52 protein-coding genes and 2 pseudogenes (1 of these 54 cut by a window edge) are annotated in these 56,821 nt (G+C 70.6%); 20 read left to right on the top strand and 34 right to left on the bottom strand.

The features are described from left to right. Nucleotides 1-157 precede the first annotated feature (157 nt). Nucleotides 158-403, top strand: a pseudogene (locus ACFQBR_RS22065) (transposase); the annotation flags it as partial. Between the two features lie 238 nt (nucleotides 404-641). Here the strand turns inward: ACFQBR_RS22065 and ACFQBR_RS22070 are convergent. Beyond that, entirely contained in the window at nucleotides 642-1,172 is a 531-nt protein-coding gene (locus ACFQBR_RS22070) for a hypothetical protein (protein WP_378554298.1), read from the bottom strand. A gap of 13 nt (nucleotides 1,173-1,185) precedes the next feature. Between ACFQBR_RS22070 and ACFQBR_RS22075 the strand changes: the two are divergent. Further along, a pseudogene (locus ACFQBR_RS22075) lies at nucleotides 1,186-2,200 on the top strand (IS3 family transposase); the annotation flags it as partial. 102 nt (nucleotides 2,201-2,302) lie between these two features. Continuing rightward, the gene (locus tag ACFQBR_RS33660) at nucleotides 2,303-2,689 is read left to right on the top strand and encodes a DDE-type integrase/transposase/recombinase (RefSeq protein ID WP_417629312.1); all 387 of its coding nucleotides are present in this window, start codon (nucleotides 2,303-2,305) and stop codon (nucleotides 2,687-2,689) included. A 951-nt stretch (nucleotides 2,690-3,640) separates the two neighbouring features. Here ACFQBR_RS33660 and ACFQBR_RS22085 read toward each other — a convergent pair. After that, the gene (locus tag ACFQBR_RS22085; RefSeq protein WP_344177468.1) at nucleotides 3,641-4,141 is read right to left on the bottom strand and encodes a hypothetical protein; all 501 of its coding nucleotides are present in this window, start codon (nucleotides 4,139-4,141) and stop codon (nucleotides 3,641-3,643) included. Between the two features lie 5 nt (nucleotides 4,142-4,146). Next, complete coding sequence (locus tag ACFQBR_RS22090; protein ID WP_344177470.1) at nucleotides 4,147-5,505, bottom strand: MFS transporter; 1,359 nt, start codon at nucleotides 5,503-5,505, stop codon at nucleotides 4,147-4,149. A gap of 70 nt (nucleotides 5,506-5,575) precedes the next feature. Between ACFQBR_RS22090 and ACFQBR_RS22095 the strand changes: the two genes are divergently transcribed. Together ACFQBR_RS22095 and ACFQBR_RS22100 are read left to right on the top strand one after the other, a co-directional pair. Next, a complete protein-coding gene (locus tag ACFQBR_RS22095) occupies nucleotides 5,576-6,574 on the top strand; it encodes a GlxA family transcriptional regulator (protein WP_344177472.1) in 999 nt (332 codons plus the stop codon). Nucleotides 6,575-8,104: 1,530 nt separating this feature from the next. Next, nucleotides 8,105-9,874, top strand: a complete 1,770-nt coding sequence (locus ACFQBR_RS22100) for a hypothetical protein (RefSeq protein WP_344177474.1) — start codon at nucleotides 8,105-8,107, stop codon at nucleotides 9,872-9,874. Between the two features lie 63 nt (nucleotides 9,875-9,937). Here the strand turns inward: ACFQBR_RS22100 and ACFQBR_RS22105 are convergent, their stop codons facing one another. From ACFQBR_RS22105 to ACFQBR_RS22175, 15 genes are all read right to left on the bottom strand, one after another. Next, nucleotides 9,938-10,603, bottom strand: a complete 666-nt coding sequence (locus ACFQBR_RS22105) for a hypothetical protein (RefSeq protein ID WP_344177476.1) — start codon at nucleotides 10,601-10,603, stop codon at nucleotides 9,938-9,940. 335 nt (nucleotides 10,604-10,938) lie between these two features. Further along, on the bottom strand, nucleotides 10,939-13,440 hold the full coding sequence (locus tag ACFQBR_RS22110) for an OmpA family protein (protein ID WP_344177478.1): 2,502 nt from the start codon (nucleotides 13,438-13,440) through the stop codon (nucleotides 10,939-10,941). A gap of 13 nt (nucleotides 13,441-13,453) precedes the next feature. Then, nucleotides 13,454-13,831 carry a hypothetical protein gene (locus ACFQBR_RS22115; protein ID WP_344177480.1) on the bottom strand — a complete coding sequence of 126 codons (378 nt, stop codon included), beginning with the start codon at nucleotides 13,829-13,831 and terminating at the stop codon, nucleotides 13,454-13,456. Then, on the bottom strand, nucleotides 13,831-14,253 hold the full coding sequence (locus tag ACFQBR_RS22120) for a TadE/TadG family type IV pilus assembly protein (protein WP_378554303.1): 423 nt from the start codon (nucleotides 14,251-14,253) through the stop codon (nucleotides 13,831-13,833). Before ACFQBR_RS22120 ends, ACFQBR_RS22115 begins: the two co-directional genes overlap by 1 nt. Then, nucleotides 14,250-14,636, bottom strand: coding sequence for a TadE family protein (locus ACFQBR_RS22125; protein WP_344177484.1), 387 nt, complete (start codon nucleotides 14,634-14,636; stop codon nucleotides 14,250-14,252). The genes ACFQBR_RS22120 and ACFQBR_RS22125 overlap by 4 nt, the downstream gene beginning before the upstream one ends. After that, nucleotides 14,633-14,836, bottom strand: coding sequence for a hypothetical protein (locus tag ACFQBR_RS22130; RefSeq protein WP_267945003.1), 204 nt, complete (start codon nucleotides 14,834-14,836; stop codon nucleotides 14,633-14,635). Before ACFQBR_RS22130 ends, ACFQBR_RS22125 begins: the two co-directional genes overlap by 4 nt. A gap of 20 nt (nucleotides 14,837-14,856) precedes the next feature. After that, nucleotides 14,857-15,735, bottom strand: coding sequence for a type II secretion system F family protein (locus tag ACFQBR_RS22135; RefSeq protein WP_344177486.1), 879 nt, complete (start codon nucleotides 15,733-15,735; stop codon nucleotides 14,857-14,859). Next, nucleotides 15,732-16,577 (bottom strand): type II secretion system F family protein, encoded by an 846-nt coding sequence (locus ACFQBR_RS22140; protein ID WP_344177488.1) that lies wholly within the window; start codon nucleotides 16,575-16,577, stop codon nucleotides 15,732-15,734. Before ACFQBR_RS22140 ends, ACFQBR_RS22135 begins: the two co-directional genes overlap by 4 nt. Next, the gene (locus ACFQBR_RS22145; protein WP_344177490.1) at nucleotides 16,574-17,896 is read right to left on the bottom strand and encodes a CpaF family protein; all 1,323 of its coding nucleotides are present in this window, start codon (nucleotides 17,894-17,896) and stop codon (nucleotides 16,574-16,576) included. The genes ACFQBR_RS22140 and ACFQBR_RS22145 overlap by 4 nt, the downstream gene beginning before the upstream one ends. Further along, nucleotides 17,893-18,723, bottom strand: coding sequence for a hypothetical protein (locus tag ACFQBR_RS22150; protein ID WP_344177492.1), 831 nt, complete (start codon nucleotides 18,721-18,723; stop codon nucleotides 17,893-17,895). Before ACFQBR_RS22150 ends, ACFQBR_RS22145 begins: the two co-directional genes overlap by 4 nt. Before the next feature lie 31 nt (nucleotides 18,724-18,754). Further along, nucleotides 18,755-19,375, bottom strand: coding sequence for an SAF domain-containing protein (locus ACFQBR_RS22155; protein WP_344177494.1), 621 nt, complete (start codon nucleotides 19,373-19,375; stop codon nucleotides 18,755-18,757). 21 nt (nucleotides 19,376-19,396) lie between these two features. Continuing rightward, complete coding sequence (locus tag ACFQBR_RS22160; RefSeq protein ID WP_344177496.1) at nucleotides 19,397-19,807, bottom strand: hypothetical protein; 411 nt, start codon at nucleotides 19,805-19,807, stop codon at nucleotides 19,397-19,399. Nucleotides 19,808-20,196: 389 nt separating this feature from the next. Continuing rightward, a complete protein-coding gene (locus ACFQBR_RS22165; RefSeq protein ID WP_344177498.1) occupies nucleotides 20,197-20,568 on the bottom strand; it encodes a hypothetical protein in 372 nt (123 codons plus the stop codon). A 405-nt stretch (nucleotides 20,569-20,973) separates the two neighbouring features. Continuing rightward, the gene (locus ACFQBR_RS22170) at nucleotides 20,974-21,498 is read right to left on the bottom strand and encodes an ATP-binding protein (protein WP_344177500.1); all 525 of its coding nucleotides are present in this window, start codon (nucleotides 21,496-21,498) and stop codon (nucleotides 20,974-20,976) included. Then, a complete protein-coding gene (locus ACFQBR_RS22175; RefSeq protein ID WP_344177502.1) occupies nucleotides 21,498-22,043 on the bottom strand; it encodes a hypothetical protein in 546 nt (181 codons plus the stop codon). The genes ACFQBR_RS22170 and ACFQBR_RS22175 overlap by 1 nt, the downstream gene beginning before the upstream one ends. A gap of 432 nt (nucleotides 22,044-22,475) precedes the next feature. On the opposite strand from ACFQBR_RS22175, the gene ACFQBR_RS22180 reads away from it, so the two are divergent. From ACFQBR_RS22180 to ACFQBR_RS22190, 3 genes are all read left to right on the top strand, one after another. Continuing rightward, nucleotides 22,476-23,315, top strand: a complete 840-nt coding sequence (locus ACFQBR_RS22180; RefSeq protein WP_344177504.1) for a helix-turn-helix domain-containing protein — start codon at nucleotides 22,476-22,478, stop codon at nucleotides 23,313-23,315. 28 nt (nucleotides 23,316-23,343) lie between these two features. Beyond that, nucleotides 23,344-23,529 carry a DUF397 domain-containing protein gene (locus tag ACFQBR_RS22185; protein WP_344177506.1) on the top strand — a complete coding sequence of 62 codons (186 nt, stop codon included), beginning with the start codon at nucleotides 23,344-23,346 and terminating at the stop codon, nucleotides 23,527-23,529. A 172-nt stretch (nucleotides 23,530-23,701) separates the two neighbouring features. Continuing rightward, the gene (locus tag ACFQBR_RS22190) at nucleotides 23,702-24,316 is read left to right on the top strand and encodes a hypothetical protein (RefSeq protein WP_344177508.1); all 615 of its coding nucleotides are present in this window, start codon (nucleotides 23,702-23,704) and stop codon (nucleotides 24,314-24,316) included. Between the two features lie 111 nt (nucleotides 24,317-24,427). On the opposite strand, the gene ACFQBR_RS22195 is transcribed toward ACFQBR_RS22190, so the two are convergent. The 4 genes from ACFQBR_RS22195 to ACFQBR_RS22210 form a co-directional block, all read right to left on the bottom strand. Then, nucleotides 24,428-25,192 carry an SDR family NAD(P)-dependent oxidoreductase gene (locus ACFQBR_RS22195; RefSeq protein ID WP_344177510.1) on the bottom strand — a complete coding sequence of 255 codons (765 nt, stop codon included), beginning with the start codon at nucleotides 25,190-25,192 and terminating at the stop codon, nucleotides 24,428-24,430. Between the two features lie 91 nt (nucleotides 25,193-25,283). Beyond that, the gene (locus ACFQBR_RS22200) at nucleotides 25,284-26,219 is read right to left on the bottom strand and encodes an AraC family transcriptional regulator (protein WP_344177512.1); all 936 of its coding nucleotides are present in this window, start codon (nucleotides 26,217-26,219) and stop codon (nucleotides 25,284-25,286) included. Between the two features lie 408 nt (nucleotides 26,220-26,627). Next, nucleotides 26,628-27,677, bottom strand: a complete 1,050-nt coding sequence (locus tag ACFQBR_RS22205) for an STM4015 family protein (RefSeq protein WP_344177514.1) — start codon at nucleotides 27,675-27,677, stop codon at nucleotides 26,628-26,630. Nucleotides 27,678-28,078: 401 nt separating this feature from the next. Beyond that, the gene (locus ACFQBR_RS22210) at nucleotides 28,079-30,169 is read right to left on the bottom strand and encodes a HelD family protein (protein WP_344177516.1); all 2,091 of its coding nucleotides are present in this window, start codon (nucleotides 30,167-30,169) and stop codon (nucleotides 28,079-28,081) included. Between the two features lie 1,229 nt (nucleotides 30,170-31,398). Between ACFQBR_RS22210 and ACFQBR_RS22215 the strand changes: the two genes are divergently transcribed. The 5 genes from ACFQBR_RS22215 to ACFQBR_RS22235 all read left to right on the top strand — a co-directional run bounded on the left by ACFQBR_RS22215 (nucleotide 31,399) and on the right by ACFQBR_RS22235 (nucleotide 36,240). Next, the gene (locus ACFQBR_RS22215) at nucleotides 31,399-32,142 is read left to right on the top strand and encodes a hypothetical protein (protein ID WP_344177518.1); all 744 of its coding nucleotides are present in this window, start codon (nucleotides 31,399-31,401) and stop codon (nucleotides 32,140-32,142) included. A gap of 261 nt (nucleotides 32,143-32,403) precedes the next feature. After that, a complete protein-coding gene (locus tag ACFQBR_RS22220) occupies nucleotides 32,404-33,144 on the top strand; it encodes an IclR family transcriptional regulator (protein WP_344177520.1) in 741 nt (246 codons plus the stop codon). Between the two features lie 5 nt (nucleotides 33,145-33,149). Further along, on the top strand, nucleotides 33,150-34,088 hold the full coding sequence (gene hutG, locus ACFQBR_RS22225) for a formimidoylglutamase (protein WP_267950418.1): 939 nt from the start codon (nucleotides 33,150-33,152) through the stop codon (nucleotides 34,086-34,088). Further along, nucleotides 34,085-35,284: a sodium/glutamate symporter gene (gene gltS / locus ACFQBR_RS22230; protein WP_344177525.1), complete on the top strand. Its 1,200-nt coding sequence runs from the start codon at nucleotides 34,085-34,087 to the stop codon at nucleotides 35,282-35,284. Before hutG ends, gltS begins: the two co-directional genes overlap by 4 nt. Before the next feature lie 287 nt (nucleotides 35,285-35,571). After that, nucleotides 35,572-36,240 (top strand): hypothetical protein, encoded by a 669-nt coding sequence (locus ACFQBR_RS22235; RefSeq protein WP_344177527.1) that lies wholly within the window; start codon nucleotides 35,572-35,574, stop codon nucleotides 36,238-36,240. 322 nt (nucleotides 36,241-36,562) lie between these two features. Here ACFQBR_RS22235 and ACFQBR_RS22240 read toward each other — a convergent pair whose 3' ends face one another. Further along, nucleotides 36,563-37,576, bottom strand: a complete 1,014-nt coding sequence (locus ACFQBR_RS22240) for a protein kinase (protein ID WP_344177530.1) — start codon at nucleotides 37,574-37,576, stop codon at nucleotides 36,563-36,565. 1,103 nt (nucleotides 37,577-38,679) lie between these two features. On the opposite strand from ACFQBR_RS22240, the gene ACFQBR_RS22245 reads away from it, so the two are divergent. Both ACFQBR_RS22245 and ACFQBR_RS22250 read left to right on the top strand, forming a co-directional pair. Further along, the gene (locus ACFQBR_RS22245) at nucleotides 38,680-40,809 is read left to right on the top strand and encodes an insecticidal delta-endotoxin Cry8Ea1 family protein (protein WP_344177532.1); all 2,130 of its coding nucleotides are present in this window, start codon (nucleotides 38,680-38,682) and stop codon (nucleotides 40,807-40,809) included. Between the two features lie 322 nt (nucleotides 40,810-41,131). Continuing rightward, complete coding sequence (locus ACFQBR_RS22250; protein ID WP_344177534.1) at nucleotides 41,132-41,362, top strand: hypothetical protein; 231 nt, start codon at nucleotides 41,132-41,134, stop codon at nucleotides 41,360-41,362. A 17-nt stretch (nucleotides 41,363-41,379) separates the two neighbouring features. Here ACFQBR_RS22250 and ACFQBR_RS22255 read toward each other — a convergent pair whose 3' ends face one another. Continuing rightward, complete coding sequence (locus tag ACFQBR_RS22255; protein ID WP_344177536.1) at nucleotides 41,380-41,973, bottom strand: TetR/AcrR family transcriptional regulator; 594 nt, start codon at nucleotides 41,971-41,973, stop codon at nucleotides 41,380-41,382. Nucleotides 41,974-42,022: 49 nt separating this feature from the next. Here ACFQBR_RS22255 and ACFQBR_RS22260 point away from each other — a divergent pair, with 49 nt between their 5' ends. Continuing rightward, entirely contained in the window at nucleotides 42,023-42,550 is a 528-nt protein-coding gene (locus ACFQBR_RS22260; protein WP_344177538.1) for a nuclear transport factor 2 family protein, read from the top strand. A gap of 178 nt (nucleotides 42,551-42,728) precedes the next feature. Here ACFQBR_RS22260 and ACFQBR_RS22265 read toward each other — a convergent pair whose 3' ends face one another. The 5 genes from ACFQBR_RS22265 to ACFQBR_RS22285 form a co-directional block, all read right to left on the bottom strand. Next, nucleotides 42,729-43,400 carry a histidine phosphatase family protein gene (locus ACFQBR_RS22265; protein WP_344177541.1) on the bottom strand — a complete coding sequence of 224 codons (672 nt, stop codon included), beginning with the start codon at nucleotides 43,398-43,400 and terminating at the stop codon, nucleotides 42,729-42,731. Nucleotides 43,401-43,602: 202 nt separating this feature from the next. Beyond that, nucleotides 43,603-44,274, bottom strand: a complete 672-nt coding sequence (locus ACFQBR_RS22270; protein ID WP_344177543.1) for an enoyl-CoA hydratase-related protein — start codon at nucleotides 44,272-44,274, stop codon at nucleotides 43,603-43,605. Between the two features lie 503 nt (nucleotides 44,275-44,777). Next, nucleotides 44,778-45,587 (bottom strand): putative protein N(5)-glutamine methyltransferase, encoded by an 810-nt coding sequence (locus tag ACFQBR_RS22275; protein WP_378554315.1) that lies wholly within the window; start codon nucleotides 45,585-45,587, stop codon nucleotides 44,778-44,780. Between the two features lie 518 nt (nucleotides 45,588-46,105). Then, nucleotides 46,106-47,149, bottom strand: a complete 1,044-nt coding sequence (locus ACFQBR_RS22280) for a zinc-binding dehydrogenase (RefSeq protein WP_344177547.1) — start codon at nucleotides 47,147-47,149, stop codon at nucleotides 46,106-46,108. A gap of 64 nt (nucleotides 47,150-47,213) precedes the next feature. Then, nucleotides 47,214-48,446 (bottom strand): MFS transporter, encoded by a 1,233-nt coding sequence (locus ACFQBR_RS22285; protein ID WP_344177549.1) that lies wholly within the window; start codon nucleotides 48,444-48,446, stop codon nucleotides 47,214-47,216. Nucleotides 48,447-48,583: 137 nt separating this feature from the next. Between ACFQBR_RS22285 and ACFQBR_RS22290 the strand changes: the two genes are divergently transcribed. Together ACFQBR_RS22290 and ACFQBR_RS22295 are read left to right on the top strand one after the other, a co-directional pair. Then, the gene (locus ACFQBR_RS22290) at nucleotides 48,584-49,507 is read left to right on the top strand and encodes a helix-turn-helix transcriptional regulator (RefSeq protein WP_344177551.1); all 924 of its coding nucleotides are present in this window, start codon (nucleotides 48,584-48,586) and stop codon (nucleotides 49,505-49,507) included. Between the two features lie 282 nt (nucleotides 49,508-49,789). Next, the gene (locus tag ACFQBR_RS22295; protein ID WP_344177553.1) at nucleotides 49,790-50,599 is read left to right on the top strand and encodes an alpha/beta fold hydrolase; all 810 of its coding nucleotides are present in this window, start codon (nucleotides 49,790-49,792) and stop codon (nucleotides 50,597-50,599) included. Between the two features lie 329 nt (nucleotides 50,600-50,928). On the opposite strand, the gene ACFQBR_RS22300 is transcribed toward ACFQBR_RS22295, so the two are convergent. The 5 genes from ACFQBR_RS22300 to ACFQBR_RS22320 all read right to left on the bottom strand — a co-directional run bounded on the left by ACFQBR_RS22300 (nucleotide 50,929) and on the right by ACFQBR_RS22320 (nucleotide 55,639). Beyond that, nucleotides 50,929-51,780 (bottom strand): SAM-dependent methyltransferase, encoded by an 852-nt coding sequence (locus tag ACFQBR_RS22300; RefSeq protein WP_344177555.1) that lies wholly within the window; start codon nucleotides 51,778-51,780, stop codon nucleotides 50,929-50,931. A 211-nt stretch (nucleotides 51,781-51,991) separates the two neighbouring features. After that, on the bottom strand, nucleotides 51,992-52,675 hold the full coding sequence (locus ACFQBR_RS22305) for an FG-GAP repeat domain-containing protein (protein ID WP_344177557.1): 684 nt from the start codon (nucleotides 52,673-52,675) through the stop codon (nucleotides 51,992-51,994). Nucleotides 52,676-52,852: 177 nt separating this feature from the next. Next, nucleotides 52,853-53,386, bottom strand: a complete 534-nt coding sequence (locus ACFQBR_RS22310) for a hypothetical protein (protein ID WP_344177559.1) — start codon at nucleotides 53,384-53,386, stop codon at nucleotides 52,853-52,855. Nucleotides 53,387-53,730: 344 nt separating this feature from the next. Next, nucleotides 53,731-54,963 (bottom strand): DUF418 domain-containing protein, encoded by a 1,233-nt coding sequence (locus ACFQBR_RS22315; RefSeq protein ID WP_344177561.1) that lies wholly within the window; start codon nucleotides 54,961-54,963, stop codon nucleotides 53,731-53,733. Nucleotides 54,964-54,985: 22 nt separating this feature from the next. Further along, a complete protein-coding gene (locus ACFQBR_RS22320; RefSeq protein ID WP_344177563.1) occupies nucleotides 54,986-55,639 on the bottom strand; it encodes a hypothetical protein in 654 nt (217 codons plus the stop codon). A 121-nt stretch (nucleotides 55,640-55,760) separates the two neighbouring features. On the opposite strand from ACFQBR_RS22320, the gene ACFQBR_RS22325 reads away from it, so the two are divergent. After that, nucleotides 55,761-56,360: a TetR/AcrR family transcriptional regulator gene (locus ACFQBR_RS22325; RefSeq protein ID WP_344177565.1), complete on the top strand. Its 600-nt coding sequence runs from the start codon at nucleotides 55,761-55,763 to the stop codon at nucleotides 56,358-56,360. 161 nt (nucleotides 56,361-56,521) lie between these two features. Beyond that, on the top strand, nucleotides 56,522-56,821 hold the beginning of the coding sequence (locus ACFQBR_RS22330; protein ID WP_344177567.1) for a hypothetical protein. 402 nt of this gene lie beyond the right edge of the window; the window shows 300 of its 702 coding nt (coding positions 1-300); its start codon is at nucleotides 56,522-56,524; its stop codon lies beyond the right edge, outside the window.

A 56,821-nucleotide genomic window follows, 5' to 3' on the forward strand; every position in this document is an offset into this window, starting at 1 on the left:
GCCGATACGGGCGATCGCCCCTGGACGCGTGGCCGGGTTCCGGCGGGCCTCCACGACCATGCGGGTGGCGCGTTCGCGCAGCTCATCGGGGTATTTCCTCGGTGCTGGCATGTCCCTCATCCTTCCCAGGTTTGAGAGCCTCCATCACACCCGGCACGAAACACCGACCGATTACTGGTTGTCCAGCCTGCCCGCGGAGACCGCGCTGCGGCGCCTGGTGCGGTTGGCCAAGATCCGGTGGCGGATCGAGCACGACTACCGCGAGCTCAAGCACGGGTTGGGGTTGGACCACTACGAGGGGCGCACCTGGCGGGGCTGGCACCACCACGTCACGCTGGTCAGCGCGGCCCAGGCGTTCCTGACCCTGCGGAGGTTGGACCCAAAAAGGTCGACGTCGGTCTGAGTCTGTACCAGGTGTTGGAGGAGCTCCAACGGGTGCTGCTGTGCTGGACCGGCGTGTGTCACACCTGCCGTAGGCCCCTTGCGCAGCAGCACCCACCCGACACGAGTTAACGAAGTACTACTAGTGCGGTGACCGGAAAGGTTCACAGACCCCGTGCTACCTGCCGTGATCTTGTACTTATAGCGAGTCTCGCCGTCCAACCTCGCTATAAGTACAAGATCATCGAGGTCTGGACCCCTCATGTCACACCAGCAACGTTTTCGGCCAGTCCACTAGTTGGCAGGGAACAGTCAGGGGGCCCCAGGTCGCTGGTGGTGCGCACCCCGTGCTTCCGCAGAGCTGCCAGGGACACATACCGCTGGCCCATCGTCCACGCCCACGGGCGACCGGAGGAGGCCACCGTGTCGTTGACCGCCGGAGCCTCCAGCACCACGGTCTCGCGATCCTCCGGCTCCGAGAGGAGGAACACCATGTACTCCTGCCCCTCCTCACGGACCTCGCTCTCCAGCGAAGCCCGGATCAGGCCTCCGATACGGGTGTCCCTGCCGCCGTTGTCCTCCCGTCGCCGCGCTTCCTCGTAGGTGAAGGGCACGTGGTCCTCACGGGTGAGGATGCGGGCCAGGTGCGGTTGGATGGCCTGCTGGGCGTAGAAGCCACCACACATCTTCACAGTCAGCCCTTCCCGGAAGGCCCGGCCGGGCTGGCAGATATAGGCCGAGGATTCCAGGTACTCGGGGTAGGCCTGCACCCCGCAAGCCACCACACCCACCACAGGCGCACCGCCCAAGGGCGAGAGCACTGCCGCCAGGATCGCCCGTCTGGAGGCCGCCCTGACCGCCGAACAGGCCGAACGCCAAAAGCTCGAGACCGAACGCGACATCCTGCGCCAGGCGGCCAAGTATTTCGCCGGGGAGACGAACTGGTGAACCGCTTCCAGTTCGTCGCCGACCACCGACACACCTTCGAGGTGAAGCGGTTGTGCGAGGTCATCGGACTGGCCCGATCCTCCTTCTACGCCTGGCTCAAAGCCGCCCCCGCCCGGGCGGCCCGCCAGGTGGCCGACCTGGCCCTGGCCGAGCGTATCCGCTCCCTACAAGACCCGGCCCAGGGCGGCGATGCCGCCTACGGGACGCCCAGGATGAGCGCATCAACCACAAGAAGGTCGCCCGCGTGATGCGCGAACACGACCTGGCCGGGATCCGGCTCCGCCGACGGGTGCGCACCACCGACGCCGACCAGAGCGCCCGCAAGCACCCCGACCTGCTGGGACGGGACTTCACCGCCCAGAACGTGGGCACCAAGTACGTGGGCGACATCACCTACCTGCCGCTGGCGGAGGGGCGCAACCTCTACCTGGCCACGGTCATCGATCTGTGCTCGCGCAAGCTGGTCGGGTGGGCGCTGGCCGACCATATGCGCACCGGCCTGGTGGCCGACGCTCTCAGAGCGGCCGCCCGCGAGAGGGGGAGCCTGGCCGGGGCCCTGTTCCACTCCGACCACGGGTCGGTCTACACCTCCAGGGCCTACGGGGACCTGTGTGCTGAGCTCGGCATCGTGCAGTCGATGGGGGCGATCGGGTCGAGCACGGACAACGCCGCCGCGGAGAGCTTCAACGCCACACTCAAACGCGAGACCCTCGCCGGGGAGGCCGTGTACGCGAACGAGGCGGTGTTGCGGCGCACGGTGTTCCGGTGGGCTCACCGCTACAACACCCGTCGTCGTCACTCATACTGCGGGAACGTGTCTCCGAACGACTTCGAGGCCTCCAGAGCGTCTACGATGGCGATCGCGGCGTAATCAACCACCCCCGTGTCCAACATCCGGGGTTAAGGCCCAAGGGGAGTCGCAGGCCGTACCAAGTGGCGGCGGGCGCGGCCGGATTTGGTCTCGGCCGACCTGGTGGACCGCCAGTTCGCCCGCCAGGGCCTGGACCTGCTCTGGGGCACCGATATCACCGAGCGCCCCACCCGGGAAGGCAAGGTCTACTGCGCGGTGGTGCTGGACGTGTGCTCCCGGCGTGTGGCCGGGTGGGCGATCGATTCCTCGGCCAGGTCGGTCCTGATCCTCTCGCATAACACCACGGCGATAACCGCGGCCTACAGAACTCACCACTGTCATCAGCGGCTGCCCCAATCGAGGGCGCGAGCGATCATGGGGGCTCGGAAGCATACACACAGTTCTCGCGAGAACCTCGCGAGGTGCCATCGGACGCCGCCAGGGGCCGGTGTGTGCTCCGTTTATGCTCCGCAGTTCCGTACTGGCACGGCACCAGGTGGAACCCCTTGACACGAATCGACAGCGGTGTTCGGATAGATAGGGACGAAACGTCACTCTGCGGCACTTAGAGACACGAAGTCACCGGACTTCTAATCCGATGGTCTGTGACCGAGTCGCTGCCGACCTCCGCCGGAGCACCGACCAGGAGCCAGGCTCCGTCACAGGAAGGGTACTGGACAAAGACGCAGAGGCCTTCAGCATGGGATACCGAGCCGGAGGCGTGCTGCCGAGCGGCCACTAGTTCCATAAACTGCATCTGCCCCGATCGCAGTTTCGGTCGGGGGCAGTAACGTGAGCACCAGCGAGGTCTTGCCCACCCCTCCCACCCCCGCAAGCGCCGAAGCCACCAGCACTCGCGACTCCGGTGTCGCCACAGGGTTGATCAGGTTAGTGACTTCGCTCAGGGCCTGGGGCTCGGCCGGCCCTTGGGAGTCCAGGTCGACCTGCATCAACCAGCGTCCTGGACTGAGGGCGACCTCGTCGAAGCGATCGGCGTCGCCGATCGAGAGCGTCCGGAACGAAGGACGATGACCGAAGCGTGGTCCGACGAGGGCAGGCAGCGGCGTGGACGTAGACGTTCAGCTCGACGTCGGCGTCCTCCTGTTCCACAAGGCGGCTGTTGACCACCTCGATGGTGATCTGATCCTCCACGGCGAAGAAGGGGCCGTCATCGGTGAGGTGCCCGTATTCTCCTTTGTGCTCCTTGGGGTCTTCGCAGTAGATGCAGCCCCAGTAGTAGTCGCGGACGGAGTGGAGCACGGGAGCGGTCGCCATGACCGCCGAGTGTGCGGCACCGCAGAGACACTTCGCAGCGCACAGCCGGAACCGGACCCGGCGCTCGGAGCCCCCGGGAACGAGACCGTGCTCTGCACGGCCTCGCGAACGGGCATCCGCCGAGGCCCCCGTGAGGTGCTGTCGGGCGTCCTTCGCATCCGATGGCAGCGGTCATGCCCCCTGGCTCTACCGCCCCGCCCTCGTGAGCACGCGCACATGGCGGACCCACGTCACCGTCAGACCTCCGACGGCCGCCGCAGACCCCGCGAGGAGAACCGAGGACAGAATCCACTCGCGCGATCCGTCCGGTCCGTAGACCCGGTTCGCGGCGCCCACGTCGGCCGCCGGGATCTCTTCGCCCTCCCGGCAGGTGTCGCGTCCGGCGGCGTGCAGGTAGACGCCGCGCGTCTCTCCGCCGGAGTCCGGTGTGTAGCGGCCGTGGCAGGTGCACGACTCGTGCCCGGGGTGTTGGACGCAGCTGAGAGCGGACACGGTGAACACACCCGGGGCCCCTTCGCCCCGCGCCGCTCTCAGGCTCTGGTCGAGTCCGGCAGAGCCCACGTAGGCCACGGCGGCGACCAGGAGCAGCAGGACGAGGGAGAACGCCGGCGAGGGTCGGTGCCGGGCATCGGCCTTCCCGGGGAATGCGGCGGCGTCCGCAGCGTGTCCGGCACCGTTCTCTTCCATGGTGCTCACTTCCCAGCCTGTCCGTCGTCGTTGCTTGGGTCCACGGTCCGCATCCCGCCGGGTGCGGGATCGTTCCCACCGCTGCGAGTGATCTGGAAGGCGAGTACCGCCGCGACGGCGCACAGTGCGGCTGCCATGAACCACACCGGGCCGTAGCTCCCGGTCACGTCACGGGTGAAGCCGCCGAAGACCGCCATGGCGCCGGCGCCGACCTGGTGGACGGCGTTCACCCACCCGAAGACGATCGCGCCGTCCGCACCGAACACCCGGCGGCAGAGCAGGATGGTCGGGGGCACGGTCGCCACGTCCAGCAGACCGAAGACCACGACGAAGGCGATGAGCGCGGCACCGGCATCGGGGCCGAACAGCGCGGGGAGCGCGGCCAGGAGCACGGCCCGGCCGAGGTAGTAGGCGACCAGCAGTCCACGCGGATCGAAGCGGTCGGTGAGCCAGCCGGACACGATGGTGCCGACCAGGGAGAACACGCCGATGGCCGAGACCAGCGCCGCCGCGACGGTCACGGCCATCCCGTGGTCCTGGGCGGCGGGCACGAAGTGCGTCCACATGATCCCGTTGGTGGTGGCGCCGCACACCGCGAACGTCCCGGCGAGCAGCCAGAACTGCCGACTGCGCACGGCGTCGCGCAGGACCCGGACGGTTCGGCGGGCCGCACCCTGCTCCGTCCTCGGCCTGCTGACGAAGGAGTCGGCTCCGTAGGGGCGCTGTCCCACGTCGGCGGGGTGGTCGCGCAGGACCAGGGCGACGAGGAGCACCATCACGAACGATGTCAGGGCCAGCGTCACGATGGCCGGACGCCACCCCTGGTGGTCGATGATCCATGCGAGCGCGGGCAAAAAGACCAGCTGGCCGAACGCGCTGGCGCCGGTCAGCGCGCCGATGACCAGGCCCCGGCGCTTGACGAACCAGTTGTCGGCGATAGTGGCGGCGAAGGTCATCGCCAGTGATCCGGTGCCCGCACCGACGAGGAGGCCCCAGTAGAGGGTCAGCTGCCAGGGAGCCGTCATCACCGTGGTCAGTCCGGCCCCGGCGATGACGGTCGCCAGGGCGGCCAGGGCAATGCGGCGGATGCCGAACCGGTCCATCAGCGCCGCAGCGAAGGGGGCGATGAGGCCGTACACGACCATGTTGACCGAAGCGGCGGCACCGATCGAGCCGCGCGACCACTCGTACTCGGTGTGCAGGGGGTCCACGAGGAGCCCTGGCATCGCAGCGAAGGCCGCCGCGGCGACGATGGTCGCGCCCGCGACGAGTGCGATCAGCCAGGCCCGGTGGACCCGTGCGGGTGCCCGCCCGGCCCTGGAGGCTGTCTTCCGGGTGCTCCTTGAGGGGCTCGTCGAAGTCATGTGTCCAGACTCCGACGCGGGGCCCCACGCCGACAGTGGCCCGAAAGCCAACATGTGAAAGAATCCGGCCATGACCGCTTTCGTCCACCCGGACCGCCACCGCGTGGCCGTGCTCGCCCGCCACGGCCTGCTGCCCATCGAGACGGGGATCGTCCACCGGCTCTTCGGGCGGGCCGTCGGAACCGACGGCCAACCCCTCTACGAGGTCGTGACCTGTGCCGTGGAACCGGGCGTGATCACCACTGACACCGACTTCACCCTGAACGTCCGCCACGGACCCGAGGCCGTCGACGAGGCGGACACGGTAATCCTGCCCGCGGCGCAGGAGGACTACGTGGAACGCCCGCACGACCCGATCTCCCCGGCGCTGGCGGCGGTCGTCAACCGCATCCCCGCGCACGCACGGATAGCCTCCATCTGCACGGGCGCGTTCGTGCTCGCCGCCCTCGGACTCCTGGAGGGCTGCCGGGTCACCACGCACTGGCAGTCCGCCGGGTTCTTCCGCGCGATGTACCCGCACATCGACCTGGACCCCGACGTGCTGTACACCGACAACGGCCGCGTGCTGACCGCCGCCGGGGTCGCCTCCGGGATCGATCTCAGCCTGCACATGATCCGCGCCGACCACGGCGCCTCCGTCGCCAACGAGGTCGCCCGGCACACGGTGGTGCCGCCGCACCGCGACGGTGGGCAGGCCCAGTACATCCGCCACCCCGTGCCCGACCCCGAGCGGTCCTCGACCTCCCGGGCGCGGGCCTGGGCCCTGGACCACCTGCACCTCCAGCCGAGTCTGGGCGGCATGGCCGACCAGGAGGCGATGAGCGTGCGCACGTTCACGCGCCGCTTCCGTGACGAGGTGGGCCAATCACCGGGCCAGTGGCTCGCCCAGCAGCGGCTCGACCGGGCCAGGCAGCTCCTGGAGGAGTCGGACCTGTCGGTGGACCGGATCGCTCACGCAGCCGGTTTCGGCACCTCGGCGTCGCTGCGCCAGCACATGCACGCCGGGCTCGGGGTGTCCCCCAGCGCCTACCGCCGCACCTTCCAGGGGGTCGCGGACGAGGTGCCCTGATCCCCCGGACCGACGGCGGTGGCGGCGGGCGAGGGGTTCCAGGGCGCGCGGGTCCGGCAGGTCACGCGCGGGATGCCGATCCGGGCGCGGAAAACCGGCAAGCGGCTCCGATCTCCCGAGCGTGGCGGAGGCGATCCCGGCACCTGGCCCGAAGTGCAACACACAGTGCTGCTCGTCTCGACGCACCAACCTTCTCGGGCGGGCTCCGCCGCCCCGGGCTACGCTTCGGCCCGTGCGAGCAACGGTCTGGAACGGTGTCCGTGAACGGGTCGAAGCCCTGGCCCGACAGGACCGGGCGAGCGACGTCTTCGGCGCCCGGGACGGGCATGGCGTGACAGGAGACCGTTTCCGGCTCGCCGCCCCGCTGACGGAGCGGGAGGTCTCCTCCGCGGAAACCCTGTGGGGTGTCTCGTTGCCGGCGGACTACCGCAGCTTCCTGATCAAGGTGGGTGCCGGTGGCGCCGGGCCGGGGTACGGACTCGGCGCCCTGCACCGGACGGATACCGGCTGGGAGTGGGCCGACCCGAGCGGCGATATGCGGCACGCTTCCCTGGGGTCGGTCTTTCCGACGGCGGAAGAACGATCGCGGCTCCTGGCCGAGCACGAGCACTGGTTCAACCATTGCCGTCTGCGCTGCGAAAACGACTTGAACCAGGTCCAACACCTTGCGGACGGAACTCGGCGGGGAAACCACGACGTCCCACGATGCCCTCTTCGAAGTCACGTAGTCCTGGATCTAGAAATCCGACTCCGGAAAACACAGGACACACCAAGAGCTCTAAAGAACCCGACACGAGGCAGGCCCCGCCCCAGCGCTGTGCACCGAATTGGGCACGAGAGGTGGGCAAGAACATCTCTGGGCCCCACGATGGGCCGCTGAGCTTGGCGAAGCTGACCCACCCGGAGACCCTTCACCACTGAGGCTGGGGCAGGCAGTGTTTTCGAAGGGACAGCTGCAAGGCCTCTCTTGAGACCCGGACTCCCCCAAACGAATTGTTGAAGATACGCTGACCTGGGAAGACGCCATTTGCATCCAATAATGCAATAGCCCCGAGCTGTCCAAGGTTAGACCAACTCAGTGTTGAGCCTACCCTGACGTCGATGCCAGATCCCATGACTTGTAGGGTTCCTAACTGTCGCCCAGGTCCAGCTTGGCGTCAAAGCCATGATTTTCCTGGAGACCGTTCGTTTGACCAGGCCAGGTTGCCTACTGTTGCGTACCATGCCGCGAAGACTGGCGTGCTTTCCCTCAGCTAATTAACCTGGCACAAGAGAAAAAGAGATATCTTGCCTGGTAGAACCAGACATAAGCGCGCTCTCGCGCACATAGGCGCTCTCTCTCTGGCAGTCCTGATGCTCGGGGCGGGGACAGCCACCGCAGCCGACTCCGACCCAGGGCAGCCCGACCTTGAGGCACCACCGTCGTCACAGCCCGCCGCTGGCCCCGAGGCTCTGTCAGCCAATGGTTCCCGTCCCGAGTCGGGTACCGACCTCGAAGCCGGCCCTCCCGGAAGGCAGGATCAATGGGGCGTGTGGAGTGTCAACACGCCGCAAGTCACGCTGAGCAACACCGTCACGGATGGCGACGACGACGAAGCCAACCTTACCTTCGAGGTATGGGAAGCGGATTCCAACGGCAACCCGGACACCAAGGTCAGCATCTCGGACAGTCAGTTCGGGGTGCTGGTGTCCGACTTTGTGGAATCCGGCTCTGTCGCCTCGGTCACGGTCGGGCCCGGCAAGCTCGAGGCCAACGTCGATTACCTGTTCCGCACATCGGCTTACGACGGCTCGTTGTATGAAACTGACTGGTCAGGGTGGGAGCCCTTCCGCGTAGAACTTCCCGTGGACCTGACTCTACCGAATCCAGTCTCCGAGAGCCCCGACCCCAGCTGGTTCGACGCCGCCCCAGTCGGAGAACACACCAAACCGCTGGGTGCCGACACGACCAGGTCGCTGGGCTCCACCGGCACGGAACAGTGCGGCCCGGTCAACGACAAGGGTCAGGTCTGTCTCGGTCCGATGCTGACGGAGCTGCCGGACACCGAGGCAGCAGAGTTGGCTGATCCCTTGAACTCGGAAGACCTGAGTGCGCAAGCCGAAGTGGATATCCCGGAAGCCGAGTGGTGCGACACACTCGACATGGGAATCCTCTCCGACCGGTTCACCCAATGCGACCGTCGAGTCCGCCAGGTCTTGTTGCACGACAGCTCCGGGGTCCCCGTGGCTGATACTTATTTTTCCTTCACTCGGCGCCTGGTCCTGGATGGCACGGACAGCTTCAGTGAGTACGTGACGGTGAAGCCGTATGAGCCTGTTTCTGATGATTTTGGTCAGATCGACATGGGTATTGTCGGGCATGAGTGCGGGGAAGGCTGCACTGTAAGCGAACCTGAGCGAAGCGACTGGGAAGGTGAGCCCAGTTGGAAGCCCGGCGAGACGCACCCTGCGTGGGTGAAAACTACTCACGGCTGGGACTCGAGTACGTCCAACGCGGAGTATCTGTTCGAGCCGGACGTCACGCTCGGGTTGAGTGTTCAGGACTCTGACGGTTCGTGGGTGCCGAGCCTCAACACATTCAAGTGGTCCGAGGAGGACTGGCACCAAGCCGAGGACCTGGATCAGATCCGCTGCGACACCAAGTTTGATGACGGTGGGTGTGTCTTCCTCAACGCGGCACCGACGTACCCCTTCAACGCCGCGAAGTACCCGCAGGCCGCCGCACACGCCTGGCTGATCCAGACCATGGCACCCAACCAGCCTGGTTCTCAGTCCGCTGACAAGCCCCTGTACTACATGGGTGACTCAGATCAGAACCGAAGGAACCGTGCGCGGATCTGCGGCGAGTCCGGATGGGCAACAAACAACGGCCATTCCAGCGCCCTGTCCGATGAATTCGACGATTTGAACTGTGACGAGTTCGCCTTCGCATCCACCTACAACAGCGGTGGCATGAGCGCGGACGAGGGCGGACTGAATGAAGCAGTCCCCTCCGACAGCACCACGGGTGTCCCCAATGGCAGGGCTTGTTTCCAGACCTTCGCCAAGGAGCACGAGGACCGGATCCACCTGTACAACATCGACGGCATGATCCCCGACTTCACTGAGGTCTGCGGGCGTTCTGCGATCTCCGGGTACCAGAATCAGGGGTCGATGAGTCCCTTCCCCACGTTCAGGACGGACATGCGGATCCTGGACGGGGATGCTTACTGGCTGGACCCGCGGATGAACGGCAACTGCACCTACACCAACGGCGGCACACCGGCCGACCCCGTCATCTGCACCATGACCACCACCTGACCGGCACGGAGTGAACAACCAGGAGGGGCTACCCGGTGCGTGGCCCCTCCTGGCGCACCAGGGTCAGGCCAACGGGAAGAGAACAGCCACGGGGAGGTCGCCGGCCTCGACAGCGGCCCGGTCGACGGACAGCCCGCAGTAGGCCTCCACCGCGGAGAACACCGCCGCCGGGAGCTCTTCGATATGTCGCTCCCAGTACAGTTCCACCTCGTCCTGCGGCAGGTCCCGCACGGACGGGAAGACCGCCCCGGCCCTTTGCAGTGCCTCATCCAGCGCTGATCCGCAGCCGGTGTCCTCACCGAACTCCGCGCCGACGATACGGCCTTCGGAAGTGGTGAGAGCAATGCGAGGAGGCGGGGCGTCACTGTTGTTGCTCAGGCAGACGGTTTCCACTTCGGCCAGTACGGGCGTCAGCGGGCCGCCGTAACGGTGCAGGTGCCAGGTCGCCATGCCCCAGTCCTCCAGCACGTACACCCAGTCCTTGCACGTGCCGTACATGGCGTATTTGACCCCCCTGGGGTTCACCCCGTCAGGAAGGGTCACTGATCTGCGGTCCTTGAACAGATGACCTGCGTCGAGCTGCAGGGGCTCCGCACCGAGCAAGGTGAGAAAGTCCTCTGCGTCGATGTCGCGGGCCGCGGTGAGGGATATACCGCCGAGCATCCCCGGGATGCGCGTGTCCGGGCTCTGGCCGCTGTGTTCGCCGATCCATCGGATTCCATCGCTCATACGGCCACGGTAGTCGGCAGTCCACGCAGCTCGCGGCTTGGTCACAACCTAGCTTCCCAGCCTCTGAGCGCACCACTTCCGCGCTCCGGTGAAGAATGAGCTCCACGACCCCCTACTCGCCAGATACACCCTGCAAGCGTCCAAAATCATCTTCGACGGCTGTCTGGTTCACCGGAGTGTCCGGAGGCGATCTCGACACACGCCACAGTCTCCATCAGATCCGGCACAAGACACTGAACCAGGCCTCGCCGTCGGCTGCGACAGGGTTCCCCAGCCAAGCTCTCCGGCCCGGACAGGCGTCCGGTGCCGACGCTTCCCAACGGTGGACCCACCCTTCACCGCCGACTCCTCGTGAGGTCCTCCAGGAGGTTCCTCGTGGCGGCGCTCGGTCGCGCCCGCATGGACTTCAGCTTGCCCGCGAGGTCCTGGTAGGTGCGCTCGGCGGCGTCGGGCCGGCCCAGTCCGGCCTGGGTCCGCATGAGTTCCTGGTAGATGCTCTCGTTGAGGTCGTCGGCCTCCCGAGCCCGTTCCAGCCAGGCCAGCGCCTGCCTGGGGTCGTCGGCCGCCTTGGCGAGGCCGACGAAGCAGTCGGCGGCGGCCCTGCGGTAGGCCTGGCGCTTCTCCTCGATCCAGGGCAGGTCGCTCTCGGTCAGGAGCATGTGGTCGTACTCGGCCGCGGCGGCGCGCAGGCAGGTGTGGGCGGTCCTGTCGTCCTCGGCCTTCTTGGCGGCTTGCAGTGCCCGGTCGAAGCGCCACACGTCCACGTCGACGGTGTCGTGGTGGATCTGGTAGCGGCCCGGGACGACGTCGATGATCTCCGCGTCCGGGTTCTCCAGCGCCTCGCGGACGGCTACCCGTGCGCTGGTGCAGGCGCTGCTGCGCAGTTGGCGGCTCTTCTTGCCGGGCTCGGTCGAGAAGAGGGCTTCCGTGAGGGCGTCGGTGCCCACCCCGTGGGGGTGGAGCGCGAGGTGGGCGAGCATGGCGCGTGAGGAGCTGCGCATCTTCACGCCGATGTCGACGCCGTCGACGGTGATGCCCGGCTGTGGCGCGAACAGGCGGATGTCGACCTTCGGAGGTCGTTCGGCGTCCGGTTCCGGGTCGGCCCCGACAGGCTCGGCCCCCGGCTCCGGGGCGGCCTCTTCCTTCTCCTCTTCCGGGGGCGCCGGCACCGTCTCCACTGCACGGTCGGGTTCTCCTGCGGCGGCGGTGGTGAAGCCCGCGGCGAAGGTGGCCTGGTCGATGTGGAGGAGCCGGAGTCCGTCGTAGGTGTCGGTGCTCCCGTCGGGGGCGGTGACGTCGACCGTGTCGAAGAAGTCGCAGCGCAGGACGGGCACGCCCCATTCCTCGCCGAGGACCACGACCGTGACCTCCCCTTCCTCCTCTCCGTCGCGGAGGGCCTGGAGCCGGTCCTGGGCGAGGGTGTGCTCGGAGGCCTTGACGACGAGCAGGGTGCGTGACGGGCCCCCTTCGTCGCGGGCGGCGGTGATGTAGGCGAGTTCGGCCTCGGTGACGGCCGAGGCGGTGTCCGCGCTGACGGTCATGCCCGGGGCCCGTACCCGGGGTGAGGCCCCGGCCTGGGCCACGAGTTCGCGGGTGGTGATGACGCGGATGCCCGGGTCGGTCAGGGCGCGGCCGATGAGGGAGGCGCACACGCCCAGGGCGTGGGTTCCGGTCACGGCGAGTCCGTCGTGTGCGCTGACGCTGAGGTTGTCGGCGACGCGGAGGTGGCCCTGGGGGCTGATCACCGCTCCGCCGGTGTCCCTGGTGACGGGGACGGGGGTGCCGAGGGGCTGTTCGGGGTCTGCGTCGGTGTCGTCGTCAGGGCCGGGTTCGTCGTGGGGTTCGGTGTCGTGCTCGTCCTCGCCGGCCTGGTGCTTGCCGCGGTGTCCCGGTGCCGTCAGCCGTCCGGCGACCGCGCCGAGGGCGCCTCCGACCCCGCCCCCTGCGAGGGCTCCGGCGAGCACCGCGCCGACGGGGAGGGCAGAGGTGTCCTGTGCCTCGGTGGCGGGCGCGGCCTGCTCGGCGCCGACGGCTGCCTCCTGCTGTTCGGTCTCGCTGTCGGCGGTGGTGTGGGGGCGGGTGGTGAGGGTGTAGGTGATCTCGGCGCGCCGGTCGGCGGAGGGGCCGAGTTCGGGGTGTTCGCGTGGGTGGTCGGAGCCGGCGCCTGCGGTGGTGACGGTCCATCCGTCGCCGAGCTGGTCGGTGAGGGCGGCGGCGACCGCTTCGGCCCGCCGCAAGGACAGGGCGCGGTTGTGCTCGTCGGGGCCGGAGGCGTCGGTGTGTCCGGTGACGGTGATCGCGGTGTCGGGGTCGCCGAAGAGCTGGAGGAGTTCGACGGTGGGTCCCAGTTCGTCCGCCATGGAGGGGGTGAGGTCGGCGGAGTCGAGGCCGAACCCGGTGAGCGTGCGGGTGCGCTCCAGCACGTGTGCGGGTTCTCCGGTGGGCGCGTTGTGGGCGTCGTGTGCGCCGTCGGTGGGCGCGGTGTCGGCGGGGGCCACGGCGGCGACAGCAGGGGCGGACACGGCCACCGAGCTTCCGGCGATGCCGGTCGCGGCCAGGCGCAGCAGTCCGATGCGGGGCACCTGTCCCCGCAGCAGGGCGACCGTGTCGGCTGCCACCAGCAGGGCGAAGGCGGCCCACAGCGCCCACAGCAGGGCGAGCACCAGCGTGTGCCCGAGGGGCGGGGGCAGTGTGCCGCTGAGCAGGGACAGGCGCAGGTGCTCCGCGCTCACGCCTGCGGTGTCGGGCCAGGGCTGTCGGCTCAGCAGGACGGGCGGTGCGATGAGCAGTGCCGGTGTGGTGGCGGCGGCCAGGGCCGTCCGGGTCGTCGTGTGCACGGGTCCCCTCGTCTCACGGTGTGTGGGCGGTGGCTGTGGCGCGGGAGGAGATGTGGACGTCGCCGAGCAGTGTGAGGAGCGCGGGGTGGTGGGTGCTCGTGACGGTGACCGTGACGGTGTCGGCGCCCACGGACACCTCGGCGTCGCCTCCGCCCGCCCGGGCGTGCGCCGTGGCGGCGGTGCGGGCGGCGGCCGGGTCGAGGGCGCGGGTGCCGGTGCGGAGCAGGAGGGGGTCCAGGTGCTGGGCGCCGGCCCGGGCGGACTCGTGGGCCAGGACGGTGGTGCGGGTCTTGGTGCGGAGCATCTGGGCGCCGTCGTGGACGAGTCCGAGGCAGGCGATGAGGGTCGCGGCGATGGCGACGACGAAGGCGCTGGGGCTGCTGCCGAACATCAGGGGGCCTGTTCGCGGTGCAGGTCGGTGACGGACACGGCCCGGGCGGTGACGGTGCGGGTGTCGCCGGCGCCGAGGTCGGGGAGGTCGTCGCGGTGGACGGTGCAGGCGACCTCGGCGCGCACGGCCGGCGCCCCCGCGACGGTGGCGGGGTGCAGGCGGACGGCGGGGTCCTGGCAGGCGCGGCCCCAGGTGCCCACGCTCGCGGCGACGGCCTGGGCCGCGGCCTGCTGTGCGGTGGCGGGGTCGGTGTGCAGGGACCCGGCGCGGGCGGCGGAGTGGGCGAGGGCGTCCGCGGCCAGGGCCGCGGTGTAGTCGCGGCCGGTGAGGGCGATCAGGGCCAGGAACGCGAGCAGGACGGGGACGAGCAGGGCCAGTTCGACCGCCGCGCTCCCCCGGTCCCGGCTGCCCGCGCCAGTCATGGCCCGGCCCCGGGAACGTGTTCGGTGGGGCCGCTCAAGGTGGTCTCCACGGGCGGGTACCAGCCGGGGACGAGGCTGACCGCGGTACCGGTGACGGTGGCGCGGGTGGTGCCGGCCCGGCGTTCGACCCGGACACGGACGTCCTGCAGGACGGCGCCGCCCAGGTCCTGGACCATGGCGTGGCCGCGTTCCCGCCCCTGCCGTGCGCTGCCGTCGAAGGCGCGCCCGGCCGCGAGGGCCTCGGTGGCGACGGCCTGGGCGCGGTGGTGGGCGTGGGTCCACATCCCGTACTGGAGGATGCCGAGCAGCATCGCGAACATCAGCGGGACGGCGAACAGGACGTCGGCGCTGCCCCGGTCCCCGCGTCCGGCGAGGCGTTTCACGGGTTGACGCCCAGGTCGATGGACTGGGCGCTCTCGGTGATCATCGGGGTGAGGATGGCGCCGACGGCGGTGGCGATGCCGATGGTGATGACCAGGACCAGCACGTACTCGGTGGTGCCGGATCCGCGGTCGCCGGTGCGGCGGCCGCCTCGTCTGCCGTGGACGAGTGCGGTGAGTGCTCGGCGCAGGGCCTGGTTCACGGGCGCGGGCCTTCCTGGGTTCAGAATCCGGTGGTGACGTGCACGATGGCGGGATAGCCCATGAGCAGGAGGAACCCGAGGACCAGGAGCATGACGGGCAGGGTCATGCGCTCGGTGGCCCGGTGGGCCTCCCCCTCGAGGGCGGCGAGCCGGTGGATGCGCAGGGAGGCGGCCTTGGCGCGGACCGAGGCACGCACACGGGCGCCGTCGGTCCCGGCCAGGCGGATGGAGGAGGCGAGTTCGTCCAGGTCGCGCACGCCGGTGCGTTCGGCGAGCTCGGCCAGGGCGTCCCAGGGCGGGCGGGTGCGCAGGTTGGCCTCGTGCAGGCACCGCCGGATGCGGGTGAACGCGGACCCGTGGCCCCGCCGGGTGGCGGCGGTGAGCGCTTCGGTGACACCCGCTCCCCCGGCGAGGGCGACGCCGACCAGGTCGGCGATGACCGAGGTGGCCGCGCACAGCTCTTCCCGGTGGCGGGCCGCCCTGCGGCGCAGGACCAGGGTCGGGGTCCACGTCCCCAGGGCCACCAGGCAGGCGGCCAGGCCCAGGGCGTAGTGGGCCGGCAGCGGGGACTGCGGCGGCGCCGCGGCGGCGAACGCGAGCACCCCCAGGGCCAGACCGGCGAGGGCGGCGACACAGGTGTCCATCCGGTGGACGTCGGCGTCGGTACCGCACGCGGCCAGGTCGCGCCCGGTGCGCTCCCCCGGCCACCCGGTGCGTGCGAGGGCCCCCGCGCCGGCGGCCGTCACCGCCCGCAGGGGGCTGACGGGCGCGGGCCGCGCCTGTTGCTCCTCCGGCGGCGGGAGGAGTTCGGCGAGGGTGGGACGGCGCAGGGTCCACACGGTCCAGTACAGGCCGGCGCCGGCCGTGGCGCCGCCGAGCCCGGCGATGAGGGTGTTCATGTCCTTGCCTCCTGCGGGTGGGCCGCGAGCACGCGTTGCGTGCGCGGCGGGTTCGACAGCCGCGTCAGCCACCCCAGCGCCGCGGCCCATACGGTGCCGATCAGTGCGAGGACGAGCTGGCCGGCGGTCGAGTCGAACGGGGCGAAGTAGGGGCCGTTGAGGACGGCCATGCCGACGACCATGGCGGCCGCGGTGGTGATGATGATGCGGACCGAGGTGCGGGTGCGCGCCCGGGTCGCAGAGGTGCGCACGAGCATGGCCGCGCGGTCGCGGGCCGCTTCGGCCAGGCTGGTGAGGAGCGGCCCCAGGTCGGCGGCATGGCGCTGGGAAGCCATGGACAGCGCGGTGGCGACCAGGTCCGCGGTCTCGTTGCCGACGCGGTGGGCGAAGGCGGTGAGCGCCCCCTCCTGGTCCGCCCCGGCGGCGAGGTCGCGGGACAGCGTTCGCACGTCGTCGCGGACGGCGGCGGGGGCGATGACCGCGGAGGCCCGGACCGCCTGCCGCAGCCCGGAGGAGGCGGTGATCAGGTCGCGGAGCTGCTCGGTCCAGCTGGCCACGGCCTCGATGCGCGCGACCTCGGCGGGTGTGGCCCGGTCCGGGCCCAGGACGGCGGGCAGCCACCACGCGGCCCCGGCGGCCAGGACCGCGGCGACCGGCCAGCCGGTGATGCCCCAGGTGAGCATCCCCGCCCCGGCCACCGCGGCGGCCTTCCACCACAGGTGGCGGCCCCGCTCCAGGCGCTCGCGCACCCCGGGCAGACCGGAGGTGAGCGCGGGCAGCAGGAGCACCACCCCCAGGCCGACCACCGCCCCGCCCAGACTCGCGATGAGGACCGCGCTCACGTCGCCTCCCCGAACAGGGCGGCCGGGTCCAGGCCGGCGCGCAGGAGCTTGCGGGCGTACTGCGGGCTCGGCGACGTGGTGAACCCGCCGTGCTCCACGGCGTACAGCTCATTGGTCACCACCTGGGGGCCGTCGACCCCCACGACCTCGCGGACACTGGACACGTGCCCGTTGCCGCGGTCGTCGGTGTCGATGTGCACGGCCAGGTGGACGGCCGAGGAGATCAGCACCGCGCACTCCTCCAGGGAGAGCCGCTCCCCGGCCTGGTTGGCGTACGTGGCGAGCTTGGTGAGGATCTGCGCGGAGGAGGAGGCGTGGACCGTGGCCATGGAACCGTCGGTGCCCATCGTCATGGCGTGCAGGAGCGCCACGGTCTCCTGGCCGCGGGTCTCACCGACGATCACCCGGTCCGGGGACATCCGCAGGGCGTGCCGGACCAGGTCGGCCAGGGTGATCTCCCCGGCCCCCTCGGTGTTGGGCGGCCGCCCCTGGAGGGCCAGGCAGTTGAGGTCGGCGTCGGAGTCCAAACCCAGCTCGAAGGCGTCCTCGATGGTGACGACCCGCTCGAAGGGCGGGATGTGCCGGGCCAGGGCGCGCAGCAGGGTGGTCTTGCCCGAACCGGTCGCCCCGCCGATCACCACGTTCAGGCGGGCGCGCACGGCCGCGGTGAGCAGGGAGCGCACCGGACGGGTGAGCATCCCCGACGCGGTCAGGTCGGTGAGGGTGAGTTCGCGCTCGGGGTGGCGGCGGATCGTGACCGCCGGACGCCGGGAGACCCCCATGACCGCGGACAGGCGGGCGCCGTCACCGAGCTCCATGCTGAGCAGCGGCGCCGAGGCGTCGAAACGGCGCTCCCCGCCCGGCGCCTGACCGGCCAGGCGCTGCACCAGGGCCACCAGCTCGGCGTCGGAGGAGGTGACCGGCGGGCGCTCCTCACGCCGACCGTCGCCGAGGTCGACCCACACGCGGGTGCCGTTGATGTGGATGTCGCGCACACCCGGCTCGCCCAGCAGCAGCTCCAGCGGGCCCAGCCCGCAGACCTGGGCCAGGGCACGGGCGTGGACCCACGCCTCGTCCTGCTCGGCCAGAGGGCGGGCGGCACCGGTCAGGGCGTGGCAGGCGTGCTCCTCCAACAGGGCGGAGAGCATCGCGTCGGCCCGTTCGCGCTGCGCCCCGCGGTCGTGCTCGGCGGCGGAGTCGGCGTCCTGGCGGACCAGGGCGTCGGTCACCCGCTCGGCCAGCCGACGGGCCAACCCCTCCAGGTACTCCGCCACCCCGTGCGGGGAGAGCGCCCGCGGGGCGTGGATCGTGGGATTCACGCCGCCACCTCCGCCCGGTGACCCAGGGGCACGGGAGCCGGCGGCAGGTCCTCGACATGGTTGGCCAGCCGCCGGGCACACGCCAACAGCGGCATCCAGTCCACCGCCTCCGGATCCTGGCGGGCGTGCGACCAGGCGGCGAAACGCTCCCGGAGCCCGCGGGGCCGGAAGGCCTCCCCCCGCAGGAAGGCCGCGCCGGCGGGATCGTGCGGCACCTCCGCCCACACCGGATAACCGGTCACCGCCGAGACCTCCGCCGCGGGGAACCGGGAGCCGCGCACCGCCACACCGACCGCCGTCCCGTTCTCGGCCAGCGCGTCCAGGACGTCCCGGCACCGGGAGAGCCGGTGGATCTGCGCGGCGTCCCCACCCGCCACCGTGAAGACCGCCACGTCCGCCAGGGACAGCAGGTGCGCACCGGCGGTCCCCGGCATCACCCGCCCCAGATCCACCACGCTCACACCGCTCCGCAGAACCTGGCTCCGGTGCGCCAGCGCCGCCACCACCGCCGAGGCCTCGTGCGCGGTCGTCGGCGCGGTCACCGCCCTCAGCCCGCCGGGAAGCTCGGTACCGTGCCGGAGCAGGACCCCGTGCGTCCCCGGCTCCTGCACCAGGGACAGGTCCGTGCCCGCCCGCACCGAGGCCGCCAGCGAGACCAGCCCCGGACGCCCGGCAAGCCGGTGCCAGGCCCCCAGGTCACCCCCGCTCGCGTCGGCCTCCACCAGCACCGGAACCGTGAGCGGACCCGTGGGCCACACCGCCGCCAAAGCCGTGGCCAACGTCGTGACCCCCGGCGCCCCCGACAGCGAACAGACCGCGATGATCATGCTTCTCCCCCTTGTTCTTGTGTCCGTCGCCCTACCGCGCGGACATGAGCGCCATCCGCACGCCCTCGTCCACTGCCCCGACCACCTCGGCCACCTCGTCCTCGGCGACCACGAGCTCCACCACACGGGAACCCGCCAGATCGCCCTCCTCCCCCAACGAGTGCAGCCGAACGCTGTGGGGCCCTCCCTCTTCGGAGCCCAGCACCAGCAGCAGAGCGCCCTCCCGCGCCGAAGCCGGAAGCATGCCCGGCTGGGTCTGCACCGCCACCACCGCCTGACCGGGACCCGGCCAGCCCGAGGTGTCCGCGAGCATCGCCCCGGTCAGCACCGTGCCCGCCGGAACCGGCATCGCCACGCGGCCCCCGAGGGCCTCGTCGACCGGCGCCAGATCCAGGTCCTCCACCCCCAGGGCCGGAACGATCCGCAGGTCCGCGATGGTCAGGGCCTCACCGGCGGCCACGTCCTCCGCGGTGACGACCATGGGGACGCGCTCCTCCTCGTGCCCCGCCGCCCACGCCGCGACCACCCCGCCGACGACCACCGCCGCGACCCCGGCGAAGGGCCGCTTCCAGCCCTTGCGGCGCGGCAGGGACAGCCGGGACCTCCCCGTCTTCCGTTCGGACACGTGGGGTCCGGACAACGTCGTCGTCACGCTCTCTCCGTCTCTGCGCACTCAGCCATCGGTGACCAGCGCGTGGACCTCGGCCACCCGCACCGCACGGGAAGCGCTCGTCGTCATCGGGGCGAGGGTTCCGCCACCGCCCGCGGTGCTCGACCACTCCACCGACCAGGTCACCGTCACGGTGACCGGGAACCGCCCCGCGGCCTGCCCCCGGGAGGCGCGGGCATAGGTGTGGCCGCAATCCGGCGACGGGGCGTCCGCCTTATGGCGGTCCGGAACGAACACGGTCCCCGGCCCCGGACAGTCGAGGGTCGTACCGTCGCCCATCGCCCAGCGGGCCCCGCCCGGGGTCGCCGTCACCGTCACCGAACCCGTGGAGACAGCCGCGGTCGCGCTGACCGGCTCCCAACCGGAGCGGTCCACCCACAGCCAGAGCGGGAAGCCCACGACCGTCTCGGCCACCGGAGAAGAACCCACCGTCAGGTCGGGCAGAACCATCGACGCCCGCGCGCGCTCCGCAGCGGTCCGGGGATCGACGACCGCGCCGCCACCGGCCGGTCCAGAGCGGGTGGAGGCGCCGCACGACCACCCGGGGTCCTCGCGGTCCCACTCGACGCAGGGCGACTCGGCGGAGAGGGAGACCGGGGCGCCGCTGGTGGGGCGTGGGTTGGTGGTTCCGCCGCCGGATGCAGCTCCGGGCTGAGCTGATTCTGCGGTTACGTCGCAACCAACTCCACCATGATGGCCACATGTCGCGGATGCCCGGAATCCCCCAGAGCTGTCCGCTGGCACAGCAAGAGCGAAGAGAGAAGCCAGCACAAGCCCTCCAGCGCTGAGCGTCGGGGACACGATCAGCATGTGTCTTCGCCCCAGATGCGCATTTCGACGACCCACCAGTCGAAGAGGTCTCGTTGGACAGTCGCGGTCACAAGGACGTCGTCTGATTCCAGCTCCCCTGAGCCCACGACCGCCCAGTCCCCGCTTCTCTGGCAATCTTCGATTTCTACCGTCTTCGGATCTCCACCGGGTTCAGCAGCAACCACCTCTGGAGCCAGGACTGGCTCGCCTTCCATGCCCTGACCCCCATCGACGACTCCTTGGACTCCGAGCTGAGCCAGCTCCAGAGCCTGTCCGACCGCGTGTTCCTCCAGAGCCGGGTGCTCCGGGTCCATCTCGGCCGAGGCCAGAACGATGGCGTCCCAGAAATCCAGGTAGACCGCCACGGCCTCTTCCTCGGGAGTGCCTTCCGGACCTTCCGATTCCGCAGGTGCCACGGACGACCGGACGACCGGTTCGGGGCTTTCGTCTACTCCGACGGAGCATCCCGTGACCAGCACCAACCCCAAGGCGGGCAGGGAGAAGCGACGCACCACAAAAGACTCCTTGGAGTGTCATGATGATCACTCTTAGTGATCAAGGAGAACGTAGTCCCTCGGTTACCCTCCGCACAAGTCGTTCTCGTTGGATGGCAGCGCCGAAAACTGTCGGCAAGCTCACCGACCCCCGATGTCCAAGACGGCTACCTGCGAAAACACTGCCCCAACAGGTGGAACGCCGTCGGAACGACGCCTGCGCACGACGGTGGGCGGCGTCCGGATCGGACGCCGCCCACCGTGGTCACCACCCGGTCAATCCTCGAGGCGGAACCTCGGCAGCCCGAGTGGGACCTGTTCGGATGCCACCGAGAAGGAGGCCCAGACACCCAGGCCCATGCTCTGCCGTCCCGGACCCACCCGGTAATGGCCCCAACGCTCCGCGAGGGCGTCCACGAGCATCAGGCCACGCTGACCTTCTGCCCAGTCCCACTCCACAGCGCTGCGCCCGCTCGGGATGCGGGGAACGCTCGTTCCGCCGCCTCCGTCGACGATCGCCAGCCACAGGGTGCACTCGTTCACGAGTGCCAGGGCTCGGAGAACGCTGTCGCCGCCGGGTGCGTACTTGACCGCATTGGCGACCAACTCGGCCGCGCACAGGACGACACTGTCGACCAGGTCGCGTGCGAAGCCCTGCAGATCGGTCCGCAGGTGCGCACGGACCTCGCCGGCGGAGGCGAGTTCCGAAGGGTAGGAGCGGTGCTCCCACCAGGTGGACGCCGTCTTGGGCGGAGACAGTTCCGGAGCCGTGGTCGAGCAGGACAAGGGAAGAGGGTTCATCATGACGCTCCCCCGACCTTGTCGAGGTAGACCCGGACCACTGCCGCGAGCTCGCTGAGGCCCTCCGGATCGTCCGCCCCTCCCCTGTCACCGGGCTCGGCAAGAGGATCGCCTACAGGGCCTCGCGGCCGGGGAATCCTCGGCACGCTCTGCTCCGCGACCGACGCCAGGTAAGGGCGTACGAGGGTGTCCGCGATCTCGTCCGGATCCGGCCAGAGGCAGTCGCCATAGGGCAGGCTTCCGGGGCGTTCCTGGTGGTAGCCGCTCCCCCAACGCTGGGAGTTCAGCACGACTGAGCTCATCTGCGTCCGCTTCCCGGGGAGTCCCGGCAGTTCCGGTGCGCCCTCCCGCAGTACGCGTCGAGGCAGCCCCGCCGACAGCGCAGGGCGGTGTGGTGCCTGGGCGATCGCGGCCCGTGCCTTCAGCGCCTTGCGGGGGACAAGGACGTAGGTCAACGCCATGGCGATCAGCGCGGCGGCGATGACCCACATCCGACCGGCCGCGCTGTGGCGGGGCCTGCGGTGTCGTCCATTAGGGTGTTCCACGGTCTCCTCCTGCGTTCTCAGGTGGTGATCACGCCCCGCTCAAGTGGTCCTAAGCACTTGAGCGGGGCATCTTCTTTTCTGTCGCCTTCAACTGGACTGAGTTCCTCGAAAGGCCACTTTCCGCATCACGAGCACATTTTGCGAAAGAGATGTCAATATTCCAGCTTTGGTTGATATGTCGGATTTCAGAGCACCCCTCGCATACATGCACCAGAACACCCCGAAGTCCCATCCCCACCGGCACCCACCCCCGGGAGACAAGGGTCAACCACGGAACCCCTTCCGACCTCGGGGATCCTGATGCTCTGAAAATAAATGAGGCGGCCTCATTTCTCAAGAGCCTCATATAATATAAGCATCAAAGTCACATTTGTTCGTTTTGGACCTGGAAGACTGTGACCCGCTGGCAGTGGTCACAACAGAGGGGGCTTCATGGCAACCGGCTTGCCCGTCCGACGGCGATACCTGGCCATCCAGCTCAGGAGGCTGCGCACCGCCGCCGAGCTGACACAGGACGAGGTCTGGAGGGCCTTGGGTTGGAGCAGGGCCAAGATCCAGCGACTCGAAGCTGGCAACTTCCAGCGTGTGAAGGCCGGCGACATCATGGCCCTGTGCCAGCTCTACAGCGCACCCGTCGACGTAGCCCAGGAGCTCATCCAGATCGCCCGGGACTCGCGTACCCAGAAACCGTGGTGGCTCCAATACGAGGACGTTCTCCCCGGAGCCTTCGTCGGTCTGGAGGCCGAGGCCACGGTGATCCAGGAGTTCAACATCGGCCTGATTCCGGGGTTGCTGCAGACCCCGGCCTACATCTCCGCACTGCTGGAGGCCGCCGTTGGGAGCACGAGCAACCAAGCCGAGCAGAGGCTACAGAGCAGGCTCGAACGGCAGCGCACCCTCCTCGAACGCGAAAAGCCTCCACTGCTCACCGTCGTGATGGACGAGGCCGCCGTCCGACGCCAGATCGGAGGAGGAACGGTGATGAGCGAGCAGATCCGCCACCTACTGGACATCGGCCAACGCCCGAACGTCGAGATCCAGGTGCTCCCGTTCTCCTCCGGAGCACACGCAGCAGCAGGGCTACCGTTCACCATTCTGAGCTTCAGCGACGACAACAGCGCTGACAGCGTGGTTTTTCTCGAGTCGCGCGGGGACGGCTTCTACCTGGAGTCAGAGGCCGAGATCGCCCGCCATAGTCTGGTATTCAGCCGCACCCGGGAAAGCGCACTGTCTGTGCAGGACACAACCACTTTCCTGGAAGGCCTGATCTGATGACGAGCGACCCGAAATCGAGGATCACGTGAACGACAGCGCGGCGGAATGGCGCAAGTCCAGCTACAGCAACCCCGATGGTCCCCAGTGCGTCGAAGTGGCAGCTCTGCTCGGCAAGACGGCAGTGCGCGACACCCAGAACCGCAGACTCGGGCACATCGAGTTCGACGCCCCGTCATGGGCGGCCTTCCTGGGCACGATCCCGAGGAATTAACCGCAGCCGGCAAGGGCCCCGCCGACCCGAACGGGGCCTCCCCCAGACACCTCCGCATGTACGGTCATCGTCGGCCGTTGGCACCGCGTACCGATACATTGCGGGCATGACCCCCCAGGGAGACCCTCGCCCCCAGGCCCCTCGCCCCCAGCGCTTCCTCTGGGGAGCCCGAATGCAGATCTACCGCGACAACCACCCCCGCGCGTACACCCTCCGCTTCTCGGGCCTCCTGTTCCTCCTCATGGGTGCAAGCGGGATCATCGCGTTCGTGACCGCCGGCCGCCCGTGGCAGCTGAGCGTCGTCATCGCCGTGATCCTGCTGGCGGTGTCCACGATCCCCATGGCACTGATCATCGTGTTCTCGTCGCCCGCCAAAGTGAACGAGCGCGCCCGTCACGATCCCGGGTTCGCTCGCTTCCCCGCGGACACCGACCCCGCCAAGCTCGCGGAGGCCTGGCGGCTCGTACGGCGGGGCAGGCTCGGCGCGGACCCGGAGGCCAACCGGCTGGGACGGATCGTCGTCGAGAAGGAACTGAGCAGCACGTCGACGACCCCTTCCTTCATCCTGATAGGGATGGTGGCCTTTTTCAACGCCTTCCTGGGCATCAGCCGCCTCCTGGCGGAGGGAGTCTCGCCCTTTGTCGTCGTCCTCCTGGGACTGGCCATCCTCCTGAGCGGACTCTCCGTCTCGGTCCTCTTCCTGGTGCCACGACAGCGCCGCCGTTCGAAGGCGTTCCGCGACGCCTACGACGACGCCGCCGGGGAGGCACCCGGCAACGCGGCGTAGACACACGGAGCGCTCCCGGCCCACGACCGGAGCCGTGTCCGCTCCGGAACACCCGCTGCGGGCTGCCGGTGCTCGAGAACGTCCCCGGAGGCGAAAGCGTCCGGGCACGAACTACCAGCCGAGAGGGTGGAAATCGCGGAAGAACCCGCCGCGCGGGCCGTCGTCGGGCAGGGTCGCGGCCCATACGACACCGGGAGCGCTGGCCTCGACCGGGCGTGCGCCCAGGTGCTCAGCACCGGGTGCGGTCGCGGTGACACCGGGGCAGACCACGTTGACGATGACCGGGGTGTCGGCCAGTTCGGCGGCCAGCACCGCTGTGAAGGCGTTCAGTGCTGCCTTGCTGACGGCGTGGGTCGCCGCCGATCCGCCCATCAGGGAAAGACCGAACCGCTCATCGGCATGGGACCCGGCGCCGGAGCCCACGTTGACGATGCGCGGGTGGTCCGAGGCGCGCAGCAGCGGGAGGAGGGCCTGGGTCATGCGCCATGCGCCGAACAGGTTCACTTGTAGGACATCGGCGGCGGCCCCCAGGTCAGCCCCGGTGGCGGTGTCGGTCCGGTCGGGGGAAGCTGCGGCGTTGTTGATCAGAATGTCGAGTCGCCCGGCGCGTGCGATGAGCGCTTCCACCGCGGCTTCGACCGCCGCGGGGTCGGTGACGTCGAGATCGACCGGGAGTGGTTCGACCCCCTCGATGGGGCTCGCCGCCTCGGCCGCCTGGCGGGAGTCCCGTGCGGTGATCAGCACACGAACCCCGGTCAGTGCCAGTTGTCGGGCGACCTCCAGGCCGATCCCGCGTGCGGCACCGGTGATCAGCGCCGTCGTCGCGGTTCCGGAAACCGTGGCGCGAGAGGTGGTGAGGTGTTCGTTCTGTGGCATGGGCCCATCCTCACGGGAGCCGGTCGGGCCCTCCATGTCTCCGAGTCCGTATTTTCTGCCCGATCGTCCCGAGCGGCCTGTCCGGGTCCGATCACGGAGCTTCCGGGCCGGCGGAGGGTGCGTCGCGCACCCGGGAGCGGTAGCGCAGCGGCGACTCGCCCACCTGCCGCCTGAACGCGCTGCTGAACGCGCTCTCCGATGCGTAGCCCAGTTCGGACGCCAGTGCACCGACGCGCACGTCACTGTCGCGCAGGGCGCGCTGCGCCAGAAGCATCCTCCAGCGGGAGAGGTAGGTCAGCGGCGGTATGCCCGCCAAAGAGCGGAAGCGTTCCGTGAACGAGGTTCGCGACATCGCGGCAGCACGCGCCAGCTCCTCCAGGCGCCAGGGTTTTCCGGGTGCGCTGTGCATGAGCCCGAACGCGGGACGCAGCTGTTCGTCGGCCAGCGCCCGCAGCCATCCCGGGGGCAGTTCGAGTCGTCCGAGGTAGGCGCGCAGGACTTCGAGCACCAGGAGCCGGCCGTGTTGCCGGATCGCGAACTCCGCCCCCGGCCGCCCTCCCGCCACCTCGGCGAGCAGCAGGTCGAGGGCGCCGCGCAACCGCAGGGCCTCGGTGTCCGCGGCCCGGACGTGCCCCACCGGAGGGAGTGTCTGGAGCAGGAGCTCGCGACCGACACGGTTGAGGTCGACCCGGATGCCGATGACGACGTCATCGTGGTCGGCGTCGGCGGTGCGCAGGCGGAGGGTGTCGGGATCAGGTACGACCTCACGGCGCGGCCCGTCGCCGGCGCCGCCCTCGACCTCCAGCCACGACCGGTCGTTCAGGATGGCGACGTCGCCCGGTCCGAGCACGATCGGCTCACAGCCGTCGGCGGTGAGCCGGGACCGGCCGTGCACCATCACAATGAGCTTCATCGCTTCATCGACCGAGGCGCGCGACACCCAGGGGCCCCGTACCGCGAAGCCACCGGTGACGTGTCCGCGGATCCCGACGAGGTCGATCACCTGGGAGAGTTGGCCATCGGTCATGTCCGGAACTATCGCGAAAGAGACGACATCCGGTCAACGTCCGCGCTCCTCTGTGTAGGACCACGGAGTCCTCTCCGTCTGAGCCTGCCAGGTGGCGCCAGTCGGTGCACCGGCTTTCTTCCGGTCGGTGGTGTTTCGTGTCCCTCAGGAACGGCTCACGCCCAGGGGCCGGATCCTGGTCCATGCCCGGTCGGCAGCGTCAACTCCGTGGGGACGCGAGGGCCGACTTCCGTGGCGACCGTGACCCAGGTGGGGGCGCTGCCGACCACGGCGGCCGATCCCCGGGTCCGGGAGGCTCGCCCCTGTTCCTGAGCGCCGGTGTGCTCTGCCCGTCGTGGCGGCGGATGCAGCGGAGGTGGGGGCAGCGGTCGGCGGCACGGACTCACTCGGTCCGGGGCCGGGGCGTGCTCACTCGCCGACAGCCGGGTAGTAGTCGTCCTTCTGACGGGCCTCCTGCGGGTCGGAGACGTCGACCTCCACCCCCGCCTGGGCGAATACCGCCCGCACCCGCTCGGCGGCCTCCTCGCCCAGGTAGTGGTGGTGCAGGTCCAGGCGCTCCAGGTGGGAGAGCGCCGGCACGGCGGCGAGCAGGTCCTCGACGTCGTCCTCGCACAGGGTGCCCAGGGACAGGTCGAGCGAGGACAGGCGGGCCGTGATCGGGGCCTGGGCCAGGGCCCGCACCCACTCCCCGGTATTGCGGGAGTTGCGCAGGCCCAGGTGCCCGAGTCCGGGCAGGGCCTCCCCGGACAGCAGGGGCGCCAGGTCGTCGGGGGTGGCGTCGCCGCCGTAGTCCTCCACGCCCAGCCACAGTTCCAGGCGCTGCAGCGCGGGCAGCCCCGAGGTCAGGACCTGGCGCACCACCTCGGCGGGCAGGCCGCCGCTCTGGAGGGTGAGCGAGCGCAGGGAGCCGTGTTCGGGCACGTGCAGGGAGAGCCTTTCAGCCCCCTCGTAGGTCTCCCCCACCCCGCGGACGGTGAACTCCTCCAGGTGCGGGTAGGCGGCCAGCAGCGGAGCCATGTCGCAGTGCTGGATCCAGGAGATCTCGTTCTCCTCGAACGTGATGTCGCCGAGGAAGAGCGAGCGCAGTGCGGGCAGGGCCGGGGCGTGGGCGATCAGGGCGTCCCGGAGCTCGCGGGAGGAGATGTCGCTGCCCTCCTCGAACCCCCAGTCGCCGATCACCAGCGCGACCACGCGGGAGGTGTCCACCTCCTCGACGAACCTGGCCAGGTAGGGGACGAACTCCTCGGTGTAGCTGGAGAGGCGGAGCCGCCACGCCACCGAGTCCGGGGCGAGCCCGGCCTTGGCCATCCTCTCCCGGTGCGGGGTGGAGGCCGGGGCCTCCACCTGGTTCCGGCGCGCGTTGGAGGCGGCCTCCCGGAGGTAGTGCGCCTCCGCGTCCTGGTCGAGGAACTCGACCACGGGGAGGCCGGCGTACTCGGTGAGGTGTTCTTTGATCACGATGTCTCTTCTGTGCTGTTCGAGGGGTGTGCGACATGTCTAGCAGTGCGCACGGACAGGCAGGAGCCGGGCACGGGGTTTCTCCGGCGCATGGTCGAAGGTGAGATCACCGAGCACGGCATGCCCGCTCCCGAGGGCTGTGGTGAGCCCGAACCGTCCTCTATGAGGTCCTGCCGAAGCTCGTCACGACGGTGCACACAACGTCACCCGGACCGAACGCTCTATACGAGGTCCGTTCCGGCGGAGAAAGGCACGTCCGCCGCCGCCCCTCCATCGGTGGGGCAGCGGCGGACCCGCGCGAGGGGCCTCAGCCCCGGGGCGCGGAGACCGTCTCAGCGGCGCCGGGGCCAGGGGCCGTGTTCCGGAAAGGGGTCAGGGTCGCCTTCTCGGTACCGTCGAGATCACCTCGGCGCCTCCGCCCCGTGTGTCACCAGCAGTTGTCCCATCTCCTGGGTGCACCGTGTCAGTGCGACGTACAGTCCGTTCCAGCCACGGGGTTCGGCGGTGATGCCGGGGGCGTCGATGAGCAGGGTGGCGTCCCATTCCAGCCCCTTGGCCTCGGTGGCGGACAGGACCGGCACGTCGGGCAGCGCCGCGCGCAGGGCCGGCAGGCGTTCGCGGGGAGCGATGACACCGACCATGCCCCCTGCCCACCGTTCCGAGAGTTCCCCGATGACGCGGACCGCCTCGGCCGCGAGGCCGGGCTCGTCCACCGTGCGTTCCCAGGGCTCGACGCCCGAGGCGCGCACGGCGCGAGGGGGTTCGTTCCGGCTGCCCGCGTTCTGGAGTACCGGCCCGGTGAGGGCCATGACCTCCAGCGGGGTGCGGTAGCAGATGGTCAACCAGGCTTGCGCCCATCTTGTGCCGAAGGCCGCGCCGACCGCGTCCTCCCAGGTCGTGTGCCGGTGCGGCGCCTCGGCCTGATCGATGTCGCCGACAGCGGTGATCGAACGGGAAGGGCAGCGGCGCATGACCATGTGCCACTGCATCTCGGAGAGTTCCTGTGCTTCGTCCACGACGACGTGCCCGTACACCCAGTCCCGCTGTGCCGCGGCACGGTCGGTCAGGAACTCCCCCTGCTCCTCGTTCGGTCGCACATCACCCAGAAGATCGTCCAGGGCGTCGAACAGGGGGATGTCACTGCTCGCCCACTCCCGCGGTTCACCGACGACCATCTCCCTTTCGGCGTCGGTGAGCTCCGGCGCCCACCGGCGCAGCAGTTCCGCGTCGCCGAGCAGCCGACGCAGTTCCGTCGTCGTGTCGCGGGTCGGCCACCACCCCTCCAGCGTGGCGGCCACGCCGGAGTCGGCGGCGATCCGGTCGTGCAGTCGCTCCAGGTCCTCCTCGGTGAGCTCTCCGTCGACATCCGTTCCGGTGGTGCCGTTGCTCGCGGCGCGGTTGTCCGAGCGCGTGATCCCGGCGTCGAACCGGGCGAGCAGATCCTCGAAGCCCTCCTCCATCTGCGCCAGCAGCTCTTCGCTGCGCTCGGCTATCGCGTCGGTCAGCAGATGGTGGACCTGTTGGCCGAAGAGGGCGCGAGCCGCGTGGTAGGAGTGCCCGGCCGTCGCCGACGCGAGAGCCCGGGCGACCCTGTGTTCACCGATCGTGTACCGTTCCCCCTCCCACACCAGTTCCAGGTCGACGGGCCGAGGGACGAGCGAGGCCGAGTACCGGGAGAGCGCCTGCTGCCAGAGCCCCCTGCCCTTGATCTCCGCGATCTCGCGCGACTCCGCACGCTCCACCCCGATCCCCGGGACCAGGGTGTCGCAGGTCGCCGACACGATGGCGGTCTCCCCGAGCGCCGGCAGCACCTGGGTGATGTACTCCAGGAAGCGCAGGGACGGGCCCAGGACCAGAACGCCCTGCGCGGCGAGCTGCGGATAGGTGAAGAGCAGGTACGCCACCCGGTGCAGTGCCACCACGGTCTTGCCGGTGCCCGGGCCGCCCTGCACGACCAGCGGCCCCCGGGAGTCGGCGCGGACCACCTCGTCCTGCTCGCGCTGCAGGGTGGCCGCCGCGGTACCCATGCGGCCGGTGCGCCGCTCTCCGAGGGCCGCGAGCAGGGCGCCCTCGCCGACCAGTTCACCCGCCCCCGACCCGTCGAGCGGCTCGTCGTCGACGCCGGTCACCTCCCGCCCGTCGACACGGATGTGGCGGCGTCGGCCCTGCCCCTGGGGGTCGACCGGGGTCGCGGTGTAGAAGGGCCTCGCGGCCGGTGCGCGCCAGTCGATGACCAGGGGATCGCTGTCGTCTCCCGCGCTGGGCACACCGACGCGCCCCACGCGCAGGACTGTCCGGTCGAGCGCGTCGAGCCGGCCGAAGATCAGACCCCGGTCCGCGCGCCGCAGTTCCTCGCGGCGGTTGGCCATCATGCGCAGCCGGGCGTGCCCGGTCGTGTCGCCCGCCGGGACCGCGATCTCGGCGTCGAGGTACTGGAGTATCTCGTCGCGGCGCGTGAAGGCCTCGTCGAGGACGAGCTGTTCCTCGGCCACGGCTGCGGTCTGCGCGGCATGGTCGCCATTCGGCGATGGGGTGGCATTGCGTGGGGGCACTCGAAATCTACCCTTTCCGTTTCACCGTAGAAGCAAGGAGCGTAACACCGCGAAACAGCGAAATATTCGTTAGCGTGAGTGTCGTCACTTCTGCCTGGTGCTGTAGCAGAAATCGCGTGCATGGTGGCTGCCGAGGTCGGTGGGCAGGGTCGCGGAGTCCGGCGGTCGGCCGGTTGCGTCCGGTCGGGCGTTCTGTCAGCCGATATCCGCTACTGCATTCTCGGTGCCACGGGAAAAACCGGTATCAGGTGTCGGATGTCGCCGAATGCCGTCGGTCGACCGCTTGCAGGAATGGCCCGGGGCGACGGCGCCGGTCCGTTCGCAGCCGGGGCCGAACGCGTTCGCGGCGTGTGGCGTGTGGCGTGTGGCGTTCGAGAGTGGCCGGTTGCCCTGCCCATCGCGTACGCGGAGTGGATGGCGGCGCGGTGCACCGTTGGCACCGCCCGGACGGAACACCCCCGCCTCGGACCCTGCGCAGGGCCTCCGCCGCGGCGCGGTGGCCGCTTCTCACGGCACCGTCGAGGGCGCCGTTGCGGGAAGGAAGGTCCGCGGTCGCGGTGGCAGTCCGGTGCACGCGCCCTCGGGAAGCACGCAGCCCGAGTCCGTGCCGGGTGAGGAGGTCGGGCGGGACGGGCAATCGGGGCTCAGCCCCGAAACCGGGGGACGCCGCACCCACCGACCCTCCCCGACCGGGCCCGTCGTACCGTCCTGACCAGGCTCTTCGTCCTGGGAGGGTCGTCGCCTCGGCCCGGTGCCGAAAAACTTCGCGATTCGGGAGAACTCCTCTGTCCCCTCTGCCATCAGAAGGCACAGAAAGAAACCACGGACACAAGAGGAGCGGCGCCGGAAGCGTCCCGCCGAGCACAGAAGAAAGGGCGATCCGCATTGCCGGACGACCGAAATTCACAAACTCGGACGCGCGTCGATGACGGAACGAGCCCGACACATCCGATCCCGACGTCGATGAGGCATAGCTAGAGGCCACGGCACCTCTCGACGAGATCGACCGGCGGGGAAGCGCCCATCGGAGCGCATTTTTCCCGGGTTGCACGAGACACCGCACCTCCCCCACGGCGCGTGTTCTCCATTCCCGAAATCCCTGCCACAGCCATACCCGAAAACCCTCACCCGCAATGAGATATCTCTTCCCTTGGGGAGAAAGGAATCGCATGAACCGCAATTTCCGTACCACCGTCCTGGCTCTCGCGACCTCCGGCCTGGTGGTCCTCGGCTCCGCCGCGTGCTCCTCCGGGGAAGTGATCGACGCGGTGGCGGACGGTACGGACGTGGGTGAGGGCAACGAGGCCGCGGTGGTGACGGAGCCCCGGGTCGGCCTGCTGGAGTTCATCGCCCCGGGCGAGTTCAGCATCGACGGCGCGGCCTTCTTCGCCACCGAGGAGACGCAGATCCTGGGCGGCCTCAACGCCTGCCCCGCCGAGGACGGCCTCGACGAGAACGGCTTCGGTCTCGTGGACTGCGACCTGGAGTCGCTCGAGGCCGCGGTGCAGGGCGGCGCGCCCGTGTACGCCGAGGCCGAGGTGGAGGAGCCCGGGAACGCCCTCTCGATCACCGAGTACGACGTCGACGGCCAGGCCGAGCCGGCGCCCGGGACAGCTCCCGGCGACGGCGCCGCGGGGACCGACGAGGCCCCCGAGGGCTCCGCCGTCGTGCGGGGCGAGCTGGAGTACATCGCCCCGGGTGAGTACATGATCGACGGGACGGCGTTCTTCGTGGCCGAGGACACCGTGATCTACGCCGGCATCTACGCCTGCGCCGGGGGCGTCCAGGACCCCGACACCGGCGACGTCATCTGCGACTTCGACCAGTTCGACGCCACCCTGGCGAACGGCACCTCCGTCACGGCCGAGGTCCAGGTCGTCGAGGGCATCGCCCAGACGATCACCGAGTACTAGGACCGGTCCTGCCGAGGGGGCGGCATACGCCCCCTCGGACATCCGGCGAAGGCCCTGCCCAGCAGGGCCTTTTTTCGTGTGCCCACCAGGGGTGACGGCTGAGTGCAGCCTCACAGAACCGGTCGGACTCCCGGGCGCGGATCGGAACGTAGCCTTCTCATCGGATGAGAATTTGCCCTTTTCATACCTTTTGTCCGATCCATAGAGTGAGCCGGTCCCGAGCGCCGCTCGGAGCTGGCCAGGTCCGGGAGAGGGGGCGCCATGTCAGCCGACGCGACGTCCGGCAACGCGGGACGGACCACCGACCGCCTGCTCGGCGTGCTGATGGTCTTCGCCGAAGCGGAACACGCCACCGCCTCGGAGGTCTCCGAGGCCACCGGCATCCCGGTCAGCACCGTCTACCGGATGCTGGACCGGCTGTCCGCGACCGGGTTCGTGCAGCGTGTCGGTACCGCCTACGGGGCCGGCCCCGTGGCGGTCCGGTTCGCGGAGAAGTACCGCAACGGCGCGCTGGAGCGCACCGCCATCGGCCCACGGCTGGAACGGCTCTCGCACGAGTCCGGCGAACTGGCGGCCTTCATGGTGCCGGTCGGCACCGAGGCCCTGTGCGTGGACGCGGTCGAGGGGGCCCGGGTGCTGCGCTGCTGCTACACCCGCGGAGCCGTGCAGCCGCTGCTGCGCGGGGCCACGGCCGAGGCGCTGCTGGCCCACCTCCCCGAGTCACGGCGCCAGCAGGTGTACGCCGCCTACCGGCTCCCCGCCGAACGGGTGCGGGCCCTGGAGGCCGCGCACCCCCTGGTGCGGGAGAAGGGCGTGGCGGTCAGCGAGAGCGCCCTCGACGAGGGCGTGTGGGGCGCGAGCGCCCCCGTGCTCGGCGACTCGGGCTCCCTGAACGGGGTCGTCACCGTGATGGCCCCGGCGGCGCTGACCGAGCGCCGGCGCCCCTACTACGTCCGCCTCGTCAAAGAGGCGGCGCGTGACCTGAGTGGAGGAACGATTTGAACAGGGTGGATCCCCCCGTCTGGACCGGGCGCGACGACGGCCCCGGCGCCGAACACCGGCGCTGGCACACCACCGTGCGCCCGCTCGACGACGCCGGCCGGGCCGGAACCGCGATCGTCGGCTTCGCCTCCGACGAGGGCGTGCGCAGGAACAGGGGCCGCACCGGCGCCGCCGAGGGACCCGCCGCCCTGCGCCGCGCGCTCGCCCCGCTCGCCCTGCACCGGGACGAGGCGCTGTACGACGCCGGGGACGTCCGCGTGGACGACGGCGACCTGGAGGCCGGCCAGCGCGCGCTGGGCTCGGTGGTGGCCGGGGCCATGAGGGCCGGGCACTTCCCCGTCGTGCTCGGTGGCGGCCACGAGGTCGCCTACGCCAGCTACCTGGGCCTGGACGAGGGCCTGGGCTCGGACCGGACCCGCACTCTGGGCGTGCTCAACATCGACGCCCACTTCGACCTGCGCGAGGAACCGGAGCCCACCTCCGGAACACCCTTCCTCCAGATCTGCGAGGCCGAGCGGGCCCGGGGACGCGACTTCCGGTACGCCGTCGTCGGGATCAACGAGGCCGGGAACACCCCCGTGCTGTTCGACCGCGCCGACCGGCTCGGCGTCGAGTACCTCACCGACGACCGGTGCACCGCCGCCCGCCTGGAGCGGGTGCTGGCCTTCGTCCGTTCCTTCCTGGACACGGTGGACGACGTCTACCTCACGCTCGACCTGGACGCCCTGCCCGCGTGGGTGGCGCCCGGGGTGAGCGCCCCCTCCCCGCTCGGCGTTCCGACCGAGGTGGTGCAGGCCGTGGTCGAGGAGGTCGCCGCCTCGGGACGGCTGGCCCTGTTCGACGTGGCCGAACTGAACCCGTCCCTGGACGTGGACGGCCGGACCGCGCGCGTCGCCGCACGCATGGTGGACCGCGTGCGCGCGGCCAGAGGACGGAACTCGTGAACATCTCCCTGGACCTGATCCAGACCACCACCCTGGCCGTCGTCCTGCTGCTCCTGGGCGAGTTCGCCCGGCGCCACATCGGCTTCCTCCAGCGGTTCAGCATCCCCGGCCCGGTGATCGGCGGTTTCGCGTTCGCGCTGGCCGTCCTGGCGCTGCGGGAGACCGGCGTGGCCCAGCTGGAGCTGGACACCACGCTGCAAGAGCCAGCGATGATCGCGTTCTTCACCACCATCGGCCTCGGCGCCAGCGTCAGCCTGCTCCGCAAGGGCGGCAAGCTGCTGATCGTCTACCTGCTGGCGTGCTGGACCCTGGCGATCCTCCAGAACGTGGTGGGCATCGGCATGGCCACGGCCCTGGGCATCGACCCGGTGCTGGGCGTGATGGCCGGCGCCGTCGCCCTGGAGGGCGGCCACGGCGCCGCGGCGGCGTTCGGCCCCACCGCCGAGGCCCTGGGCACCGACGGCGCCACCGCGATCGCGATCGCCGCGGCCACCTTCGGCCTGGTCGCGGGCGGTCTGCTGGGCGGTCCGATGGCCTCCTGGCTGATGCGGCGCCACAAGGTGGAGGTGCCCGCGGTCGCCGACACCGCCGCGTCCTCCGCCGCCGAGGCGGAGGAGAAGGAGGAGCCGGTGGGCTACGGCCCGCTGGTGAACACCGCCGTGCTGATCGGCGTGGTGATGGTGGCCGGGGTCGCGCTGGGCACGTGGTTCAGCGAGACGACCGGGTTCGTGCTGCCCGCGTACGTGGGCGCCATGGTGGTGGCGGCTGTCGCGCGCAACGTCGGTGACCGGTTCGGGTTGCGCATGCACCAGGGCGCCCTGTCGCTGGTGTCGTCGCTGTCGCTCGGCCTGTTCCTCACCATGGCCATGATGGGCCTGCGGATCTGGGACCTGTACGCGCTGGCCCTGCCGCTCGTGCTGCTCCTCGCGGTCCAGGTGATCGTCCTGCTGCTGTTCGTCGCGCTGGTCGTGTTCCGCTTGCTGGGGAAGGGCTACGACGCCGCGACGATGGCGGCCGGCATGGTCGGCCACGGCCTGGGCGGCACCCCCAACGCGATGGCGAACATGGACGCCTTCAACCGGCGTTTCGGGGTCCGTTCGGAGAAGGCCTTCCTGATCGTCCCGCTGGCCGGTGCGGTGCTGATCGACATCGTGGCGCTGCCGTGGATCGTGTGGTGCATCAACGCGGTGGCCTGACCCGAGCCGTCTCCCGAGGGACCCCCAGGTCGCCGACCTGGGGGTCCCTCGTCGTTTGGGCCTGGGGGGAAGGAGTCGAAGAACACCCGAGACGGAGGGGCGTCTTCGGGCAGGTCAGGCAGGGTGCAGGAGCAGCTGTGGAGCGGGCGTCAACCGGGGAGCCGCGGGTTGTCTCGGGTCACAACATGGCGTCGGCGTGCAACAAATCCGGTGTCTGAGCACTCCCTCTACATGAGCTTCCTGCGCCACGCAGGATTCCCATCCTCCACCGAACCCCCGAGGTACACATGCTGAACCCTGACCTCACGCGCCGCATCACCCTGGGCGTGGTCGCCGCCGGATCCGCCCTCGTCCTCGCCGCTTGCGGCGGGGCCGACCCCGAGCCGGAAGGGACCCCGGAGCCCGCCGAGGTGACCGAGGAGGAGACCCCGGAGGTCGACACCGCCGACTTCAACCAGGGCCCGATCCCCGACGCCGCGCCGGAGGTGACTGCGGAGGACCTGCCCGCTGAGCCCGACAGCTCCGCGCCGCTGGGCGACCGCATCGCCTGGGAGGCCCTGGAGCAGGTCTCCGTCTTCGCGTCGGTCGTGGACCCGGACGCCACCTCCGAGTGCCCGGAGATCGCGGGCACCGAGGGGGAGACCGCCACGTGCACGGTGAACTTCCTCGGGGAGGAGTTCGAGTACGCGATCACGGTGGAGTCCTCCGGCATCCTCGTCTCCTACCAGCCGCAGCTCGTGGACGGGCCGCTGATCCGCGAGGCGGTCGAGGACACCCTGCGCGTGCAGGCGGACACCGAGTACGTGCTCTGCGACATGGAGGCCGACCTCGTGCGCGGCGAGCCCGACACGGACGCGCCGTTCACGTGCCAGGCGCTGGACGAGGAGACCGGGGAGGTCGACGAGTACACCCTGAGCATCTCGATGTACGGGGCGTTCACGTTCTTCGTGGTCTGACCGGTGACCGAGCCGCCGTCCGTCGCCCCGAGCCCGGTCGGGGCGGCGGGACGGGGCGGGAGCGGGCGCCCGCCCGGGACCCGTCGTTGAGGGTGCCGTTCCCGTGGGCGAGGGAGTCCTCGACGGTCACGGCGCAGATGGGGCCGGTGTCGGACTCGGTGCAGAGGTCCCAGCCGTCGTCGGTGTTGTTGTGGGCCACGGTGTGCCGGAAGACGTTCCCGGGACCCGAACCCGGTACATGCCAGTGCCGACCCGCACCGCGGTGTGGGCAGCCGTACGGTGAGCGGTCCCGGCCGAGACCGGGCGCGGCCGCTACACCGGTTCAGTCCCCATCGCCACCGTCCATGGCGGGCGGCTGCCAGATGAGGTTCAGTTCACCGCGATTCTCCGGCTCGGACGCCGCAACCCGCCTCCGTACCTCCCGGGCACGGGCCCTGAACCCGCCTTCCAAGACTCCGAGGTCGACCTCCAGGGGCATCCACCTCTTCCTGGTCCCGAACCGGAGGGACCGCTCATGGAGCTCCCCCAGGTCCGGACGCACGTCTTCTCCCGTGTATCCGAGCAGGACTGCCAGCACCCGGTGCGCGCCGGGCCGACGCGCGGGGTCGTGGACCAGGCAGCTTTCCAGCACCGACGACAGCGGTCGGGGCACCCCCTCCAGGTCCGGTCGCCCCGTCACCGCGCGGGCGGCCGTCTCGGGGGGAATCGGCCCGGGGAACGCCGACCTCCCCGTGGCCGCCCGGACCACGGTCGCCGCCCAACCGAAGACGTCGTCGGCGCCGGTGCCCCGACCACCGCCCCGCCGCCCCGGCTCCGGCTGCTGCGGTGTCAGGAGAGACCGGCGGCCGTCGGCGGTGCTCTCCACCGCTCGGGCGACGACACGGTCGACGACGACCGCGCCGTCCGCGCCCACCAGGATGTTCTCCCCGGTGACCCCGTGGTGGACGATGCCCGCGTCGCGCAGGACCGCCAGCGCGGTGGCGGTGTGCACGGCGAACCGGTACAGCTCCCGGTCCGCGAGCAGGTCCCCGCCGGCGATCCGCTCGCTCAGGGGTTCGGCGTGCCCGGCGTCCCGGAAGGCGACCCACGGCGTGCCGGCCCACGGGTCGGCGTCCACCGCCGTCAGCAGGGAGAAGGAGGACACCCGCAGCGACAGCGCCACCGACCGTTCGAGTCGTTCGCGGAACCCGGGTGTGCGCGCCGTTTCGCCCGACACGAGCGTGAGCACATGCGGTGCGCCCCCGGCGTCCACCGCCCGGAAGTGCGCGCCTCGGGGGTCCGCGCCGAGGTCGCCCACGAGCCGGTATCCGTCCACGCTTTCCCCGACACCCGCCATGTCCCTCCCCTTCACGGATACCGGTGAGAGTCCCGCGCGGGCCGGGAGGTTCGCACCGGGCTTCCGCCGGGGCGAGCCACCCCCGCAGCTGTCCTCGCCCACAGGTGCGTGGCCGGACGGTGCACCACCTGACCGTGTCCGATCCACATCCCGGCGGCGCAGGCCGACTCCTCGCGGGGCCCAGGGTCGCGGCCAGGTGCTCGACATCGGGGGCGGACGCGGCGGCGGTGGTTCCGGTCCGGTCGGTCATGACACCGGGATCGCACAGGCCACCGACAACGCCGGTCGGGCCTCGGGGCTCACAAACGGGCGGGCAGGGCCCATTCCGCAACTGTCTCCCAGCCGGGGGCCGGGCCGGGAACCCCGGCGTCCCCGCTGGTGCTCATCGCCTGGGAGGGGTGGGCTGCGGCACCGCTGGGGTATGACGCCGCGGTCCTGCATGCCTACGCCCTGGCCGAACCCGGTGCAGCTGCCGTGATCCGTGAGGTCTTCTCCGACGTGCTGGACACCGAGGAGGGGCGTCTGGCGCACCTGATCGTCTGCGCCGAGATCGTCCAAGCTGGCGAGCGGAACCCGCTCCACCGGAGACTGGCCCCATACACGCGCGCATTCGCACACGACCTGCTCGCCGCGTGCTCCCTCCTCTCAGGGGACTGCCTTGACCGACCGCATGCCCACAGGTTCCAGGAACGCGGTGACCGGGTCTGGCCGCGCCCAGATGGGTCGGGACCTGAAGGCCGTGTCCCCTGTTCCTCACCCAACGCAGCGGGGCCCGCACCGGCCTGATCGGTTGAGGTAGTGCAGGTCATTCCGCGAGAGGCCGCGATCGGAATCGAGCCGCACAGGACCCCTTTCGGTACTTGAACCGTGGCCTGCCATGGCCGAGGAAAGTGCCTGAGCACCCCTTCTCCGGTCAACAGCGGGTATGGAAATTATTTCCCCGCCCAGGCATGTCCGCCTTCTAGTTCTGGCCAACAGAACACAGGTCAAGTGTCAGCAAGAGGCCGTCGGGTAGTCATGTCGACGCCACAGAACAGCACCACGGTATTTCTGTGGATTCCGCAAATCCTTTCTTCCTGTTTGATGCCACATGGAGGCCTGTGATGAATCGTCCGGAGGACACCCGCGCAGAAGCCATCCTCGAAGAGGAGAGAGCAGCATTTGTCCCACGCCAGGCCCAAGAGGCTTTCGGGCTTTCATCTCCTGCCCAGCCACATGGCAAGAAGGACATGGATACCGCCCTGGCCGCAATGAAGCAAATCATCATGGGCATATGCAGTGTCGTTCCGGGGTGGGGGACCCTGATCGGCGTCGGATTGGGAATCGGTCTTTCCTACCTGTGGCCGTCCGGAAAAGACGACGTATGGCTTGAGATCGAGGAACGCGTCAAAAAACTCGTGAAGAAGGAGATCAAGGATCTCTACCGAAAATTTACGGAGAACCAGCTCAAGGGCCTCTACGGCCTTTGCGCACGTTACAAGAAGTCAGCCGAGGCCGCATACAAGAACAGCGCCAGCAACAAGGACAAGGAAGACGCCAGGACAGACTGGAAAGCCATCGAGACAGCAATCATCAACGACCTTCCCGCTTTTCAGGACAAAGACTACAAGGTTGCCATCCTTCCACTGTTTGTCCAGGTCGCCAACATCCACCTGTTTATCCTGCGCGACATGTGCATCAACGGGGAGAAACTCGGCTTCGGGAATCAAAAAATTAATGACTGCAAAACGACCCTCAGCAACCTCACACAGGGGAGTTCTCCCACTTATATCAACTACGTAATGGATACCTACAAGGCCGGATGGGACGAGATCGACACTCTCGCCAAGAAGGTTGAGTTCCATCGGGAAATGTGGTTCGCCGCAGTCGAGTACGCCCAGGTCTACTGGCGCCCCTTCGGGGACTGGCAGAAGAAGTACGATACGGTGGACCGCGACGTCGAAATTTTCTGGGGTCCGTTCGGAAAGCAAGGGGCTGGCAGTCTCGACAACCTCTTCACCAAGGATGACTTTGTTCACCGCCCAGCCAAAACTGGCCGCCTCACGGGTGTGAAGGCGTGGTGCAAGGAGTACGAGAACGAGAAAACCGGGCACAAGTACCGCCTCTTGCACGGCATGCAGATGCGCCAGGGCAGTAGTTGGCAGACCATCGACGGAAGTCAGACGGGCGATTGCTACGGTTGCGAAGAGAAGCCTCCCTACTGTCCGGGAGAGGGCAAATACTTCCAGGGCTTCCACGTCTACCACGACCCTAAAAACGGGATTTTCAACTACGTCATGTTCCAGGACAGCACCGGGGAAAACACCGAATACCTGGGAAGCTTGGGATATCCGAATGAGGAGCACGTCGACTGTGGAATCCAGGACTTCGAGGTGTCCCAGGCAAGAATCGTCGATTTCGACCATCGGAAACACCCCAGCGCGATGCTTTTCGCTTTCCGACCGGTGAGCACCAAAGTCAAGTACAAGGAGATCAAACCCTCTTTGCAAAACATGGTGCTGTGCCAACCCGAAGACATGGACCACGTACTCGCGCCGCAGACGTACAGTGTCTCCGGAGAAACCGAACTCAGCATGAGTCAAGCGAATGGGACCCTGGCTCAGCAGTGGGAATTCCAGGATGCAGGAAAGGGGTTGTTCCACCTCGTCAACCGGTACAGCCGCCAATACCTGATCCGCACCCCCCAGGGGGTCCGTCAAGGCGATGCCGACCATCGTGCTACTGAGGCCCTGTGGCGCCAGGTGCACGATGAGGAGGGCCTGCTGTCCCTGGCAGACCCCGGTGACGACAGCGCGAGGTTGGGCGTCGACCGCGACAGGGTCGTCCTCGGCGGCGCGGAGGGCACCCGGTGGGTCGCTGTCCCTACGGTCGCCGCCGACTCCCTGCGCCTTCCCGCCACACCTGCACTCGACACCGAGTCGGGCCCCGGCAGCAGCCGGGTGCGCGTGACGGTACCCCGGGACAGCGAAGAGGTGCCGGATTGGAACGTCTCGTTCTACCTGCCCAGCGAGGCCGGGGACCAGATCGACGTGCAAGGCGCAGTCGTTGCCTCCACAGACCGTGACGAGCGCGGCCTACGCGTCACGGTGACCGCGCAGGACCCCCGACACCGGTCCTTGGCCGCGGGGACGGCTGTGGAGTTCACCGTGACAGCGCCGATGTCCGGGCGTGCCCGCGACCGCGCTCTGGCGCTGGCCGATGTCCGCCTCAACGGAACACATGTCAGCGGCTGAGCCCCAGCACGTCGTCCTGCGGTGCACCGGCCGATAGCCGACGCCGCGTGCTGCCGAAGTTCTCATGAGTCGGCTCTGCCGTCAGAGCGTTCGTGCATGCAAGTGGCGCAGACTCGGGCTCTGCACGCTTAGCTGCGGTGGCGCGACGCCCACGCCCGCACCCCGGCCCTCTCGCGGCCCAGCGTCGCGAGAGGGCCGGGGTGCGTAGTGAGAAAGGGCGTTCGTTGTTCGCCCCGCCCGTTGTGACCCCGTCGAACAGGCCGGGGGACCGTCTGGTGGCGCAGCTCGGCCGTGACCCCGCCGGGTTCTCCAGGAGCCGGGGATGAGAAGACTGTTCCGGTCCGGCACCGTCCTGGACCGAGCCCGGACCGAGATCCACACCGGGGTGAAGTTCCGCCGGGGCTCCCCGTGGGAGTGGCCGCACCTGGTCGCGGTGCTGTCCGACGGGCTGGCGCGCGTGCCCGGCTCCACCCCGCGCGTCGGCCGGGGCTCCACGGTCGCACCGGAGCTGAGCCGGGCCGGATTGGGTGACGCCCGCGTCGGCGCGCGGTAGGCGGAATCTCCGGCCTCTCAGCCGCGTGTGTCGGTGTTCCCGACGCCGGACCGGATGGAGTCGATCATCATGCGCACGAGCTGGTCCCCGTCGGTCTTCCACTTCTCCTTCGCCAGGTGGCCGCTGAGCTCCAGTCCGGCGATCCCGTGCGCGCTCGACATCAGCAGGGCGCCGTAGCGGAGGGCGTCCGCCTCGCCGACCACGTCGGCGACGATGGCGAGGAACGCGTTCTCCAGGCGGCTCGCGGCCTCGGCGGCCTCCGGGTCGTCCACCGGGGCGCTGAACATCAGCGCGTACAGGCGCGGTTGTCGGCGGCCGACCCCGATGAGCTCCAGCACGGCGTGCTCGAGCCGTTCGCCGGTGGTCGTGTCCGGGGCGGACCGCAGCTGTTCCACCTTGTCCGCCAGGGAGTTCCAGGCGTCGATGGCGAGCCTGGTCAGCAGGTGCTCCTTGTTCTCGAAGTGCCCGTAGGGTGCGCCGCGGGAGACCCCGGCGCGGGCCCCCACACCCCGGAGCGTCACCGCGTCGGGTCCCCCCTCGTCGAGCAGTTCGGATGCGGCGCGCACAAGGGCGCTCCGGGTCGCAGCCGCTGCTTCGGTTCGCGTCACCATGGCGCACAGTCTACTTGACAGCGTCACATCAAGACCCCACAGTGTTCGCATGACACAGTCACACGAATTGCCCGTCGATGAGAACCGCCTGCGCCGTCTGCTGGACCGCGCCGAGATCAGCGATGTCCAGCTCCGCTACGCCACGGGAACCGACTCCCGTGACTGGGAGCTGTTCCGGAGCTGCTTCACCGACGAGGTCGAGGTCGACTTCAGTGACGGCTTCGGCCAGCCCGCCGTCCGCCTCACGGCCGACGACTGGGTCAGGGGGACCGCACCGAGGATGGAGTCGTTCAAGGCGACGCAGCACATGATCACGAACCACGTGATCACCTTCGACGACGACGATCACGCCACAGGCGTGGCCTACGTCCGAGCCGGTCACCACCTGCCGAACAGCACCGGGGACAGCGAGCAGACCGTCTACGGGTACTACACGAACCGGTTCGAGCGGACCCCGGCCGGCTGGCGGATCTGCGGGGTCAAGCTGACGGCCCTCTGGATGACCGGGAACTTCGGCGTCTTCCAGGCGGCCCTCACCCCGGAGGCCGAGCCCGCGCGAGCCCACTCGGGCGGCTGACGGGCGGCCGGCACCGCACCGCCGATTCACGGGGCGCGTGATGCACCCGTGCACGGGTGGCGCGGCGCAGTGTCCGCCGGCCCTGCCGGGGCCAGGGCGGTGAAGGCCTCCGGCACCGGCCGGACCGCGATCGTCGGCACGCACGGGAGCCCCGGCCAGCGGCCCTCCGGAAAGTCGGTCAGGCCTCGACGCCGTCCACGGCCTCGCCGGCGGGACCGCTCTCCGCTCCGGGAACACTGCTGTCGGGACCGACGGTCTTGCCCATCCACGTCTCCGCTCGCCACCCTTCGGCTGGGGTGCCGGAGAGGACGACGACGCCGGTGTTCTCCAGTACGTGGGCCGACGCGAACGCGACGTCGACGTTCTCGGCGCGGGCCGCCACCCACATGCGGATGACGGCGCCGTGGCTGACCATGGCCACCGTCCGCGCCCCGGTGGCCGCGGCCTCCTCGACCACGGCGTCGAAGCGCCGGAGGGCCTCCACCCCGTTCTCCCCGCCAGGCATGCGGAGCCCGGTGTCCCCCGCCGACCAGGCGAAGGCGGTGCTCAGGTACGTCTCGGCGGCGAGCTCGTCACCCCGCATCTCCAGGTCGCCGGCGATCAGTTCCCGGATGCCGTCCCGCACCCGGACCTCGAGCCCCGTGTCGGCCGCCAGCGGTGCGGCGGTGAGCTGGGTGCGGATCAGCGTGGAGGCGTAGAGGGCGTCGATCTCCTCGCCCGCCAGCACTCCGGGAAGTGCCGCCGCCTGCTGCTGGCCCAGCGGGGTCAGCCCCGGACCCGGTTCTGCCGCGTCCAGGAGGTGCTTGAGGTTGGACGGGGTCTGGCCGTGGCGGACGAGCAGCAAGCGCATGTGAACGGATCGGTCTCCAGAGAGGGCGGTCGTGGTGGTCCCACTCTGGCATCCGTGCGACAGACCCGTGTCGGCGGGTTCCGGCAACCCGCCCTGGGCCCGGGGTGCGGGGTCGGTGGGGCGGGGCGCGGCCGTGCGCTGCCGCCTCGGCCCCGGGTCCGTACTGCGCGGTCCCGGGGCCGGGCGCGGACCCCCTGCGGCATCAGCCGAGGGGGGCGTCCTTGTCCCGCAGCACGTCCAGGACGGGGGCGTACATGCGGGACTTGATGGTGCCCATGGTGGCGGCGTCCTTGGCGGCCAGGGAGCGGGCCAGTTCGACGGCGGTGGGGCGCACGTCCTGCTCGGACACGGCCCGGTCCACGATGCCGGCCGCCTCGGCGTCGTTGCCGCCGTAGCGGCGGGCGGTCAGCATGGCCTCGTGCGCGGTCTGCGGCGCCAGACGCGCCTGGATGAGCGCCGACATGCCCGGGGTGAAGGGGATGTTGATGTCGGCCTCGGGCAGGCACCAGAAGCCGCGGTCGGCGCGCATCACGCGCAGGTCGTGGGCGAGGGAGAACATGGCGCCGGCGGCGAAGGTGTGGCCCTGCAGGGCCGCCACCGTGGGCATCGGCAGGGCCAGCATGCGCGCGAACAGGTGGTGGACGTCGGCGACGTAGCCCTCGTGGTGGTCGGCGTTGGCCATCAGCCAGTCCAGGTCCAGGCCGTTGGAGTAGAACTTCCCGGTGGCGGCGGTGACCAGGGCACGGGGACCCTGGACCTGCTCGGCCTCGTCCAGGGCGGCGTTGACCGAGGCGATCCAGTCCGGGTGGAAGCGGTTCTCGCCGTCGCCCAGGTCGAGAACGAGGACCTCGTCGTGGCGTTCGAGTGTGGGCATGGTGCTCCTTGTCGTGGTGGCGGACGGTGTCAGGGGCGGGACTGCCCCTCACCGGTGGTCCGGTGCGGGTGCGGAACGCGGGTCGGCGGGTCGTGGTCCTCCTCGCCGGAGGCTCGGAGCGGCGCGGTGCCGCGCCCGGCACGGCGCATGACCGCTGTGCCCTCGGTTGCGGCGAAGGCGGCCGGGCGTTCGCTGCGCGGCACGGGCAGCCCGCGGCTCCGGGACGGTGCGGCTCTGTGCACCGTCGCCTCGCGACCGCGGCTCCTTCCCGGCCCCATGTGCCGCCTTTCCGGACGTAGGGCTCCCCCGCTGGTGGGTATGCGCCGCACCCGGGAAGCTACCGGCAAGTAACTTATGACGGACAGCATAGAGCAGACAAGTTCACCCCGAGGCCGCGGAACCCGCGGACGCGGCCCCGCCGGGGCGGCCGGGAGGAGCGCCCGCCCGGAGCACCCCGTCCGGCTCCCGCCGGGAACCGGACGGGGAAGGGACCCGGGTCCCGGTCACGGACGGCGGCCCACGATGACGGAACTGTCCGCCCCCTCGCAGGTCACGACGTCGGCGATCAGGCCGCCCCGGATGAAGGCGGACAGCGCCGGGGGCGCCTGGTCGGGGTGGGTCTGCACCAGCAGGCAGCCGCCGGGGGCCAGCCAGGGACGGGCCCGCGCGGCGATGCGGCGCACGACGTCGAGCCCGTCGGAGCCGCCGTCCAGCGAGATCCGCGACTCGTACTCGCGGGCCTCGGAGGGCAGCAGGGCGATCTCTCGGGTGGGGACGTAGGGGGCGTTGGCGACCAGCACGTCCACACGGCCGCGCAGGGAGCGGGGCAGGGGCGCGAACAGGTCGCCCCGGTGGACGTGCCCGCCCAGGGGGGCGAGGTTGCGGCGGGCGCAGCGGACGCTGGCGGCGTCGATGTCCGCGGCGTGCAGCTCCACACCCCCGCGTTCGCTCGCCAGGGCGGCGCCCAGGGCGCCGGTGCCGCAGCACAGGTCCACGAGAACGGCGCCGGGGCGGGTGAGGGCGAGGGCCTGTTCGACGTGGAACTCGCTGCGCGGGCGGGGGACGAACACGCCGGGTTCCACGACCAGGCGCAGGCCGCGGAAACGGGCCCAGCCCAGGACGTGTTCGAGCGGGGAGCCGGTGACGCGCCGGTCGACCAGGCGTGTGAGTTCGTCGGGGGTGCGCGCGGCGGCGGCGATCAGCACCGCCTCCTCCTCCGCGAACACGCATCCCGCCCGGCGCAGGCGGGCGACGGTCTCGGAAGGTGTCGGGAGCGGCTGTGGCAAGTGGTACTGGGAGAACTGCGGAGGCAAGGGAGCCTTTCGGGGTGCCCGGGGGCGCTCCCGCGCTCACCTACGCCGTGCGAGGTGGGTGACCGCGGGGTGGAAGCGCCCGTCCTGCTGCTGCTGTGATCGGTCCCACCTCCTCGGTCGTGGTGTGCGGGGCGACATTACACCACGGGGCGCCGGCCGGGGGCCACGCGGCCGGGGCCGGCGGTCGCGTGTCGGCCCCGTCGCCGGTGAACGGCCCGGGGCACGACGCCTGCGCGCGACACCTCCGGGGGTCACCACGGGATCCGGCTGTGACCCCCGGTGGCGGCGCCGGTTCGTGAGGGCGCCGGTTCGTCCTGTTCGCGGCCCCGGGTTCGTGGCCGTGCCGCACGAGTCCTTCTCCGCGGAGCAGAGCGCCCGCTCCCCCGACGAGCTGTCGGTGGCCGACCCGAACGCTGCTTCCGGGCCCTCGCCGGCGCTCACCGCCGGAAGCGGTGCGGGGGCGCGGAGGAATCCGGGTCCGCCCGCTACGGCCGTGGGCGGACCCGGCGAACTGCGCGTCAGGGCCTGATGAGGACCTTCAGGCTCGTGCGGTCGTCCATGTCCTTGTAGCCGGCGGGCACGCCGTCCAGGTCGGTGGTGGCGTCGAAGACCCTGCCCGGCTCGATGGTCCCGTCCAGGATGTCGGGCAGCAGCTCCTCGATGTGGGCGCGTACCGGCGCGGGCCCGCCCGCCAGGCGGATGTTGTGCCGGAACAGGCTCGCGAAGCCGATCGGCGCCTGCTCGTACTGCGGGACGCCCACACGGCTGATCACGCCGCCGGGGCGCACCACACCGAGCGCCTGCTCGTAGGCGGGCATGTGTCCGACCGCTTCGAGGACGGCGTGCGAGCCGTGGCCGCCGGTGAGTTCGCGGACCCTGGCGATGCCCTCCTCGCCGCGCTCGGCGACGACGTCGGTGGCGCCGAACTCCCGGCCCAGGTCGGTGCGGTCGGTGTGGCGGCCCATGAGGACGATCTGCTCGGCCCCCAGGCGCTTGGCCGAGAGCACCGCCATCAGGCCCACCGCGCCGTCACCGATCACGGTGACGCGCTGACCGGGGGCCACACCTGCGACCCTGGCGGCGTGGTGGCCGGTGCCCAGCACGTCGGCCAGGGTGAGCAGCGAAGGGATCAGCGCCGAGTCGGGCGCGACCGGCAGCTTCACCAGGGTGCCGTCGGCCAGCGGCACACGGACCGCCTCGGCCTGGCCGCCCTCGTCGGGGATGCCGTCCCAGAAGCCGGCCTCGTGGTGGGAGCAGGAGGTCTGCAGGTTCTCCCGGCAGAACTCGCACACGTCTTCGGAGACGGCGAACGGCGAGACGACCAGGTCGCCCCTGGTGAGCGTGGCCACGTCCGGGCCGACCTCCTCGACGACGCCGATCAGTTCGTGCCCCATCCGGGCGGGGCCCTCGGCTGAGGTCATGGAGCGGTAGGGGTGCAGGTCGCTGCCGCAGACACAGGACGCGGTGATGCGGACCAGGGCGTCGGTGGGGTGTTGGATCCGGGAGTCGGGCACGTTCTCGACGCGGACGTCCCCGGCTCGGTACATGAGGGTGGCGCGCATGGTGGCTCTCTCTTTCGGTGGTGCTCTTGGTCGGGAACCGCCGGGTGCGGCGGAGGTGTGCGGGTCAGGACAGGGCGTTCGCGGCCTCGGGGCCCGCCGCCGTGTCACGGCGGCGCCGGATCACGGCCAGTGCGGTCGCGGGGATGAGCGTCAGGGCGGCGATGGCCGTTCCGACGACGAGGGGGCCCGTGGTGCCCAGGCCGGTGCCGAGGGCGATGCCGCCGATCCAGGAGGCGGCCGCGGTTCCGAAGTTGAAGGCCGCGACGCTGAGGGAGGACCCCAGGGTGGGAGCGTGGGCGGCGTAGCGGACCGCCAGCGAGATCAGCACCGGGTTCGCGCCGAGGCCGAACAGCCCGAGCAGGACGAGGAGGATCGTCGTCGGGACCGGCGCGCTGGAGACGAGGCAGAGCGTCAACAGGATCAGTGCGGTCGCCGACGGCGCGACGATCGTCACCGTGTGCGGGCGGGTGTCGCCGAGACGGCCGCCCACGACGGACCCCAGGAGTGAGCCGACGCCGAAGCCGGCGAGCACCAGTGGAACGAGGCCCGAGGGGATGCCCGTCTGCCCGGTGAGCAGCGGGGCGACGTAGGAGTACGCGGCCAGGACACCGCCGGTCGTGGCCGCGCAGGCCGCCAACGCCAGCCACAGTCGCCCGGAGCGCAGAGCGGTCAGCTCCGAGCGGATCGACACCGGCCGGTGCCCGCCGTCGCGGGGAACGTGGCGGGCGATCACGGGCATCGCCACGACCGCGAGGACCGCCAGCGCCCAGAACGTGCCGCGCCAGCCGACGAGCTGTCCGGCGAACGCGCCGAGCGGAACGCCCAGGACGGTCGCGAGCATCCCTCCGGCATTGACGACGCCCACGGCCCGCGAACCCGCTCCCGGGCCGGCGACGCGGGTGGCGACCACCGCGGCCACGGCCCAGAACGCACCGGTCGCCAGCGCGGTGAGGAAGCGTGCGGCCAGCAGCATCCCGAAGTCGCAGCCGACGGCGACGATCACGTGCCCGAGGGCGAACACGCCCAGGGCGAGCACGAGCGTCACCCGCTGCGGCATCCGCAGGGTCAGCATCGCCATGAGCGGTGCGCCCACGATCATGCCGACCGCGAAAACGGTGATGAGCATTCCCGCACGGGCGACGCTCACCCGCACGTCGGCGGCGATGCCGGGCAGGATCCCGGCCACGACGAACTCCGTCGTGAGCATCAGGAACGTTCCCAGCGCCAGGGCGTAGACGACGAAGGGGAGACGGGACGAACGGCCCTGGTGGGAAGCCCGTGTGGCTTCGTCGTGCATGGTGAACCTCGTGTCGTGGTGAAGCCTTCGCTGTCACCACCCACTTCACCGGCCGCCGCCGACGCGGAGAAGGTTGCGTTTGTGGGGGTACAACCTCAACCCCCCTGAGGCGCTCACCTGCGCCTATCGTGGGCGGCATGGACAATCGCGCGGACATCAGGGGCTTCCTCGCCAGTCGACGGGCCAAGTTGTCCCCGGAACAGGTGGGGCTTCCCCCCGGTACCCGCCGCCGTGTCCCCGGGCTGCGCCGCGAGGAGGTCGCCGTCCTGGCCGGTGTGAGCATCGAGTGGTACACCCGTCTGGAGAAGGGCCACATCGCGGGTGTGTCCGAAGAGGTGCTCGACGCGGTCGCCCACGCGCTGCGCCTCGACGACGAGGAGCGCACCCACCTGTTCGACCTGGCCCGCGCCGCACGTCCGGCCCACCGCAAGGCGACCCGCCGCCGCGAGGTCGCCCTCGCGCCGCCCGTGCAGTGGATGCTGGACTCCATCACGATGTCGGCGGCGTTCGTGCGCAACGGCCGACTCGACGTGGTCGCGACGAACGCCCTCGCCAGGGCCCTGCACGCGCCGATGTTCGCCAGCCCGACGACGGCCGCCCGCGGGCGGGCCAACTTCGCCCGCTACCACTTCCTCGACCCGGCCTCCCGTGACTTCTTCGCGGACTGGCGGGCAGGGGCCGCGATGACCGTGGCGCTGCTGCGCGCCGAGGCCGGACGCGAACCCCACGACCGGGCGCTGCGTGAACTCATCGGTGAGTTGTCGACCCTCAGCGACGACTTCCGTGCCCTGTGGGCCTCGCACGACGTGCGCATCCGCCACGACGGCGTCAAACGCCTCCACCACCCGCAGGCGGGCGATCTGGAGCTGGCCTTCCGGTCCCTGGACCTGCCGACCTCGCCGCGGGCCGTGCACGACCTCTCGCTCTACACCGCCGAACCGGGGACCCCGCACGAGGAACGGCTCAAGCTCCTCGCGAGCTGGTCCGCGCCCCGCACGGCCTCCAGGCGGGAGGACCGGGATCCGCTGACCGCTCCCGAGACCGGGTCGGGCCGGAACTGACGCCCGGGAGGTCCTCGTGGCGGGTCGAACTTCCGAAGTCCTGCGTTTGCGGAAGCGGACCGCCGGTGGGCTTCCGGGAACACACGGGCCGAGCCGCCGCACCGCACCCGCCCTGCCGGGCCACCTGGCGGCCGGGCCCGCCGCCGTCCGGGGAGCGGCGAGGGACCACCGCCGAGTCCTGTGCTGGTCCTCCTCGCCGCGTTCCGGCGCACGGGGGTGTTCGCGCGCCCGAGGAAGTCAACTGGGGTTGACCACTGGCACTAGTCAACGTAAGTTGACTCCATGGCGGACGACGAGGATTTCGGAAGCAACGGCGCACCGACGCCGATCACCGTCGACGTGGGCGGGCACGCGCTGTGCGCGCGCATCGTCGGCGAGGGCCCCACGGTGGTCCTGGAGAGCGGAGGCTCCGGCCAGGGAGTGGGCACCTGGGGCCGGGACCTGGAACGGAGGCTGGCCGAGCGGGCCACCGTGGTGACCTACGACCGCGCCGGCGTCGGCCGGTCCGGCGGAACACAGGCCGCCACCGTCACCGAGGCGGCCGACGGCCTGCACCGGCTCGTGCACGCCCTGGGCCTGGAACTGCCCGCGGTGTTCCTCGGCTGGTCCTACGGCGGGCTCGTCACCCAGGTCCACGCGGCCCGCCACCCCGGGGACGTGTCAGGGCTGGTGTTCGTGGACCCGACGGCCGCCGGAGCCCCGCCGGGCTCGGACCCGGCACGCCGCCTGTCGTTCGGCGCGGTGTCTCGGCTGCTGCGCCTGCGTGCCGCGTTCGGCGGCCGGAACGCACAGGAGCTGCGCGAACTGGCGACCACCCTGGCCGGGATGCCGCAGGCCATGGAGGAGACCGCCCGGGTGCGGCGGGAGGTCGAGCTGCCGCCGGTACCCGTGCGCGTCGTGACGGCGGGCAGACGGCCGCGTATGCCCCGGGCACACCTGGAGCACCTGACCGCCGACCACCGCGCCCTGGCCGAGCAGTCCCCGCAGGGCCGGGTCGCCGTCGCCGAGCGGGCCGGCCACCAGATCCCCTACGAGCAGCCCGAGGCGATCCTCCGGGCTCTCGACGAGGTGCTGGAGGCGACGCGGACCTGACACGCCGTCCAGCGAGAGGGCGGTTCCCTTCGGGGTGAGCCGGAAAGGGACCGCGGTGCAACGTTCTCGCTGCTCGGAGGGCAGGCCGATCCCGCCGTGCGGGGCGGTCCGGCCCCGTCCGCCCTGGTGGAGCACGGCTCCGGGGGACGAGAGGTCCCCCGGCAGGCCGTGCGTGATGCGGCTCCGGGTGGGCGCTCGCGCCGCCTTCGGTCCCGGCCCGCCCGGGAAGATCGCAGAAGGCGCGCCAGACCCCACCCGGAGCCTCCGGCCGGGGCCCGACACTGCGGGCCCCTACCGCCACAACCCGGACCGATCCTCCCCCTGAACGATCAGTCCGACAGCCGGGCCACCACGGCGAACTGCCCCGAAGCCGGATCGTAGGGGGCGCCCGCCAGGTCGCCGTGCACCTCAGCGACTCCGAACCCGCTGTCGGCCAGCTCGGCGGCGAGAGTGTCGGGCGTGAAGTAGCGGACCCAGTTGCAGAAGACCCTCGTGTCGTCCGCTGTGACGATGTCGTAGCGGTCCAGGCTCACCCGCTCGTCGTCGTACCGGAAGGTGTGCCGGAAGCCGTGGTAGGGCCGGTCCGCCCAGAACCCGCCCATGAGGTCGGGGGCGTAGACGGCCCCCTCGCGGACCGGGTCCAGTGCCGGTTCGGCGTCCACGTCGAACAGGAAGACGCCTCCGTCAGCGAGGTGTCGGCGGACCACCCCGAGCAGCCGGGAACGGTCCTCGGGCGCCATCGCGCAGTAGTCGCGCATCACCATCACGATCAGGTCGAAGCGCTCCCCCAGGTCCAGGGACAGGTAGTCGCGGCACAGGTGGTGGGCGTCCAGGCCCTCCGCCCGCGCGGTCTTCTCGGCGTGGTCGACGGAGAGCCGGGCGAAGTCCACCCCCAGCGCGTGCGCGCCGGCGCGCGCCAGACGGGTGGTGTACAACCCCGGGCCGCAGCCGAGGTCGGCCACGCGGGAACCGGCCCCCAGGCCGAAGTGCCCGACCATCCAGTCCGTGGCGCGGTCGACGAACTCGGCCCGGTGGGAGGCGGCCTCGACCTCGGGGGCGAGGTGGTTGGCGAGCATGCGCTCGGAGATGTGCGGGTCGGTCCACAGGTCCGCGGTGGTGACGAGGGCGTAGGGAGCGGGGCGCTCGGCCATGGCGGACAGGGCGGTGAAGAGAGAGTTCACGGGGTTCCTCCTGGTACGTGTGGGACCACCGGCGGGGACGCCCGAGGCGACTCACCCGGGCCCGGCGGTGGAGAAGAGCTGCGCACACGTTCAGAAGGACATGCCGGTCATCGTACCCAGCGGCCGATCCCCGCCGGCACCGGTCGATACTCGCCCGGCCCGGTGGCGAGGCCGGCGCCACAGGCCGGGTCAGCTGGTGAGCGCGCCCGGGTCAGGCATCGCAGGCCGGGTGGAACCGGTCCGAGGCCGAGGGGGGAAGATGTTCTTCGGGTCCTGCCCTGGGAAGGTTGTAGCCGGGGGCGTCGACGTCGGAGAAGCGTTCGTCCTGGTCGCTCAGCCCGTCCTCGCCACCGCCCAGCAGGGCGCCCGTCCCGTACACGCCGTCCCCCTCGTAGCGGTAGGACGCGAGGTCGGGGTGCTCGTCGTCGTCGAAGTCGACCACGCGCAGGCCGAACGTGGTCCCCAGGTCCAGTTCGTGGGTGCGCTGTCCGGTCCCCCGGTCCGAGAAGGGGCCCAGGCGCAGTTCGGCCACCCTGGAGGGGACCGGGTCGTCTCCTTCGACGGCGGCGGTGGCCGCGATCGCCAGGTCGAGCCACCCGTCGCCGTCGAAGTCGGCCACCGCCGCCATGACCTCCTCACCTGCTTCACGTGAGCTTCCGAGCAGGACGCCCGTGGTCCGCGGTTCCGCGAACCCGGATTCCTCGCCGAAGGCGATGGCCAGGTCGGTGCCTATGCCCCCGGTGCCGGAGATGCGGTCGGGGTGGCCGTCGTTGTCCACATCGGCGATCAGCCGGCCGTTGATGTCCGAACACGGTGGGAAGGCGCTGGGCCCGGACGGCTCGAGCGGTGCCGGACGGAGGCAGCCGGTGAGTGCCAGCCCCAGTCCGGCTGCCACCCAGAGTCCTCGGTGCCGTCGGCTGGTGATCATCTCGTGTGCCCGTCCTCGGTGGGGTGTCGGCCAGAAGAGAAGAGTGTCACCGAGTGCGGGGCCACCCGCAAGCCGGGCGGCCCCGGCGCGGACATCCGTGCCGGGGCCGCGCGCCGAGCGCAGCCGGCCGCTCGCCGGGGGCTGTCAGGGTGCCGGCATGAGGCCGAGGGCGGCCAGCAGCGCCGGGACGGCCAGCAGAACGAGGCCCAGCACGGCAGGTGCGCCGAGCACGCCGAGGACTGCGAAGCCCTTCCGGAGGCCGTTCCGACGTGAGTGGGAGACCGCCAGGATCCCGAAACCGGCCGCGGCCAGCAGGAAGAGGAGCACGTAGCCGACACCGGCGGCGTCGATCTGGTCGACCCCGCCCGCCAGGCCGGAAACCATGCCGACCACCTGTACGACGCTGCCCGTGGCGTACAGGCCGAGCGTCGCGAAAACCGCCCACACCGACACGGCCAGGAGAGCCGGGGGAACGAACGTCGGGCGTTTGGCGACCGACAGCAGCGCCACGGCAGCCCCCAGCGCCTTCAGCCCGACGACGAGCCAGTTCATCACGGTGATCGCGGAGCTGTAGTCGGCGTAGGCGCCGTCGGAGAAACGGTCGGTGATCTCGAAGACGACGTTGAAGACGGCGAACCCGACGCACCACAGGGCCATCAGCAGGCCGATCGCGGTCACGGCAGTGCCAGGTGGTGGAGGGACAGGGGAGCGATCGGTTGTGGACGCAGTGGAGGAGGTCATTGCAGAAGCCAACACGGATCCCGTCGTCGACGCCTCCCCCACGGGAGGGAGAACCACAGACCGCCCTCACGCCTCCGGGGGAACCACAGCCCTGCGGCGCGGTCGAGGACCGCGCCTCCGGGTACACCGACGCGTCCTCCGTCGGCGCGACCGAGCCGACACGGCACGGGTCGCCTCCCCTGCTTACCGGGTGTTCGGGGAAACCGGGCGCACCCCGGTGGCCCGTGGCCGGCCCCGAGCCGCCGGGACCCCGCGGGAGGGTCCCGACGGTCGCGCCTCCCTCAGTTCCGGGACCGAGCCGGGCGATAGGTCAGCTTGCGCAGCAGTACCTCCGCCGGGCCCCGTCGGCCCGACCGCTCCAGCACGGCCGCCCCGGCCACGGTCGCCGCCCAGGTGACCACCGCCAGCAACGACACCGACCAGCTCGACAGGTGCGCGCCCAGGCCCAGCCCCCAGGCGGCCAGTACCGGTCCCCACACCAGCGACTGCGCCAGGTACCCGCTCATCGACCGCCGTCCCAGCGCCCCGATCCACCGCACCGGCCGTGCCGTGGCCGCCGCACGCCCGCTCAACCGGTGCGCCACCAGACCGAACAGCGCCGCGTACCCGACCCCGGTGAAGATCCCGGTGACGAAGTGCACCCCCGTCAGCACCGACGCCGGGCCGAACTCGAGGGACGTGGTGTGCTGGAGGGCCAGAACCGCGCCGGTGGTCCACCCCGCGGCGATACCCCACAGCGCCAGCCGTCGCAGCAGCACCAGGTGTCGACCCGGTTCGTCCAGCAGCCGGTGCCGCGCCGCCAGCACCCCCATGAGGAAAGCCGCCGGCAGTGCGCCCTGCGCGCTGCCGGTGATCGTCTGGACCACCCACACCGGGAGCCGCACGGCCGCCGAGACAGGATAGGACGACTCGGCGATGCTGGCCCGCTGCACCTCGGCCGCCACCGCGCCGCCGGCGTCGGTCGTGGCCAGCGCGCCCGCCAGGCTGACCAGCGCGGCCAGCCCCAGCAGAACCCCGATCCAGACCTTGAGCGTGCGGTCCGAGCGGTGGAAGAACAGCGGCACCATGACCAGGCCGATCAGCCCGTACATGCCGATGATGTCGCCCTGCCAGAGCAGCAGCGCGTGCACCGCCCCGAACACGATCATCCACAGGTGGCGCCGGCGCAGCAGTCTCCGGGTCTGGACGGCGCCGGCGCCCTTGGCAGTCTGGCGCGCGTACATCTGTCCGATGCCGTAGGCGAACAGGAACCCGAACATCGTGTAGACCCGGGCATCCACCACGATCAGCGTGAAGGCCTGGGCGATCCTGTCGGCCGCACCCCCCTCCACCGGGTGCACCCCGACCATTCCCGCCTGCGCGGTGTACAGGAAGTAGGGCACGTGGGCCAGGGCGATCAGCAGCAGCATCATGCCCCGGGCGAGGTCGGGCGCCAGGGACCGCTCCGACAGCGGGGTCGGGCGCACGGGGCCGGTGGACGGCGTCGGGGGGCGATCGGGGTCGCGGATGGTCATGGGCGTCCTTTCGAAGAGGGCGTCAGTTGGCTGCGCCGTCGAGCAGCCAGGAGTAGCGCAGCCGGAGCGCGCGCTCGGCACTGCCCAGGGCGGCGCCGGCGCCGAGCGCGATGTTGAGCCAGAGCGGCAGCCGGACGGGGGAGGCGAAGGCCCCGACGGCCTCCTGGACCGGGGGGATCTGTGAGACCGGTTCGATGATCTGCAGGAGGTTCAGGCCGACGCCGAGGATGAGCAGGACCACCGAGACGGCCCCGATCCAGCGGCTCAGGGCCGGGTGCTCGCGGCCCAGGCGGGCGCGGCGCCCCGCGCCGGACCGGGGGTCGGGTATGAGCCGCCACTCCGCGCCGTCGTCGGTGACGTAGTGGCAGCGCTTGAGCCCGAAGCCGCTCGTGGCGACCGCGATGCGGCCCCCGGGCACGGGGAAGGACGCGGGGGTCTTGGACCGGGCGCGGTGTCGGCCGTCGAGGTACAGGTGTGCCCTGACCACTCCGTCCTCGGGCTCGCCCTGGTGCCGGACGTCGATCGTGTACTCGGCCTCGCGGCCGTCGTCGCCGGTGAGGCGCAGGTGGAACAGGGAGCGTCCGAACAGCTGCCACCAGCGGAAGCGCCGCAGTGCGTGTCCGTCCCCCTCCCGCAGACGCCGTGCCGCCAGTCGGTTCCGCCAGTGGTCGAGCATGCCCCTCCCCCGTCTTCCCGTGCCCCGGCCCGATCCCCACCAACACACTGTGTTGGTGTCGTCGGCAGACTAACACAGTGTATTAGTACGGTGTATTGGTAAGATGAGAGAAGGAGGTCCGATGACTGAGACGACCAGCGCGAAGACGAGTTCTCGCGACAAGATCCTGATTGCGGCCGCGGCGATGCTGGGCGAGGATCCGACGGCACGGCTGAGCGTGCGGGCGGTCGCCGCCAGGGCCGGGGTGAGTACCGGCTCCCTGCGGCACCACTTCCCGACGCAGCACGCCCTACAGGACGCGGTGCTCGCGGGGATCTACGAGACGGTGTTCCCCGGCGACCCCATCCACGACACGGCGCTGCCCGCACGGGACCGGCTGGTCGCCTGCCTGCGACAGCTCCTCGCACCCGCGACCGGCGAGGAGGCGAGGAAGACCTGGGCCACGATGTACGAGACGTACATCGCCCGCGAACCGACCGAGGAGGCACGGCAGGCCTACCTGGGCATCGAGCGCCAGATGCGGCACCGCGTGGAGCACTGGCTGTCGGTCCTGGTCGACGAGGGGGTCTTGCCCCGCGGTGACAACGCACCACGCGCGAGGTTCCTGCTCACCGTCGTCAACGGCCTGACGTTGGAGCGGGCGCTTCCGAGTACAGAGGCTCTGCTCACGGCGGAGACCGCGACCCTCTTCGCCGCTGCCGACAGCGTTCTGCGCGGCTGAGGACCATGCGCCGTGCGTCACGCGAGCCGCCCGCCCGTGAGCGTGGGCCGCTGGAGGGCGGCACGGGGTCGGCCGGTGTCCTGATCCGGCCACCGCCGTCGGTCGTCGGAAGGGTGGGACCGGGTAAGGAGCGGACCACCGTCACTCCGCGGAGGACCGCTATGCCTGTGATGTTGCTGATCGTGGCCGGGTGCGCGCTCGCGTCCGCCTGGCTGCTGTGGGTCGTGGTCGGCTCCTACAGCAAGATGGTCAGTGCCTCCCAGGAGAAGCGCCTCAAGGAACGCGACGACACACTCACGCAGGTGGCGGCGGCGACCTCCGGCGGCAGCGCGGCCATGACCCTGATCCTGCTCGGGCACGCGCACGCGCAGCCGGAGAGCACCGGTACGAAGGGCTTCCTGGCGATACTGGCCGTGTACGTGCTCGTCTGCGCCGGGTGTGTCTGGGCAACCGACCACCTG

Origin of the sequence: Nocardiopsis tropica, assembly GCF_042660575.1 — a bacterium.
Lineage (GTDB): Bacteria > Actinomycetota > Actinomycetes > Streptosporangiales > Streptosporangiaceae > Nocardiopsis > Nocardiopsis tropica.

Coding starts and splice junctions, on each gene's coding strand:
- ACFQBR_RS22285 (WP_344177549.1), bottom strand. CDS start 48,446: ATGCACGACGAAGCCACACGGGCTTCCCACCAGGGCCGTTCGTCCCGT.
- ACFQBR_RS22105 (WP_344177476.1), bottom strand. CDS start 10,603: ATGAGCGATGGAATCCGATGGATCGGCGAACACAGCGGCCAGAGCCCG.
- ACFQBR_RS22245 (WP_344177532.1), top strand. CDS start 38,680: ATGAATCGTCCGGAGGACACCCGCGCAGAAGCCATCCTCGAAGAGGAG.
- ACFQBR_RS22260 (WP_344177538.1), top strand. CDS start 42,023: ATGACACAGTCACACGAATTGCCCGTCGATGAGAACCGCCTGCGCCGT.
- ACFQBR_RS22220 (WP_344177520.1), top strand. CDS start 32,404: ATGTCAGCCGACGCGACGTCCGGCAACGCGGGACGGACCACCGACCGC.
- ACFQBR_RS22255 (WP_344177536.1), bottom strand. CDS start 41,973: ATGGTGACGCGAACCGAAGCAGCGGCTGCGACCCGGAGCGCCCTTGTG.
- ACFQBR_RS22115 (WP_344177480.1), bottom strand. CDS start 13,831: ATGTTCGGCAGCAGCCCCAGCGCCTTCGTCGTCGCCATCGCCGCGACC.
- ACFQBR_RS22240 (WP_344177530.1), bottom strand. CDS start 37,576: ATGGCGGGTGTCGGGGAAAGCGTGGACGGATACCGGCTCGTGGGCGAC.
- ACFQBR_RS22290 (WP_344177551.1), top strand. CDS start 48,584: ATGGACAATCGCGCGGACATCAGGGGCTTCCTCGCCAGTCGACGGGCC.
- ACFQBR_RS22325 (WP_344177565.1), top strand. CDS start 55,761: ATGACTGAGACGACCAGCGCGAAGACGAGTTCTCGCGACAAGATCCTG.
- ACFQBR_RS22095 (WP_344177472.1), top strand. CDS start 5,576: ATGACCGCTTTCGTCCACCCGGACCGCCACCGCGTGGCCGTGCTCGCC.
- ACFQBR_RS22250 (WP_344177534.1), top strand. CDS start 41,132: ATGAGAAGACTGTTCCGGTCCGGCACCGTCCTGGACCGAGCCCGGACC.
- ACFQBR_RS22215 (WP_344177518.1), top strand. CDS start 31,399: ATGAACCGCAATTTCCGTACCACCGTCCTGGCTCTCGCGACCTCCGGC.
- ACFQBR_RS22170 (WP_344177500.1), bottom strand. CDS start 21,498: ATGAACCCTCTTCCCTTGTCCTGCTCGACCACGGCTCCGGAACTGTCT.
- ACFQBR_RS22295 (WP_344177553.1), top strand. CDS start 49,790: ATGGCGGACGACGAGGATTTCGGAAGCAACGGCGCACCGACGCCGATC.
- ACFQBR_RS22120 (WP_378554303.1), bottom strand. CDS start 14,253: ATGACTGGCGCGGGCAGCCGGGACCGGGGGAGCGCGGCGGTCGAACTG.
- ACFQBR_RS22235 (WP_344177527.1), top strand. CDS start 35,572: ATGCTGAACCCTGACCTCACGCGCCGCATCACCCTGGGCGTGGTCGCC.
- ACFQBR_RS22085 (WP_344177468.1), bottom strand. CDS start 4,141: ATGGAAGAGAACGGTGCCGGACACGCTGCGGACGCCGCCGCATTCCCC.
- ACFQBR_RS22195 (WP_344177510.1), bottom strand. CDS start 25,192: ATGCCACAGAACGAACACCTCACCACCTCTCGCGCCACGGTTTCCGGA.
- ACFQBR_RS22180 (WP_344177504.1), top strand. CDS start 22,476: ATGGCAACCGGCTTGCCCGTCCGACGGCGATACCTGGCCATCCAGCTC.
- ACFQBR_RS22270 (WP_344177543.1), bottom strand. CDS start 44,274: ATGCCCACACTCGAACGCCACGACGAGGTCCTCGTTCTCGACCTGGGC.
- ACFQBR_RS22320 (WP_344177563.1), bottom strand. CDS start 55,639: ATGCTCGACCACTGGCGGAACCGACTGGCGGCACGGCGTCTGCGGGAG.
- ACFQBR_RS22135 (WP_344177486.1), bottom strand. CDS start 15,735: ATGAACACCCTCATCGCCGGGCTCGGCGGCGCCACGGCCGGCGCCGGC.
- ACFQBR_RS22190 (WP_344177508.1), top strand. CDS start 23,702: ATGCAGATCTACCGCGACAACCACCCCCGCGCGTACACCCTCCGCTTC.
- ACFQBR_RS22315 (WP_344177561.1), bottom strand. CDS start 54,963: ATGACCATCCGCGACCCCGATCGCCCCCCGACGCCGTCCACCGGCCCC.
- ACFQBR_RS22200 (WP_344177512.1), bottom strand. CDS start 26,219: ATGACCGATGGCCAACTCTCCCAGGTGATCGACCTCGTCGGGATCCGC.
- ACFQBR_RS22265 (WP_344177541.1), bottom strand. CDS start 43,400: ATGCGCTTGCTGCTCGTCCGCCACGGCCAGACCCCGTCCAACCTCAAG.
- ACFQBR_RS22280 (WP_344177547.1), bottom strand. CDS start 47,149: ATGCGCGCCACCCTCATGTACCGAGCCGGGGACGTCCGCGTCGAGAAC.
- ACFQBR_RS22090 (WP_344177470.1), bottom strand. CDS start 5,505: ATGACTTCGACGAGCCCCTCAAGGAGCACCCGGAAGACAGCCTCCAGG.
- ACFQBR_RS22150 (WP_344177492.1), bottom strand. CDS start 18,723: ATGATCATCGCGGTCTGTTCGCTGTCGGGGGCGCCGGGGGTCACGACG.